The 57,671-nt window shown below is 48.2% G+C and carries 47 protein-coding genes and 1 other annotated feature (2 of these 48 cut by a window edge); of the genes, 13 read left to right on the forward strand and 34 right to left on the reverse strand.

Annotated features, from left to right (window positions below):
- Positions 1-112, forward strand: the 3' end of a protein-coding gene (locus ACYVR3_RS01175; RefSeq protein WP_461242784.1) for a thiamine-binding protein. It extends 212 nt beyond the left edge of the window; the window shows 112 of its 324 coding nt (coding positions 213-324); its start codon lies beyond the left edge, outside the window; it ends in the stop codon at positions 110-112.
- A gap of 72 nt (positions 113-184) precedes the next feature.
- Here the strand turns inward: ACYVR3_RS01175 and ACYVR3_RS01180 are convergent, their stop codons facing one another.
- From ACYVR3_RS01180 to ACYVR3_RS01195, 4 genes are read right to left on the reverse strand one after another with little or no spacing between them, the layout of a single operon-like run.
- Entirely contained in the window at positions 185-844 is a 660-nt protein-coding gene (locus ACYVR3_RS01180) for an ABC transporter permease (protein WP_461242785.1), read from the reverse strand.
- Positions 844-1,776, reverse strand: a complete 933-nt coding sequence (locus ACYVR3_RS01185) for an osmoprotectant ABC transporter substrate-binding protein (RefSeq protein ID WP_057152333.1) — start codon at positions 1,774-1,776, stop codon at positions 844-846. Before ACYVR3_RS01185 ends, ACYVR3_RS01180 begins: the two co-directional genes overlap by 1 nt.
- 12 nt (positions 1,777-1,788) lie before the next feature.
- Positions 1,789-2,418 carry an ABC transporter permease gene (locus tag ACYVR3_RS01190; RefSeq protein WP_054735833.1) on the reverse strand — a complete coding sequence of 210 codons (630 nt, stop codon included), beginning with the start codon at positions 2,416-2,418 and terminating at the stop codon, positions 1,789-1,791.
- Positions 2,415-3,578, reverse strand: a complete 1,164-nt coding sequence (locus ACYVR3_RS01195) for a betaine/proline/choline family ABC transporter ATP-binding protein (protein ID WP_057152337.1) — start codon at positions 3,576-3,578, stop codon at positions 2,415-2,417. The genes ACYVR3_RS01190 and ACYVR3_RS01195 overlap by 4 nt, the downstream gene beginning before the upstream one ends.
- A gap of 386 nt (positions 3,579-3,964) precedes the next feature.
- Between ACYVR3_RS01195 and ACYVR3_RS01200 the strand changes: the two genes are divergently transcribed.
- The 3 genes from ACYVR3_RS01200 to ACYVR3_RS01210 all read left to right on the forward strand — a co-directional run bounded on the left by ACYVR3_RS01200 (position 3,965) and on the right by ACYVR3_RS01210 (position 7,025).
- Positions 3,965-4,372, forward strand: coding sequence for an organic hydroperoxide resistance protein (locus ACYVR3_RS01200; RefSeq protein ID WP_461242786.1), 408 nt, complete (start codon positions 3,965-3,967; stop codon positions 4,370-4,372).
- Between the two features lie 418 nt (positions 4,373-4,790).
- Positions 4,791-5,195, forward strand: a complete 405-nt coding sequence (locus ACYVR3_RS01205) for an aggregation-promoting factor C-terminal-like domain-containing protein (protein WP_054735829.1) — start codon at positions 4,791-4,793, stop codon at positions 5,193-5,195.
- A gap of 459 nt (positions 5,196-5,654) precedes the next feature.
- Entirely contained in the window at positions 5,655-7,025 is a 1,371-nt protein-coding gene (locus ACYVR3_RS01210; protein ID WP_461242787.1) for a sugar porter family MFS transporter, read from the forward strand.
- Positions 7,026-7,865: 840 nt separating this feature from the next.
- On the opposite strand, the gene ACYVR3_RS01215 is transcribed toward ACYVR3_RS01210, so the two are convergent.
- From ACYVR3_RS01215 to ACYVR3_RS01230, 4 genes are all read right to left on the reverse strand, one after another.
- Complete coding sequence (locus tag ACYVR3_RS01215; RefSeq protein ID WP_461242788.1) at positions 7,866-8,594, reverse strand: ion channel; 729 nt, start codon at positions 8,592-8,594, stop codon at positions 7,866-7,868.
- Positions 8,595-8,606: 12 nt separating this feature from the next.
- Positions 8,607-9,296, reverse strand: a complete 690-nt coding sequence (locus tag ACYVR3_RS01220; RefSeq protein ID WP_082624507.1) for a M57 family metalloprotease — start codon at positions 9,294-9,296, stop codon at positions 8,607-8,609.
- 452 nt (positions 9,297-9,748) lie between these two features.
- Positions 9,749-11,053 (reverse strand): sensor histidine kinase, encoded by a 1,305-nt coding sequence (locus ACYVR3_RS01225; RefSeq protein WP_054735821.1) that lies wholly within the window; start codon positions 11,051-11,053, stop codon positions 9,749-9,751.
- Between the two features lies 1 nt (position 11,054).
- Positions 11,055-11,744, reverse strand: a complete 690-nt coding sequence (locus ACYVR3_RS01230) for a response regulator transcription factor (RefSeq protein ID WP_057152335.1) — start codon at positions 11,742-11,744, stop codon at positions 11,055-11,057.
- Positions 11,745-11,945: 201 nt separating this feature from the next.
- On the opposite strand from ACYVR3_RS01230, the gene ACYVR3_RS01235 reads away from it, so the two are divergent.
- The 3 genes from ACYVR3_RS01235 to ACYVR3_RS01245 all read left to right on the forward strand — a co-directional run bounded on the left by ACYVR3_RS01235 (position 11,946) and on the right by ACYVR3_RS01245 (position 15,562).
- The gene (locus ACYVR3_RS01235; protein ID WP_461242789.1) at positions 11,946-13,886 is read left to right on the forward strand and encodes a glycosyltransferase family 39 protein; all 1,941 of its coding nucleotides are present in this window, start codon (positions 11,946-11,948) and stop codon (positions 13,884-13,886) included.
- A gap of 32 nt (positions 13,887-13,918) precedes the next feature.
- The gene (locus tag ACYVR3_RS01240; RefSeq protein WP_461242790.1) at positions 13,919-14,938 is read left to right on the forward strand and encodes a glycosyltransferase family 2 protein; all 1,020 of its coding nucleotides are present in this window, start codon (positions 13,919-13,921) and stop codon (positions 14,936-14,938) included.
- A 459-nt stretch (positions 14,939-15,397) separates the two neighbouring features.
- Positions 15,398-15,562 (forward strand): hypothetical protein, encoded by a 165-nt coding sequence (locus ACYVR3_RS01245; RefSeq protein WP_461242791.1) that lies wholly within the window; start codon positions 15,398-15,400, stop codon positions 15,560-15,562.
- Between the two features lie 33 nt (positions 15,563-15,595).
- Here the strand turns inward: ACYVR3_RS01245 and ACYVR3_RS01250 are convergent, their stop codons facing one another.
- Both ACYVR3_RS01250 and ACYVR3_RS01255 read right to left on the reverse strand, forming a co-directional pair.
- Positions 15,596-16,162, reverse strand: coding sequence for a DNA-3-methyladenine glycosylase I (locus ACYVR3_RS01250; RefSeq protein WP_461242792.1), 567 nt, complete (start codon positions 16,160-16,162; stop codon positions 15,596-15,598).
- 21 nt (positions 16,163-16,183) lie between these two features.
- Positions 16,184-16,999 carry a sugar phosphate isomerase/epimerase family protein gene (locus tag ACYVR3_RS01255; RefSeq protein WP_461242793.1) on the reverse strand — a complete coding sequence of 272 codons (816 nt, stop codon included), beginning with the start codon at positions 16,997-16,999 and terminating at the stop codon, positions 16,184-16,186.
- 146 nt (positions 17,000-17,145) lie between these two features.
- On the opposite strand from ACYVR3_RS01255, the gene ACYVR3_RS01260 reads away from it, so the two are divergent.
- A complete protein-coding gene (locus ACYVR3_RS01260) occupies positions 17,146-17,793 on the forward strand; it encodes a M57 family metalloprotease (protein WP_461242794.1) in 648 nt (215 codons plus the stop codon).
- Positions 17,794-18,619: 826 nt separating this feature from the next.
- Here the strand turns inward: ACYVR3_RS01260 and ACYVR3_RS01265 are convergent.
- The 3 genes from ACYVR3_RS01265 to ACYVR3_RS01275 form a co-directional block, all read right to left on the reverse strand.
- The gene (locus ACYVR3_RS01265) at positions 18,620-19,201 is read right to left on the reverse strand and encodes an isochorismatase family protein (protein WP_461242795.1); all 582 of its coding nucleotides are present in this window, start codon (positions 19,199-19,201) and stop codon (positions 18,620-18,622) included.
- Positions 19,202-19,391: 190 nt separating this feature from the next.
- Positions 19,392-21,512, reverse strand: coding sequence for a mucin-binding protein (locus tag ACYVR3_RS01270; RefSeq protein WP_461242796.1), 2,121 nt, complete (start codon positions 21,510-21,512; stop codon positions 19,392-19,394).
- Positions 21,448-23,715, reverse strand: a complete 2,268-nt coding sequence (locus ACYVR3_RS01275) for a mucin-binding protein (protein WP_461242797.1) — start codon at positions 23,713-23,715, stop codon at positions 21,448-21,450. The genes ACYVR3_RS01270 and ACYVR3_RS01275 overlap by 65 nt, the downstream gene beginning before the upstream one ends.
- Before the next feature lie 393 nt (positions 23,716-24,108).
- Here ACYVR3_RS01275 and ACYVR3_RS01280 point away from each other — a divergent pair, with 393 nt between their 5' ends.
- Positions 24,109-25,125 (forward strand): alpha/beta hydrolase, encoded by a 1,017-nt coding sequence (locus ACYVR3_RS01280; RefSeq protein ID WP_461242798.1) that lies wholly within the window; start codon positions 24,109-24,111, stop codon positions 25,123-25,125.
- A gap of 16 nt (positions 25,126-25,141) precedes the next feature.
- Positions 25,142-26,269, forward strand: coding sequence for a TcaA second domain-containing protein (locus tag ACYVR3_RS01285; RefSeq protein WP_461242799.1), 1,128 nt, complete (start codon positions 25,142-25,144; stop codon positions 26,267-26,269).
- Positions 26,270-26,516: 247 nt separating this feature from the next.
- Here ACYVR3_RS01285 and ACYVR3_RS01290 read toward each other — a convergent pair whose 3' ends face one another.
- The 3 genes from ACYVR3_RS01290 to metE form a co-directional block, all read right to left on the reverse strand.
- Positions 26,517-27,596: a hypothetical protein gene (locus ACYVR3_RS01290; protein ID WP_461242800.1), complete on the reverse strand. Its 1,080-nt coding sequence runs from the start codon at positions 27,594-27,596 to the stop codon at positions 26,517-26,519.
- Between the two features lie 551 nt (positions 27,597-28,147).
- Entirely contained in the window at positions 28,148-29,014 is an 867-nt protein-coding gene (gene metF / locus ACYVR3_RS01295) for a methylenetetrahydrofolate reductase [NAD(P)H] (RefSeq protein WP_461242801.1), read from the reverse strand.
- Entirely contained in the window at positions 29,001-31,271 is a 2,271-nt protein-coding gene (gene metE, locus ACYVR3_RS01300; RefSeq protein WP_461242802.1) for a 5-methyltetrahydropteroyltriglutamate--homocysteine S-methyltransferase, read from the reverse strand. The genes metF and metE overlap by 14 nt, the downstream gene beginning before the upstream one ends.
- 343 nt (positions 31,272-31,614) lie before the next feature.
- Positions 31,615-31,847: a binding site (T-box leader), on the reverse strand.
- A 286-nt stretch (positions 31,848-32,133) separates the two neighbouring features.
- Here metE and ACYVR3_RS01305 point away from each other — a divergent pair.
- Positions 32,134-32,622 (forward strand): pyridoxamine 5'-phosphate oxidase family protein, encoded by a 489-nt coding sequence (locus ACYVR3_RS01305; RefSeq protein ID WP_461242803.1) that lies wholly within the window; start codon positions 32,134-32,136, stop codon positions 32,620-32,622.
- A gap of 482 nt (positions 32,623-33,104) precedes the next feature.
- Here ACYVR3_RS01305 and ACYVR3_RS01310 read toward each other — a convergent pair whose 3' ends face one another.
- The 5 genes from ACYVR3_RS01310 to ACYVR3_RS01330 all read right to left on the reverse strand — a co-directional run bounded on the left by ACYVR3_RS01310 (position 33,105) and on the right by ACYVR3_RS01330 (position 41,806).
- On the reverse strand, positions 33,105-35,948 hold the full coding sequence (locus tag ACYVR3_RS01310; RefSeq protein ID WP_461242804.1) for a KxYKxGKxW signal peptide domain-containing protein: 2,844 nt from the start codon (positions 35,946-35,948) through the stop codon (positions 33,105-33,107).
- Between the two features lie 335 nt (positions 35,949-36,283).
- On the reverse strand, positions 36,284-36,784 hold the full coding sequence (locus ACYVR3_RS01315; protein ID WP_461242805.1) for an NUDIX domain-containing protein: 501 nt from the start codon (positions 36,782-36,784) through the stop codon (positions 36,284-36,286).
- A gap of 381 nt (positions 36,785-37,165) precedes the next feature.
- Positions 37,166-38,152: a ketopantoate reductase family protein gene (locus ACYVR3_RS01320; RefSeq protein ID WP_268873250.1), complete on the reverse strand. Its 987-nt coding sequence runs from the start codon at positions 38,150-38,152 to the stop codon at positions 37,166-37,168.
- A 1,462-nt stretch (positions 38,153-39,614) separates the two neighbouring features.
- On the reverse strand, positions 39,615-40,334 hold the full coding sequence (locus tag ACYVR3_RS01325; protein ID WP_461242806.1) for a DUF4811 domain-containing protein: 720 nt from the start codon (positions 40,332-40,334) through the stop codon (positions 39,615-39,617).
- Complete coding sequence (locus ACYVR3_RS01330; protein WP_461242807.1) at positions 40,331-41,806, reverse strand: MDR family MFS transporter; 1,476 nt, start codon at positions 41,804-41,806, stop codon at positions 40,331-40,333. The genes ACYVR3_RS01325 and ACYVR3_RS01330 overlap by 4 nt, the downstream gene beginning before the upstream one ends.
- Before the next feature lie 258 nt (positions 41,807-42,064).
- Between ACYVR3_RS01330 and ACYVR3_RS01335 the strand changes: the two genes are divergently transcribed.
- On the forward strand, positions 42,065-42,505 hold the full coding sequence (locus tag ACYVR3_RS01335; RefSeq protein WP_461242808.1) for a MerR family transcriptional regulator: 441 nt from the start codon (positions 42,065-42,067) through the stop codon (positions 42,503-42,505).
- 263 nt (positions 42,506-42,768) lie between these two features.
- Here the strand turns inward: ACYVR3_RS01335 and ACYVR3_RS01340 are convergent, their stop codons facing one another.
- The 9 genes from ACYVR3_RS01340 to argC all read right to left on the reverse strand — a co-directional run bounded on the left by ACYVR3_RS01340 (position 42,769) and on the right by argC (position 51,411).
- Positions 42,769-43,710, reverse strand: a complete 942-nt coding sequence (locus tag ACYVR3_RS01340; RefSeq protein WP_461242809.1) for a DUF4097 family beta strand repeat-containing protein — start codon at positions 43,708-43,710, stop codon at positions 42,769-42,771.
- Positions 43,707-44,354, reverse strand: a complete 648-nt coding sequence (locus ACYVR3_RS01345) for a DUF1700 domain-containing protein (RefSeq protein WP_461242810.1) — start codon at positions 44,352-44,354, stop codon at positions 43,707-43,709. Before ACYVR3_RS01345 ends, ACYVR3_RS01340 begins: the two co-directional genes overlap by 4 nt.
- On the reverse strand, positions 44,347-44,667 hold the full coding sequence (locus ACYVR3_RS01350) for a PadR family transcriptional regulator (RefSeq protein ID WP_054737280.1): 321 nt from the start codon (positions 44,665-44,667) through the stop codon (positions 44,347-44,349). Before ACYVR3_RS01350 ends, ACYVR3_RS01345 begins: the two co-directional genes overlap by 8 nt.
- A gap of 722 nt (positions 44,668-45,389) precedes the next feature.
- The gene (locus ACYVR3_RS01355) at positions 45,390-46,733 is read right to left on the reverse strand and encodes a DUF711 family protein (protein WP_461242811.1); all 1,344 of its coding nucleotides are present in this window, start codon (positions 46,731-46,733) and stop codon (positions 45,390-45,392) included.
- Between the two features lie 10 nt (positions 46,734-46,743).
- The gene (locus ACYVR3_RS01360) at positions 46,744-47,013 is read right to left on the reverse strand and encodes an ACT domain-containing protein (RefSeq protein ID WP_461242812.1); all 270 of its coding nucleotides are present in this window, start codon (positions 47,011-47,013) and stop codon (positions 46,744-46,746) included.
- A 237-nt stretch (positions 47,014-47,250) separates the two neighbouring features.
- Positions 47,251-48,399: an acetylornithine transaminase gene (locus tag ACYVR3_RS01365; RefSeq protein ID WP_461242813.1), complete on the reverse strand. Its 1,149-nt coding sequence runs from the start codon at positions 48,397-48,399 to the stop codon at positions 47,251-47,253.
- Positions 48,399-49,142 (reverse strand): acetylglutamate kinase, encoded by a 744-nt coding sequence (argB, locus tag ACYVR3_RS01370; RefSeq protein ID WP_461242814.1) that lies wholly within the window; start codon positions 49,140-49,142, stop codon positions 48,399-48,401. Before argB ends, ACYVR3_RS01365 begins: the two co-directional genes overlap by 1 nt.
- 18 nt (positions 49,143-49,160) lie before the next feature.
- Positions 49,161-50,357, reverse strand: coding sequence for a bifunctional glutamate N-acetyltransferase/amino-acid acetyltransferase ArgJ (argJ, locus tag ACYVR3_RS01375; RefSeq protein WP_461242815.1), 1,197 nt, complete (start codon positions 50,355-50,357; stop codon positions 49,161-49,163).
- Positions 50,358-50,373: 16 nt separating this feature from the next.
- Positions 50,374-51,411 carry an N-acetyl-gamma-glutamyl-phosphate reductase gene (gene argC, locus ACYVR3_RS01380; protein WP_461242816.1) on the reverse strand — a complete coding sequence of 346 codons (1,038 nt, stop codon included), beginning with the start codon at positions 51,409-51,411 and terminating at the stop codon, positions 50,374-50,376.
- A 392-nt stretch (positions 51,412-51,803) separates the two neighbouring features.
- On the opposite strand from argC, the gene ACYVR3_RS01385 reads away from it, so the two are divergent.
- Positions 51,804-52,655: a helix-turn-helix domain-containing protein gene (locus ACYVR3_RS01385; RefSeq protein WP_461242817.1), complete on the forward strand. Its 852-nt coding sequence runs from the start codon at positions 51,804-51,806 to the stop codon at positions 52,653-52,655.
- A 797-nt stretch (positions 52,656-53,452) separates the two neighbouring features.
- Here ACYVR3_RS01385 and ACYVR3_RS01390 read toward each other — a convergent pair.
- The 4 genes from ACYVR3_RS01390 to arcD all read right to left on the reverse strand — a co-directional run.
- Positions 53,453-54,118, reverse strand: a complete 666-nt coding sequence (locus tag ACYVR3_RS01390) for a hypothetical protein (RefSeq protein ID WP_461242818.1) — start codon at positions 54,116-54,118, stop codon at positions 53,453-53,455.
- Between the two features lie 11 nt (positions 54,119-54,129).
- Complete coding sequence (locus ACYVR3_RS01395; RefSeq protein WP_461242819.1) at positions 54,130-55,038, reverse strand: GH25 family lysozyme; 909 nt, start codon at positions 55,036-55,038, stop codon at positions 54,130-54,132.
- Positions 55,039-55,049: 11 nt separating this feature from the next.
- On the reverse strand, positions 55,050-55,784 hold the full coding sequence (locus ACYVR3_RS01400) for a C40 family peptidase (protein WP_461242820.1): 735 nt from the start codon (positions 55,782-55,784) through the stop codon (positions 55,050-55,052).
- 1,162 nt (positions 55,785-56,946) lie between these two features.
- Positions 56,947-57,671: the 3' portion of an arginine-ornithine antiporter gene (gene arcD, locus ACYVR3_RS01405; RefSeq protein ID WP_461242821.1), read on the reverse strand. 694 nt of this gene lie beyond the right edge of the window; 725 of the gene's 1,419 nt are visible here — the last part of the coding sequence; its start codon lies beyond the right edge, outside the window; it ends in the stop codon at positions 56,947-56,949.

Consider the following 57,671-nt stretch of genomic DNA (forward strand, 5'->3'; position numbering starts at 1 on the left):
AAAGATCAGCAGCTACATCAAATTATCATATGCGCCAGAAGAACACATCTTAACGACCGATGAGAAATTAGGTAAATACCGCGCACATAACGAACAACAACAGCAATCATAAACTAACCTACAAACCAAAAAAGTCACCGATGATCTAAAAATCATCGATGACTTTTTTATCGTCTAATTCTAATTAGTTCGCACCCTTAGCTGGATCCACTCGCTTCTCAACCCAAGCCAAGACCACGTCCAAGATAATCGCCATCAACGCCGTTGGCAACGCACCGGCGAGAATGATGGCACTCCCGTTAGTCGCGTTAGTCCCACGGATAATGATATCCCCAAGGCCACCAGCGCCAACGAAGGTCCCGATAGCGGTGATTCCAATCGCCAAGACTAAGGCGTTCCGGAGACCCGCCATGATAACGGACAGCGATAGTGGGATTTCCACTAATCTAAGTAACTGCAGGCGCGTCATCCCCATTCCCTTACCTGAATCAAGGATGCTGGGGTCAACGTTGCGCATGCCTGTGTCGGTATTTTTAATAATCGGCAACAGCGCGTACAGGAACACCGTTACAATCACGGTGTTCACGCCTAAACCTAGGCCAATCATAATGATCGACAACATCGCCAGTGATGGGATAGTTTGAATCACGTTGGCAATTCCGATCACGGTCCCGCTCAGCTTGCTGTGGTGGGCAATGAAGATTCCAATCGGAATCCCCACAATGGCTGCCAACAGCACACCATACACTGAAATCAAGAAGTGCCGGCTAAACTGTGACAGTACGTACAAGCCGTTATGTTGGTAGTAGTACATTAGCTGTTCAAAGAGGTTCATGTGGGCCATTAGTCAGCACTCCCTTCAAAGTAGTTGTGTTGTTCCAAGAACTGTTTGGCCACCACTTCTGGTTCCTCGAGGTTGTTATCCACCTTGTAGTTCAGTTCTTGCATCGTCTTCAAACTGATCTTGCCGTTTAATTTCGAGATAATTGGTTTTAATTGCGGGTGCTTCTTCAAAATCGCATCCGTCGCCACCGCACTCGCATCGTATGGTGGGAAGAAGTGCTTATCATCCTTCAGCAGTTTCAAATCATAGCTGTTGATCCGGCCATCGGTCGAGTACCCGAGAACAGCGTCCATCTTGTTGGCCGCTACCGCATCGTAAACTAACCCAATTTGCATCGGGTGAACTTCGCCAAATTTGTATCCGTAAGCCTTCTGGAAGCCATCGTAGCCATCGCCCTTTCGGTTCAACCAAATCTGGTCGATCCCAACGGACATGTTACCGGCGACCTTCTTCATGTCACTGACGTTATTCAGACCGTATTTCTTAGCAGTCTGCTGCGTCACCATGAACACGTAGGTGTCAGCAAACCCGTATGATGGGAAATACGTCATGTGATAGTCCTTCTTAAAGCCTTCACGCACCGTCTTTTCCGCTCGCTTTTGATTCCGATCGGCTTTTTTACCCATAATGGTCGTCAAATCGGTCCCAACGAAGCGAATTGACGAAATATCAGCTTGGTTGTTCTTCAACGCGTTGAAACTAACCGTCCCGGAACCCAAATTGTTGATAATCGTGGTGTGCAAATTCGAATCATGCTCAATCATATCCTGTAGCATATACGCCATGATTTGTTGTTCCGTCGTGTTTTGCGATGCAATTCGCACCGTATCGCTTGAAGAGCCTGATAGTCCCGGAAAACCGCAACCGGCTAACCCGATAACACTCACCAATGCCAGTGCTGCCGTAACGCACCACCGTTTAAATTTTGTCATGTTCAGCCCCCCTTACGCCTGAGTGGTTTTCGGCGTCAACGCTGTTTCCAGCTTGCCTAATAACCAGTCAACAATCAGCGCCAAAAGGATCACTGGAATTGACCCACCTAAAATTAAGTCCGTCCGGTAGAGGTTTAACCCGTTGAAGATAAAATCCCCTAATCCGCCGGCCCCAATATAGGATGCCAACGCCGCCCACGCAATGACGTAGGTGGCTGATAACCGCACGCCGGACATGATCACGGGTGCGGCCAGTGGTAATTCAACCTTAAAGATCGACTGCCAACTGGTCATCCCCATGCCCTTAGCGGCATCCTTCAAGGTTGGGTCAACGTCGTCCATGCCCAGGTAGGTATTTCGTAAAATGGGCAGTAATGAATAGATAAACAGGGCGACAATGGCTGGTAAGGCCCCGATCCCGAAAATCGGAATCATGAACGCTAACAGCGCCAGCGCAGGAATCGTTTGCAGCATACTGGCAATCGAAACCACCACGTTAGCCACTTTTTTAGTCCGCGTAAGCAAAACGCCCAGCGGCACGGCCACGATGATCCCTAAGCCTAATGCAATGGCTGAAATGTACAGGTGTTGCCAGGTTTTTCCAACTAATTGCCAGCCATAGGTTGCAAAAAAGTGCATCATTTGGCCTCACCACCTTGCGCTTGGGCAACCTCACTCTCATCAGCTTTATCATCCTCACCCCAGAGGGCGTCGTACACGATATCAACCAAGGCCGCCCGGGTCACGATCCCGACCAAGTGCTTATCTCGATCGACCACTGGTACGTTTTTAAAGCCCCGTTTCAAAATCCGTTCAACGGTATCTCGAATCAGCGAGTCAGACGACACGTAGAACACGTCACTATGCATGACGTCACCCACACTAGTCGCCGTTTTGAAGTTGTAGTCAATATCTTCGATGTCGAGGTAGCCCTTGAGACTGCCGCCTTCATCAGTGACCAGCAGTGAATCGACTCGCCGGTCATGCATCATCTTGAGGGCTTCCTTCAATAACTTGTCAGGCGTGATCGACGCCACGTTCTTCAACATGACTTGGCCAACGGTTGTGATACTTGGCCGCGCTTGGATCAAGCGATCTTTCCCAATCAAGTTCTCGACAAATTCATTGGCTGGATGCCGCAAAATTTCATCCGGTGTCGCAATTTGAATGATCTTGCCGGCATCCATAACCACGATACGAGTCGCTAACGTCAACGCTTCGTCCATATCGTGGGTCACGAAGACCACGGTTTTACCAAGCCGCATCTGCAGGTCTTTGATCAAATCCTGTAGTGATTCCCGCGTAATCGGGTCCAAAGCACCGTAGGGTTCGTCCATCAGGATCAAATCTTGATCCGCAGCTAACGCCCGGACTACGCCGATTCGTTGCTGTTGCCCACCAGATAGTTCTGACGGGTACCGGTCTAAAAACTCTTCAGGTAATTCAACGAGCTTGATCATTTCCTTGGCCCGTTCGTCCATCTTTTCTTGTGACCACTTCAATAAGCGTGGCACGATGGTGATGTTTTGGCGAATCGTCATGTGTGGCATCAGCCCGATATTTTGAATCACGTAGCCGATTTTACGCCGCAGTTGGACGGGATCCATTTCACTGATATCCTTACCGTTCAACTTGATCGTCCCAGACGTTTGTTGCAGCATCCGGTTGATCATTCGCATGGTGGTCGTTTTTCCCGACCCAGAAGTTCCGATAAAGCACACGAACTCCCCTTTTTGAATTTCCAAATTAAAATCGTCAACGGCGACCTTGCCACCGCTGTACGTTTTATTGAGGTGTGACATTGTTAAAAACGTCGATTCTTGCATTACTCCCATCCTCTCGTTGTTCACTTTGCTGTACAGACGTCTAAAAAGAACTGTATAATTCAATTGTAACGTACTATTTTCCGTCACGCAAAAATTAAGAATCCTCTAAGTTTTTGCTAATTGCCATTCTGAATTGGTTATCAACAAGCAAATTACCGACTAATGCGGGCATTCCGGGCACGACAACTTACCATTAAAAAAGCGTTGACTAACTGGTCTAGTGACTTGAGCTCAGCCGATTTTCACTTTTTTGTAACCCGGCCGTGCCACACTTATTTTAGCATTTTTCTTTACAATCATATTGTAATCGGTTACAATTCAATTGTACACAACTTAATCTATTGAGAAATGAGGCGACCTTAATGGCAAAAAAACTCTATACAACAACGATGACGAACACTGGTGGTCGAGCCGGTGAAGTTTGGTCCAACGATAAGAAGTGGGACTTTAAAATCGGCACTCCTGGCGTTGATAAGGATACCACTAACCCCGAACAACTCTTTGCGGCCGGTTACGCATCCTGCTTTAACGGTGCACTAGAGATTGCATTGCAACAAGCTGGCGTTACTGCTGAAAGTACGGTTCGCGCCAAGGTCGCCCTCTATCAAGAAGGCGATGGTCCCGACTTCCACATCGGCGTTGACCTCTTTGCGCACGTTGATGGTGTTGCGGAAGCGGATCTATTAACCTACCTTGATCAAGCTAACCAGATCTGTCCTTATTCCAAGGCAACTCGTGGCAATATTGAAGTGACTTTGAACGTTGAATAGTATCGCGTAACACTCGATTATCTTAAATAAACGCATCCCCGAATACCAAGCTGTGATACTCGGGGATGCGTTTTTTATTCAATTGTTTCGGTTGTCTAATCATGACCGACAGTAGATTTGGCGTTTAACTATTTTGAACGATTCTAATTGAAACAATTGAAGTCAGCTAATCAACCCGATTATCTTCTGCCAACTTTTCCAACCACCACTACCGCTGTAATTTTTGTTAAATAGGCCGTTCAGGCGCGGTATAGCCCGCTTTAACGACCGCTAAAAGTTAAAATTTGTTAAAAAATCCCCCAATTTTCTAGACAACTCGTGACAACTATTTAATTGCATAGTAACTCGCTATTAACACAATTGAAACATTCGTCAGGTATCCTAGTAGTCAGTGAACAACAAGGGGATTATAAAAAATATGTCAAAACTACACTTAAAAATTGCAACATTCTTTCTATTAATGATCGGCTTCGGCTTTGGAATGGCATCTAACGCCACTTCCCACGTCGCACCACAATCCGAAACTACTACGGCCCACGCCGCAACTTTGACCGCTAGCCAAAAGAAACAAATCGCTACGATCAACGCCGGTCTTTCCAAGACCCAAAAGGCTGCTAAGAACTGGATTGCCTACCGCGAATCTCGTTACAGCTACACTGCTCGTAACGGTAACTGTTACGGCCGTTACCAATTATTACGTTCATACCTCCATGGCAACTACTCAGCCGTGAACCAGGAAAAGGTCGCTAACGCCTACGTTGCCGGCCGTTATGGCACTTGGACGAACGCTAAGCGTTTCTGGCAAGCACACCACTGGTACTAAACTGAGGGCTGACGCGCTGGCGCACCCTTACTTACATAGGTGGTCTTGTACCACAAGTTCCCCTCGTAACTGATAGTAGCACCGCGATTAATAATATCGCGGTGCTTTTTGTTGCCCCTCTCTAAATTGATTCGAAGACGTCGATTCTCAATCATTTTCAGAATTAATCGAACGATAATTTAAAACTATGGTTGCGTCTGTGCTTACTTTCACAAATTTTTTTAGTGCTGAAAAGTTTTTTCAACTACCTTAAGCGACCCTTTTCACCGTAATGCCGGCTATTTCGGCCACCATCACTTTGTAAGCGGTAACTATTTTCTTTGGAAATCGCTTTCTTTTTTCAAAAATAAGCGTTATACTAACCCACGTTGGTTGTTCCAATGTACCAACTTAGTTACAACTGTTACATGCAGCTTGTTATTAGCACCTTAAAAATACACTACAAAGGGGATTCGTTTTATGCGAAAAGTGTCGACTGGTTTTATTTACTTCTTCGGCGCCCTTGGTGGGTTGCTTTTCGGTTATGATACCGGGGTTATCTCTGGCGCCATCCTGTTTATTCAAAAACAACTTCACTTGGGCTCATGGCAACAAGGTTGGGTCGTTAGTGCCGTCTTGTTGGGGGCCGTTTTAGGGGCTGCCATTATTGGACCATCTTCTGATAAGTATGGTCGTCGAAAACTACTTTTGCTTTCTGCTATTATTTTCTTCGTTGGGGCCATTGGATCGGCGTTCTCACCAGAATTCTGGACCTTGATCGTTTCACGGATCATCTTAGGGATGGCCGTTGGGGCTGCTTCCGCTTTGATTCCAACTTACTTGGCTGAATTAGCACCTGCCGATAAGCGTGGGACCGTTTCAAGTTTGTTCCAGCTGATGGTTATGACCGGGATCTTGGTCGCCTACATCACCAATTACAGCTTCTCTGGTATGTACACTGGCTGGCGTTGGATGTTAGGGTTCGCCGCTATTCCAGCCGCAATCCTCTTCTTCGGTGGCTTGATTCTCCCAGAAAGTCCTCGTTTCTTAGTCAAATCCGGCCGGACTGATGAAGCCAACGCCGTTTTGATGAACATGAACAATGACAATAAAGAAGCCGTTGATGCTGAATTAGCTCAAATCAAGCAACAAGCTAACATTAAGAGTGGTGGCTGGAGCGAACTCTTTAGCAAGTTCGTTCGTCCTTCATTGATCATTGGGATTGGCTTAGCTATTTTCCAACAAGTCATGGGATGCAACACCGTCCTCTACTACGCACCAACCATCTTTACCGACGTTGGTTTCGGGGTTTCCGCAGCCTTACTTGCCCACATTGGGATTGGGATCTTCAACGTGATTGTCACCGCAATTGCCGTTGCCATCATGGATAAGATCGACCGGACCAAGATGTTGATTGGCGGGGCCATCGGGATGGGTATTTCCCTCTTCGTCATGAGTTTTGGGATGAAGTTCTCCGGTGGGTCACACGTTGCCGCTATCATCAGTGTTATCGCCTTGACGATTTACATCGCCTTCTTCTCTGCTACTTGGGGCCCCGTTATGTGGGTCATGATTGGTGAAGTCTTCCCACTTAACATTCGTGGGTTAGGGAACTCATTTGCTTCAGTTATCAACTGGGCAGCTAACATGGTTGTTTCCCTTACTTTCCCATCATTACTTGACTTCTTCGGTACTGGTAGTTTGTTCATCGGGTATGGGGTTTTATGTTTCGTCTCCATCTGGTTCGTTCACAAGTTCGTCTTCGAAACTCGGAACCGGTCATTGGAAGAAATCGAAGCTACCCTTCGTGAAAAAGACAACGAAGCGGAAAACGCCGTTACCTCACATTAATCTAGCGTTCCTGATTCTCTCTTAATATCGCTTTTCTACATTGCCAAAACGCCTCCTCAACGGTTATGTTTAGGAGGCGTTTTTTTTGCTGTCGTTTGTGAAGTGCGGTAATTTGCTTGAACTGTCGATTCCGGTAAGCGGCTAGGTTCCAGCTGTGGGGCCGGTCTGAGCCGAAGGGCGGTCTCAGTCCTCGAATTCAAGCCTCGCCAAAACCCACGCGAGTCTTGAATTCGTCCCCGATGATTGGCGGTTGTCGGAAGAACACCAACAACCACCAATCATCGCGACACAGCATCCACCTAGCCGCTTACCGAAATCTTACATTGGCGCAATTTGGCACTATTGTAGAGCAGCTCAAAATACGTTTAACGGCAACGTAACATACAACTGATACGTTTTCACATCGCACAATCGTTGATTCATTGCGGTTGCTGAACATTAACCACAATTGTTTCCGCAGTTATTGAGGTATCATCTGACGTTGATATTACGCACTTTCGTCGACTTCAGAATGTAACAGTCAGCAGTTCTGGTTACCGACAGCGCACCATGTAGCGGGAGGCGGAGGCGCGCGAGGCTCAGCAGTGTCGGTATGACTTAAGCAGTCGTAGTCCGTGGGGTTCGGGCTGCGAGTGCTTTAGTCATACGCGGGTCCGGAGAGATCCGGCACGGAAGTGGTCTTCTTCCGTTCCTAGCTCGTAGGCCCGCCACTGCGTTCCAGCCTCGCATAGCGCCGGAGCCTCCCGCGGCATCCTTCCACAATGTAACCCATGATTAACGCGCAAACGAAGCCAAATTTCACAAACTCCGTACACTTACGTTGGACACAAGCGTAACCCGCTACTTCTTTAGCTTATCAACCTGCTTCGACAATCGATCAACCTCGCTAGTCAGCTGCGCCAGCTGTTTCATCAACGCATCATGCTGCTGTTGCTGTTCGTCCGCAGCACCGGTTCGATCAGTGAAGAATTCGGTGATCGTACTCGTCAGTAACCCAATAAAGCCAACGCCGCCTAACATCAAGGCAGTCGCAATCATTTTGCCCCAAGCCGTTTTCGGTGAATCGTCACCGTAACCAACCGTGGTGGCCGTTGTGACCGCCCACCACATTGACTGAGATAGCGTTTGGTGTTCGACGATTGAGAACAGCCAGGCACTAATGCAGATAATGCCGACACTGATGGTAAACAGGTAAATAAACCCGGTGTCATAGACGAACCGGTGAAAATTCTTCGTCCACTTTCCCGACAGTCCAAGATGCCAGAACAAGTGATGGGCCCGAATATACTGCACCAGTCGGCCTAACCGAAAGAGCGCAAATGCTGGGTGCATGGGGATAATCCCCAGCAAATCAAACGCATTTTCAATTAAAAACCACTTTCGGTTCTTGGCGATTGCCCATCGAATGAAGTAGTCGGCGACGAAAAACAGCCATAGTCCCGTGTTGATGGCGTGACCAATTGGCCCCACTGGTACGTGGCACAGTAATAGCACCGCTAAAACTGACGACGCTAAGACTAGAATCGTGATCAAAATTTGATAGCCAATCACCCGTTTTGTTTGTATCATTTTACCGCCCCACTAATCATTGTAGATGGCTTTGAGTGCATTTAGATCCGCCGTCGACAGGGTCGTTCTGCTCTGATCGACTGGATACATAACTGATAACTTACTCGTGCTATGGTCCAATCCCAGTGCGTGTCCCAGTTCGTGAGTTGCCACCGACTGCTTGATGGCCTGTTGTGGATAGGCCACGTTCAGCCCCGCTCTGGCATGGTTGACCGTGTAGGCGCCCCAGCCGGTTTGTTGAATGATTTTAGGGCCACCGTGACCAGACTCGATCATCCCCTGCTGGGTGTTAGCGCTACTCATCTGCTTTTCGTAAACAAAGAAGGTAATTGAATTTTGTTTATCCGTAGCGTTCCCCGCCACCAACTTCACAAGTCCAGTAGCGTTATACGTCGCAACTGCGGCTTCAAACGCTACCTGAGCAGACGATGAAACATCGCTAGCAAAGTGGTAGTAGTACGTCTTCTTCAACGTTTTTCCCTGTACAATATTTTCAATTGGCGTTTGATCTGCCGACGACGTTTCTCGCTTCTGCGTGCTGCTCGTCGATTGTTGTGCATCGTAGTTTGGTAAATACCGGTCGGCTAATTTCGTTAATTCAGTTTTAAAGTTAACTGGCGCTGGTTTGCCATCGATTGTTAGTGGCACAAATGCCAGAACCAATAGGGCAACCGCCCAAGTTAACCACGTTCGTTTGCGCATCCGTGCGCCTCCTCTAGCGTGCCATGGTGGTTCGGCGCGTTTTCTTATCGCTACTACACTACTGATTTTTTGGGGTGAGGTCAATTGTTATGATGGGATTTTAGGGAATTTTTTGGTTTTGGGTGAGTCTAGAGTGAGGTTTGGCCGAATGCGATTCTCTAGTGCAGTGTTTAATACGCCAAAAAACGCAGGGCCCGGCCATATAAGTGCAATAAAACAGGAACGCCCAAAAGCCGGGCATGTTTTCTGTTATATCGACAAGAATTGAACTTGGCGCTTAACGTCTTCATTCTAGTTAATTTTCCGACACCTCACATCTGTTATGTAGCCTAAACGCGCCAAAAAACGCAGGACCCGGCCATATAAGCGCAATAAAACAGGAACGCCCAAAGAACGGGCGTTCCTGTTTTATTACGCTTATATTCTGGGTCCTAACCGCGTTTTTTTGCGCTCTACAACGGAATACTAACCACAAACACCGCCCCATGCGGATGATTATCTCTCACATAAAGCTTACCCTTATGCTGACCGACGATCCAGTGGGCAATCGCTAACCCCAGCCCATTGCCACCGGTTTTCGAATTTCTTGATTTATCCGTTCTGTAGAAGCGGTCGAACACTTTAGTCTTATCTTCGTCCGCGATACCTTCACCAGTGTCTGCCACCTCTAATTGGAGGTTGTCGTGCACCTTAGTGGCTTTAATGCTAACGGTGCCGTGCTCCGGCGTGTATTTGATCGCGTTATCCATCAAAATGGTGATCAACTGGCGAATCAAATCGGCGTCCAGCTTGCCCTTGCCTGCCACCTTAATACTGGATTGGAAGGACTTTTGCTGGCTCATCGCAATTTCTTGGTACGGCTTGGTGACCTGCGTCAGCCACTGCTGCAAATCGACCTCAGCCGGATTAATTTGAATGACGTTTGAATCCGACCGTGCCAGTAACAGCAACCGGTTGGTCAACGTCTGCATATGGTTAACTTCATCCAGTGCCGTGGCTACTTCATCAATTTCGTCCATCACCCGAGATTTTGGCTTCGTCAGCAAATACTCCAGTTGGTTTTGAATAACCGTCAACGGCGTCCGCAACTCATGCGCGGCGTTGGCGCTAAAATCTCGCTGCTTTCGCCAAGACGTAATGATTGGCTTCATACTCGACCGCGATAGCAGGTACGCAATCGCAATCGCCAAGATCCAGAAGATGATCAACGTGACCAGCAGCGCATTTCGGAAACTATTCAACGCCAATAAGTCCGCGTCCACGTTCTCCATGATCAGTACATAACGCCCGGCGTACATTGGGTTTAAGTTTGATGCGGGTACCTTGATCAGCAGTGTCCGGAAGTGACTCGTGACATCATCCGACGACAACGTCAGCTCCTGAACTTTGTCCAAATCATTCACATTTAACTTGGTCTTCTTCAGTAAACTATAATCCCGTTCCCCAAGCATCGCCTGGTTCATGATTTTACCCTTACTGTTAAACACCACGATGTCCGCTCGAAACGGCCCATCCTTGGTTGGCATGACGGTGTTCTTAGTTTGAGTGCCCCGTAAGTGATTCCACTTCGGCTGTGGCACGTTTTGCAAGATGCGTTGTTTCTGCCCGGTAAATCCCGAATTAATATCGCGATAAACGGACTGGTAGAAGAAGAAATAAACAACTAGTCCAAGGGCAGCAAACAGCAACGCAAACGTGACTAACTCCTTTAAAAAGAGCTGGAGTTGTTGCTTTTTTTCGGGGTTTTTAACTTTCAACTCAATCCTCCGTTTCTAACATGTAACCGACGTTTCGAAGCGTCCGGATCGGTTGTTCCGCGACGCAGGCCTTGATCTTCTTTCTCAGGTTGCTCATGTACACTTCCACCACGGAAAGCGCAGTATCGGAGTCAAAGCCCCAAAGTCGATCAAAGATCTGATCCTTCGTAATGATGGTATCAGGATTTTGTAAAAAGTAAATCAAAAGGTCATATTCTTTCCCGTTCAGAGCCAGGCTATTGCCATCGACCGTAACGGTTCGGTTGTTCAAATTAGCCGTAAAGCCAGCCACTTTCAGTTGGTTATCAGCACCCAAACTACCCGTCCGGCGTAACAGAGCCTTGACCCGCATCAGTAATTCTTCACGGTGGAAGGGCTTCGTTAAGTAATCATCTGCGCCCAACTGGAAACCGTGAACCTTATCTTCCAGCGTATCCTTGGCCGTTAAAATCAACACCGGCATGTCGACCTTGGCTTCCGTCCGCCAGTATTTTAAAATATCGTACCCACCGATCTGTGGCAACATCAAATCTAAAACGGCGAGGTCATAAATGCCCTCCTGCCCCAGCATCTGACCCTCAAAGCCATCGTTGCTGACCGTGGTTTCCGCAATGTCCGTCAAAAAGCGTTCTAGGCTGGTGGCCAGCGCTTCATCGTCTTCAACGATCAAAATCTTAAGTTCACTACTCATCTCCGTGCACCTCCATCAAACTTGTCTTGATGTATTAAACCTAGCGATTTTTTGAGCGCAGGTCAATGCCTAAATCTTGACTTCGGCCACTTTTTTTAAATTTTAAGGTTCCCTTATGTTCATTTAGGTATCTTTAATAGTGTTGAACGCCAGCTTATTTTAAGGGCGTTACAGCCGAATTTGGACTGAAGGAGGCAGCTCATGCTAGCCACGTCACCGTCGACAACTGACACCAAGCGATTTCACGTGCCCGCGATCGACTTTGTTTTTGCTCTTATTTTAATTCTTGCGCTGTTTCTCTATAGCTGGCAGATTGGTAACGCCAGCACGACCAACGCCTACTACACCCAGCTCATCACGACCATGACCAAAAGTTGGCATGCGTTTTGGGTCGCCGGTTTTGACCCCAACAACGTCAGTACCGGTACCCAACCACCCGTCGCCCTTTGGTTTATGGCCATTAGTGCTAAATGCTTTGGGGTCCACACCTGGAGTCTCGTGCTCCCCTCGATTGGTTTCGGCGTTGGTTCAGTCGCGTTGATCTACCAACTCATTACGCCAACTTTTGGCCGCGCTTCCGGTCGATTAGCTGCACTGGCAATGACGCTAACCCCAGTTGTTGTCACTAACTTACGCGCTAATAATCTCGATACGACCCTGCTCTTCTTCCTACTACTCGCTTGTTTGTTACTTGAAAAAGCCCTCGCACAAGATCAGCTGGGTTGGTTAATTGGTAGTTTTGCGATGATTGGGATTGCCTTCAACATCAAACTGATGCAGGCGTTTTTAATTCTCCCCATCATGGTCATCATTTACTGGTTAGCGACCACCACGTCTTGGCGTCAAAAATTGACCCACCTCTCACTGGCAGCCGTTACCCTGATCGCCTTATCAGTCGTTTGGCCCCTATCAATTGATTTCACAACCACGCAAACCGCAACCCAGACCTCTGCTTTGCAGCTCGCGTTTTCAACCAATACCAACCAATCCTTGTTAGCGCAGTCGAGCTATAACAGCGATAGTAGCGCTACTCAACCAAAACAATTAGCTAACAGCACCACTCACCCCAATCGAACAACGGCTACCAGCATGACCAGTTCAACCGCCAACCGGCCGGCGCCAAATCAAGCCACGACAACAACTGCCACGACTCAGTCGCTCGTTCAAGCAACGGTCGGTTCACAGGGAAGCTGGCTCTTACCATTTGCCATCTTCGGCCTCTTCGGTGGTCTGTCATTCTTCCGGGATGCCAAGCGCAAGTGGTGGCAGCTCACCAACAAGCAACAGCAACTCCTGTTGTGGGCCGGCTGGCTCTTACCCGTTTACGGTTTGCTGATGATCAACGCCTTCCAAGCGGATACGTTGGTCATGTTGGCACCAGCCATTGCGGCACTGTTTGGCATTACCCTGCCCGTCTTGATTCGGTTATATCACCGATCGACGTTAAATAACTGGCAGTACTACTTACTACCGCTGGCCATTGTTACCACGACGAGTCTGCAGGCCTGGTACGTTTATAACTACTACGCCTTACTAGCATGGTTGCTACTCGCAATTGGCGCCATCGTCAGCATGGTGCTGATTTCTGGGCGACAACGACGGGCCATCCGCTGGTTAATTTCAATCGGCCTGCTGACCATCGCCATTGCGCCGGCTTGGTGGTCGCTGACCCCAGCGTTAGCCGCAACAACGAGCACCACGCACACAACCGTTGCCAGTTCGGCGACCCTAGACACCAAGTTACTCAACTATCTCACAACCAACCAAGGATCGGCTAAATACCTCATGGCTACCGACCAAACCGCAACCGCTGCGCCCTACATGATGAAAACCGGGCAACCGGCCATCGCACTGGGTGGCTACAGCGGTACGGCAACTACCCTGACACTGACGCAATTCAAACACCTCGTCGCGAGTGGTCAGGTTCGGTTCTACTACACAACCGGTAACACCAACTCAACCGCCATCACACGTTGGATCAAAGCGAACGCCGAAAAAATCGCGCCAAGTCAATATCAGACCCGACCAACGCTGGCGAAGCCTAATGCGGCCACCGCAACTAACCCAACGTCAACGGTCGCCGGTCCCCATCACCGACCACTCAATAAAACTGCACTTTATGATCTTAGTACCATCTACTAATCACATGATTCACGCCCCAAAGGAGGACTAAAATGACGCAAACTGAACACATTTCCATTGTCATTCCCGTATTTAATGAAGAAGCTGGCATCGATGAAACCATCGACGTCTTAGAAAACTACATTGCCAACCGGCTGGAAAGCTACGACCTGATTTTCGTTGACGATGGCTCCACAGATCGTAGCGTTAAGTTGATTCAACAAGCCGTTCAACGCAACGAAAACATCAAACTGATTCAACTGTCTCGAAACTTCGGCAATCAAATTGCCATTACCGCTGGCTTGCGTTACGCATCGGGGGATGCCGTGGTGGTGATGGCTGCTGACTTGCAAGATCCACCCGCCGTGATTCCAGCCATGATCGATAAGTGGCGCTTAGGCTACCAGGTCGTTTACGGCAAGCGGGTTTCTCGGGCCGGTGACAGTTGGGGCAAGAAGTTGATGGCCGCCAGTTTCTACCGGTTATTTCACGCCATCACCACCATCAACGCTCCGTTGGACGCTGGCGATTTTCGCTTAATGGATCGTCGGGTCGTCACGGAACTTCGTAAAATGGACGAACCCGATCCCTTCTTACGCGGAATGGTCAGCTGGGTCGGTTTCAAGCAAACCAGCGTGACTTATGAACGGCAAGAACGGCAACGTGGCAACACGAAATCAGCTAACCGCGAGATGGTTCGTCTTGCGGTAGATGGCATCACCGGCTTTTCATCACTTCCATTAAAACTACCGGCTTGGTTGGGAAGCTTCTCGATGCTGATTGGTCTGGGCTACCTGTTAAGTACAGCCTTCACCGGACTGACGACCTTGAAATTTCTGGTGTTTGCGCTGTTCTTCTTAGTCGGCATCGTTTTGGTCAGCCTTGGGATTGCTGGCGCGTACCTTTACCGGATCTTTAACGCCGCTAAGAAACGCCCGCTCTACATTGTTGAAAGTGCAACGGGCTTTTCGGCAAAGCAGCAATCGGTATTGACGTTTAAAACGAACGCTAATGATAAGAGTGAAAAAAAGTCTCACACTGACTTTGATGAAAGTGAGCCTAAACTTGGCTAACATGATGATTTGACCTAACAGCCTTTCGATTTCCTAATTTCAGGATTTCTCAAGGCTGTTTATTTTGTCTTCACTTGAATTAGACCAGTTGATGAGCAAGCCTGATTTGACGTTATAACTATAATCAAAACGTCCTATACCACTACATCATTTTTGGTCTGTACCGTCTTTGTGCATTTTAAGTCGCTTCAATTGATATGTCGCACCGATGCCGATAAAATCCAGTTACAGTTATCAGTCAGGCCCGTCTTTTTGACCGTCCCACTTAGTATTAATTTGGATTGCACCGTTATCGGACAAGTTAGGCATCATAAAGGAGAAATGAGTGTTGAAAGAGAAAACCACCTTAGGACTCAAATCGATAACATCATGAATACGACTGCAACAAGCACCAGAGTTGGCAACATCTCAACAACGCCGCTCATCATTTTAATGATAGCGGGAGACTGCCAATCCCGAATGATAGCTATCACAGGCCTGGCAACGCTGGCAACGACCCCAATTCAAGCCGCACAGATGCCAACGACCAGCCAATCAGCGCAAATCATTAACGCACAATACGTCACGTCACTACCGATTCAACACAAGTTTATACAACCCAAAAATCGCACTGAATTAGCATAACCCGCTACTTCAGTGCGATTTTCAACTTAATGCTTATTTAGTTTTAACGTGATTGACCGTGCAACTGGCCAAGTGGTCGTCCAGAATGCCCAGTGCTTCCAGCCAGGATTGAACGATCGTGGGACCCACGAATTTGAACCCTTCCTTTTTCAAGGCTTTGCTAACACGTTGCGATAGTGGTGTTTGTCCCGGTAAATCAGCCATCGTGGCGTACCGGTTCACCTGTGGCTTACCGTCAACAAACGTCCAGAGATAGGCGTTCAACGACCGGCCAGCTTCGTGCCACTTGACCAGCAACTGCGCATTCGCAATCGTCGCGTCAATCTTTCGCCGGTTTCGAATAATGCCAGCATCTGCCATCAATCGTGCGACATCAGCACCATCGAACTGAGCGACCTTCGCTGCGTCAAACTGGGCAAACGCCACTTTAAAGTGGGCCCGCTTATTCAACACCGTTTGCCAGCTTAAACCGGCCTGCATCATCTCCAGCGTCATTAGTTCAAAGGTTTCGGTCTCATCGTAAGTCGCCACACCCCACTCTTCATCGTGGTAGTGCCGCATCAAGTCTTTCTCCGTTTCACCCCAGTCACAACGGGTCATCTAATCAGTCCTTCGTTCAAATTAAGATACTTGTTGGGTCGTGAGCAGTTGGGTCAAATACGCATGGCTATCACGCATCTCTTGGCAATCATTTTGATCCGCCAAATCGATTTCGTAAATGTTACTTGCCGTAGGATTCACAACCCCCATCACCCGATACCAGTCAATTTTACCACGTCCCAGCGGTAAACTGTCGTGCGTTACCCCCATCGAGTCAACGAGGTGGTAGTGCACGGTTTGGGGGGCTAATCGCCGGATGCTCCGAACCAGTTGATCATTGTTGCCGTGGAGCACGATGAACCCGTGACTTGTGTCGTAGCACAACCGGTAGTGGTGCGCCATGACTTCGCGTTCAATTTCAGGATCCCCGAAGTCAAAGACTGGTGAGGTGGAATTTTCAATCATCACGTGATTGCCACCTAAAGCCTGAAAGTAGTCTAAGCGTTTAAATACGCGACGACGAGCCGCCATCAGTTCGCGCTTATTGGGTACCGTTTGACTGTAAGCGCCGTGGATCAATACCTGAACATTGCAGGCCACGGCCAGTTCGATCAACGATTCCGTGCTGGTCATCATGAACTGGTAACTTTCAGGATCCGCTAACGCCGAAACCGAGATTTCGTTGTGGTGATGGTTAAACGCCATTGGGTGGTGGATCACAATCGTCCGTACGCCAGTGGCCTTAACATAAGCGATCATCGCTTTCAAATGCGCCAGACCACTTTGCGTCATGTCTGCAGCAGTTGTATAAAATTCAAAGACGCTTGGCCGATACTGTAGTCGTTCGTTTAATTGTTCGAATGACGTACTTGCTTTTAATCCTAACGTTGGCATCATTTGATCACCTCATTTTTTATTACTTTCAGTTATAGTCGCTTTAACTTAATAAAACCATAAATTCGGCTTGATTATGACAGCTACTAAGACAATGTTAAGGTTCATTACCAAACGTTAAGAACTGACACGCCAAAGGAGGGTTTGCGATGTTACTTTCTCACCGTTTTCGACAACTCATACTGATACTCACCATGGTTGCGAGCACTTGGTTATTCTGTCTCCCGGTACACGCAGCAACCCCCTTTGGCCCTTACCGGTTCGCCACACCCAGAGCGACCGTTAAGCTTCAAGGTAGTGCCTACTACCGCGGTATTTGGCAACAAGCCATCACCGCGTGGAACAAAACCGGCGCCTTCACCTTTAAAATCACCACTACTAATCAGGTTCAGGCCAAAAACTGGTCCAACACCACCACCGACCTCGCCATTTCCGGCCAAACGCAGCTCTTCAGCCGTGGTAGCCAGATTCAATCCGCCATCACCCGCATCAACTCAGGCGTGTTCAAGTTTTACAAATACAGCAGGGCTTCCCGCGTCATCGTCGCCGAACACGAACTCGGCCACGTCATCGGCTTGCAGCATAGCACCGACCCCACCAGCGTGATGTACTATCGCAACCGCTACACTAGTATCTCGGCGGCAGACGTTGCGAGCGTGAAACAGCATTACCAGTTGCCACTGCTACGAATTGCTGCGCCGTTAATGGTGCAATTGGATGATGAACCGGTGACCATCATATGTGACTTGCAAGCGTTTGATACCTTGGCGGATACTTCTGTAATTATCAGCAATTGACGCTTGTGTCCAGCGTAAGCATTCTTCTGTTTAGTTTGTGAGGTGCGATGATTTGCGTAAACTGTCGATTCCGGTAAGCGGCTAGGTTCCTGCTGTGGGGCCGGCCTGAGCCGAAGGGCGGTCTCAGGCCTCGAAGTTAAGCCTCGCCACAACCCACGCGAGTCTTAACTTCGTCCCCGATAATTGGTGGTTGTTGGAAGAACACCAACAACCACCAATTATCGCGACACAGCATCCACCTAGTCGCCTACCTGCATCTCACATTGCGTAATTAGGCGCTATTGCAGATCATCTCAAGTGCTTAATTGTGCGGTTGACCACGGAATTGCAACGACCTCCGTTGACAACCGCCAGATTTTAGTATCACGCAATCGTTGGTCCATTGCTGTTGCTGAGCATTGACCATAATCGTTTATTACGGTTGTCGAGTTACCATTCAACGTCGCTATTACGCAGTTCCGTCAACTTCAGAATGTGACAGCCAGATGTTCTGTTACCGACAACGCACCATGTAGCGGGAGGCGGAGGCGCGCGAGGCTCAGCAGTGTCGGTATGACTTAAGCAGTCGTAGTCCGTGGGGTTCGGGCTGCGAGTGCTTTAGTCATACGCGGGTCCGGAGAGATCCGGCATGGGCGCTTTTTGCCCATTCCTAGCTCGTAGGCCCGCCACTGCGTTCCAGCCTCGCATAGCGCCGGAGTCTCCCGCGGCATCCCCCACTATAGAAGACCAGAATCACCGAGCTTCACAAACTACACATGCTTACGCTGGACACAAGCGACAGTAAAAAGCCTAACGCACAACGCGCTAGGCTTTTTAACGTTCATCATCACAACCGTGGCAACAATTCAGCCAAAGTAGTCACCTCGCCGATTCGAGGCATCAGTCGGTTCAAAATAAACTCATGGTTCTCAACGTTGCGGTCTGAGCAGGCATCCGCGACAACAATCAACCGGTAAGCAGACTGATAAGCATCCAACGCTGTCGCGTAAACGCCATTGGAAGTTGAAACCCCGGTTAGGATAATCGTATCGATACCGTGTCGGCGAAGTTGCAGATCCAGATCAGTTCCAAAGAATGCCCCCGGATTATGCTTCGTCACCTGAATGACATTTTGTGCATCGGTATCATGCGCAACATCGAGGACTTGCGTAATATCTTCTTGAGTCCGATCAATCGTGCGTTCGTCTTGGTGTTCATCAATCGCACTCAACCGATGGACATCGCTGACGTTGACACCCACCAGCGTGATGAGTGCAGCGGTATTTTTCAGATGATTAGCTAATTGATTATTGGTGGCAACGACATCATCCACCGCATACGGGACTAATGGTTGCGGGTGCAAGATATTTTCTTGAAGATCGATAGTGACCAGCGCCGTTTTGGCGAGGTCGAGTTTGGTTTGGGCCATGGTTAGCAGCCTACTTTCGAATGAATTTGGCATTAAATGCGACCTTTATCATACGCCAACCGAGGCCACCACACAAATAAGCAGCGCTACCATATCCAAGATGCGGACACGATCACGCTGCTCAAAACAACCTTGCTGAGGTGATACTTGTTCTTTCTCTACTACTCATACCGCTCTAGATAGTCACGGATCACGCATCACCTCCATCACGCCGACGCCGTTTCGTTAAACCAACTAATCCTAACAAGCTCAGCAGTGCAAGTCCAACCTGACGCCAAATCGAAACCGCATCATCAGTTTGAGGTAGCTGTTGTGCTGCTTGCGCGTCTGTTGCTGCTTGCGCCGTCCCGGCAGTCGGTGCCTGGGGGGTAGCAACTGGGGAGGAAACTGCCGTTGGGGACGCTTGTGGTACTTGCTGGTTGTTAGGTTCCCGGGCCGGTGTCGATCCAGTTCCGATGCCAGTGCCTGCTTGGGGGGCTTCAGGTGCGGTTGGTCCTAGCTGGTTAGGATCATTGCTTGGCGTTTCGGAAACTGGACCCGGGGTTGGTGTTTCAGGACCAGCCGATCCTGGGGTGGTACCGTCAGGGGTTGTGCCAGTGTTACTCCCGTCCGGCGTTGTACCACCATCGCCAGTTCCTGAGCCAATTACAGGATTGGGCACGTAGGTGATCTGGGTATCTTCACCCAAGTCACTTGGAATTGGTGGCAGGTAGCCCTGCGTTGGGTCGTTTGGATCCTTTGGTGTTAATGGCTTACCATCAGGCCCCTGTGGTGTCTTCCCCGGTACGTATGGAATTACTGGGGCTGCTGGGTCGGTAACGTCCAAGATACCATCTGGTTTCGTTGGGTCATTCGGGTACGGAATTGGTTCGCCACCCGGCTCAGTAGATGTCCAGTTCCCCACTTTCTTGTAAGTCACGTCGACCGTCACATCAGGACTATCAGCTGTCAGATTCGTTACGGTTGGCACCTTATCTTTATCCGCAAAGTAACCTGGTACCGTTGGAATCACCACGGTATCAAACGTGGTATCGCCATCAACCGCCGTCCATGGACTGTTTGGTGTCACTTCGCCGGTTACTAGGTCAACGGTGCCATCACGGGTAAAGGTCACCTCATCCGTATAAGTCGGTGCCGTTGGGTTCCCGTCAACATCCGTAAACGTGACGGTTTCAGTCACGACTTTCGTGAGCGATGTGGTATCGTCACTACCCGCTGGCCACTTCGGCCCATCTGGATCCTCTGGATCAACCGGCTCACCCGGTTTCCCAGGAGTTTCGGTCGTCACCGCTGCCGTTCCGTGGATGAACGTGACAACGAATGCCTGATCTTGCTTGAGATCATTGTCAAACTTGACCCCATCTGCTGGATACCCATCGTTTTGCAGGACGTATCCCTGAGCAACCAAGGCCGCAATTCGCTCAGCTGTCCGGTAATCACTGACCGTACCACCTTCACCCGTAAATTCATCCACGTCACCGATTGGCTTTGGGTTCGCTTCATCGTTCACATCCTGATAGGTCACGGTTGCCTTTTGGATGTTGTCCACGTACGTGATTGGCGTTGCTTCACCTGGATCAGCCGGCGTTGGCGGAAGGTACCCCTGACTCGGATCATTCGGATCTTTTGGCGGCAAATTCTCACCATTCGGTCCCTGTGGAATCAAACCTGGTACGTAAGGAATCACTGGCGCATCTGGTCCAGTTGGATCGAGTACTCCGCCCGGATTGTTTGGATCATTTGGATAGGGCACTTCCGGATAACTCGGGTCAGTTGGTACCCACGCCGCCAATTGTTGGTAAACCACTTCAACGACTTTATCTTGACTCTCAGCAGTCAGGTCGGTTACTGCATCCACCACGGGCGTCACTGTGTAATAAGTTGCAATGACCGGACTCGTCACAGCATCAAAAGTCGTGTCGTCGTTAGTTGCCGTCCAAGTTGTTGATGGGGTGATCTCGCCGGTAACAAGGTCCACCGTTGCGGTTCGAGTAAAGCTGACCTGATCCGTATGGGTTGGCGATACGGTGTCACCGTCAGGCCCCACGTAGGTGATGGTTTCGGTTACCGTTTTTGATAGGTTCGTCACATCATCCGAACCAGCTGGCCACTTCACTCCATCCGGGTTATCAGGATCGACTGCCGTTCCTGGAACCCCCGGTTTATCTGGGGTAATAGTTTCAGTACGGTGAATGAAATCCATCGTGAACTCTTGGTCGACGGTATCATCGCTATCGACTTCGACGTCATCGGGAATGTCGCTTGTAACGTAGACATAACCCAACTTCTCTTGAGCAGTACGTGCCCCCATCAGCAAAGTCCGTCCCTACCAACTCACCTGGTGCGCCAGTCATGTAGTGATCCACCAATTTTTTCGGATCACTCGCATTCGTGACATCTCGGAAATGAAGAATCACCAATTGAGGATTGGTCTGATAGTCGATTGGCGTGTCGATATTCAATGTCGTTGGGGTTGGCGGAAGGTACCCCTTAGTCACATCATTAGGATCAACTTGCGTTAACGGCTTACCCGCGCTAGTTGGCGTTTTAGTAGCAACATACGGGATTACTGTGTCTGTTTTAATCGCGCTCGCATCGTTAGGATCATTTTCGTAATCAATGTCGCCAACACTCGGATCATTCGTCGTCCAGGCACCTAATTTTTGATACGCCACGGTGATTGGAATCGGCGTCGTTGGATTGTTCAGATTGATGGCTTCAATCCCAGCAGCATCAACGACTGGTTGCGTGGTAAAATACCCCGTCAATACCGGCGTGACCACTTCATCAAATTGGCCATTCGTCGTTACCGGCGTCCATTCACCATAAGTTGGATCCGGCGTTGTGGCATCCGTCACCGTCACGTCACGGGTAATCGGCAACGTCTGCGCCACAACTTCAGCTACCAGGTCTCCTTGATCATTAACGTAAGTGATGTTCCGTTGAGCGTTGACGACTTGTGGTAACGCTACGATACCAGGTGTGTCGCCGAGGTCGTTTGATTCAACCACGAAAATATCGGTACTTGGATCAAAACCCGTTAGGTCGGCAGTCCAGTTACCATTATCATCGACCGTTGCGGTGACGGTTTTATCGCCGTTCGTGATTGTAATGATGTTTCCCGGCGCAGTGCCGGTACCGGTGACAACAGTCGGATTAGGCTCTACAGCATCAACGGTTGGCGTCAAGTCGATCGTAGTTGCAATAAATTGACCTTGACTACCAGTAACCTGCATTCTGCCATCAGTTCCGGGAACGACCATATAATATCCCCGAACTACCATCCAAAAATTACCATAATCGAAGGTCGCAGTATAATCTTTTTCTGGAATTACAATTGTGTTTGTACTATTAGCTAATGATACTTGCGCAGCTTTAACTTCTTCCGCATCGTTGGTTATGTCTGTTTCAGTAATCAGGTCAATTTTTTGAACTAACCCCCACTCATTAGCGCTACCTTGATCCGCTGACCAAACGAACCATGGACCGCCGATACCCGGTTTCATAAAATAGTCACCGTTAACAGTTATCGTTTGTCCTGGAACGTGCATCGTAACCACTGATTGATCAGTTAACGTAATTTGGCCATCAATTGTTCTAGTATTAGTCGCCGAAAAAGTAACCCCTTGAATGTAGGATTTATTCGTGAACACTTCTGTTATCACATCATTAGGTGCATTGGCCGCAGCGGTATTGGGTGCAATTCGAAATACTTGCTCGCCATCAGAATAGAGGATATTGGTATTCATTGTCGTTACAATTTGATCAACTTGGGTAACGACCGAACCATATTTTGGCGTACCGTAAGCTAATTCAGTGATATCGATACTATTCGGATTAACCGCCGATACTGATGACCCCGTAGCCGCCAACGCCAATGGTGCTACCACATCAGCCGATTGGGTCGTAGCAGCCGCACTCTGTTCACTGCTTCCCGTGGTTGCCGGCGCTTCAGTAGGTGCTACTTCTGGAACTGGTGTCGTTTCAGAGGTACTTTGCGCCGTGGTTGCATTGGATTGCGTATCAGTGGTAGGTGCCGGAACAGCTTCGGCCGGTGTCTGGGTAGCTGGGACTTGAGTTGCCGGAGTTGTCTGTGTATTATCTGCTGGAATTGCCTCAGCAACAGGTGCTGACTGGGTCGTTGACTCAGGTGCAGTTGTTGTCGGTGCCTGAGTCGTTGGCGTAGTTGCTTCAGGTGCACTCACGGCTGGCGTTGTTGAAGCTGGCTCAATCACGTCAGTCGTTGACATTTCGGCAGCGGTTGCTGGCGTTAGTGGATCAGCCACTGAATTAATCGTAGTTGAATCAGCTGTCGTCGAATCGGCCGGTGCGGTCACCGCCGGTTCAGTCGTATCCGCCTTTGCGCTAATCGTTGTTCCAGCCAGCCCTAACGTTGTGGCAGCAACCCCAGCAATTAACCACTTCGTGCCAGATTTGTATAATTTAAACCAAACTTTCGTTTCTGTCGTATCCCTGATAAGTCGTTCGTGTGCCTGGTTAGCTTTTCTTCCCATCGATTGTCACACTCCTTTTCGCTATGCCTCCTAGATTGATTTAGGCCATCAATCTGCCCTAACTATCGTTTCAAACAATCGGTCTAGCCAACTTTTCATCTGAAGTTTACCGGGATTAGGTTTAGGTATCAAGCATTTCTTTCTAAACCGGAGAAAGTCGGTATAATTGGTCTAGAACGTCACAAATATGCGTTCGTTCCAACAACGACAGTAACTGTCGGATTATCACACACCTTATCAAATCTGACGTATCAATTAATCCAAACAGATTACCCAGTAAAAAGGTGCCGTATTAAACCTGATCATACCATCAACTAAACCTTGTTATTCCACTAAGAGTTTTGTAAGATTAAACTAATTTAACCATATTACTATTGATATTCAGGAGGCACTATGAGAAAGAAAATTGGGTTACTTATCGTAGTCAGTTTAGCCTGCCTGATTCTGGTCGTTGGCGGTCTGATTCACGCAATGACGCCTCAAACTGCTACACCAGTTCACCACACAGCGCAATCATCCGCAACCCAAAGCAGCAACAACTCATCCCAATCGACGAGCACAACTTCTCAGCCGAAAAAGCAAGCAACGGTGACGGTAAACAGCCAACCCGCTACGCCTAGCGTTGTAAAGGCACTGAGCTTCTACAGTCCACAACTTCACCGCCAATGGCGATACCGGGTTTACCTGCCAACGAATTACCAACGCTTAAAGGCAAGTGGCACCCGCTTCGCCAGCATTTATATGTTGCATGGGCTTTACGGTGACGAAACGAACCTCACCACCCAAGCGGACTCGAAAGCCTACCTTGACCGGCTGATCAAGCAAACCGGCATCCCAGTTGTCGCAATTTTCCCAGATGGCGGCAATTCGTTTTACCTCGATAACGCCAGTGGCAAAATGGAAAGCGCAATTGTTGATGATTTAGTCCCTAAAACAGTAGCGACCTACCATCTCGCTGGTCAATCTAAACGCGCGATTGGTGGGATTTCCATGGGTGGCTACGGCGCTGCTCGGTTGATTTTCCGACACCCGCACCTCTTTTCAACTGGTGCGCTGATTTCTCCCGCCATCTGGCAGCAGGTACCGGCAACCGTTCAAACGAACACGCAGATTCCAGCGTTTAAGGTTAACGGAGCGTTTAGCCAACGAACGTTTGAACAGGATCAACCAAGCCGGGAATTGCCCAATTATCTGAAACAGATTAAAGCGCCTGCTCACTTTTACATTGAGACAACATCAAAGGACACCACCGTTCCCGTTGCCGATGTTAACCGTTTCGTTCAACAGTTACGCGCTCAGCACCTTCGACCCGTTTATCAAGTGGACCACTTCGGCAACCACAACTGGTCGTACTGGCAACATGCATTACCATTAGCTTACCGTGATATTTTTCAGCAATTTAAATCCTAATTTGAGGTGATCAATCATGCTTTACTGTCCTAAATGTGGCACACCAATCAGTGCTACCGATACCTTTTGTGGTAACTGTGGTCAAAAATTAACGCCACAAGCTACTACTAATCAAGAAACATCAACGTCACAGTCCGAACCGACACCAACGGCACCTACGACAACTAAGCCAGCTCGCCGCACGGGCCACCACACCGGTAACGGTAAGCGCAAGTGGCTGATTGCGGTGCTTGTCGTCATCGTGATTTTAGGTGGACTCTACGCTTGGGGCAACAGCAATTATAGTAAGCAAAAGCAGGTCAACAACATGATCACCACCCTCCAAAAACGGGACCAGACCGGGGCCGTTAAGTTCCTAACGACCACTGATCCAAGCCTGTCGATCAACGCGAAGGGGTTAGCGCCGTTCATGACTTATTTGGATCAAGACAAGCAGTATTTGGCCAACATGAAAAACGACCTGCTGACTACCGACCAAACCAGTGATGGTACCTTTAAACTCGTTAAGGACGGGCACGAAGCGTTGATTTTCCCTAAATACAAACTGGAAACCATCGCCATGTATCCAACGGTGACCACCAACATCGACCAAGCTACTATTAGCCTCAACGGGTTGAACGTGGCAACGGCCAACAACACCAACTATTCCTACAAAGCAGGCCCCCTGTTCCCCGGTCGCTACACCTTCAAGCTTGGTGGCAGTGCCGATAATTCAAAATCGGTTACGAAGAATCTTGTTTCAGCACAGGCCAAGAGTATCAAGATCGACCTCTCCACACCAAACGATGATTCTGACAGTGATACCCCAGTGACTGCGACCCAAGCTACCAACAGTTCAAGTGCTTCGGCTTCGTCATCATCCGAAAGCAGTGACGTCGATAACTCAGACAGTGGCGACAACAACCACGGCCTGTTTGAAGAAGAGTACAGCGGCGATGAACAGTACGGCATCGACGAAATTGCCGATGACTACGGCTTCGACTATGACGACTACACCTACATCGTCAGCTGGCCGCATCAAGATGTCCTTCAAGTAAAGGCGTACGACAAGGATACGCACCAGTACGACGAAACTTACCGGTATGACCAGATCCATGATATTTCGAGTTCATTGGATGAGTCGACGGGAAAGTTTGAAGAGTAGCGTGTGAAACAAAGCGTTTAGAATCTTGGCGCATAAGTGGCGTCCCAAAACGTGATTAAGTCCTAGAATAAGACAATAGCGGCGTGGACTCCGATTCTTGGAGTCTACGCCGCTATTGTCTTATATGAACGGAACTTGCGTTTTATCACGCGTTTAGGCTAGTTAACCGTCTTGAATCTCAATAATATCCTTAACCAACTATGAGTTAAGACGCCAGTTCGATACTTGTCAATCTAACTCCTAAAATCTAATAAGCACTAGTCGACCGCAAAACCTCCGGATTTCGGTTCGACAACAGTAAACCGTGACCGGCATTATCAAAAGCCAGCGCTTCAAATTCGCGGTGAGAATTGAACTTACTGTATTTAAAATCACTCGACTTCAACGAGCCGTTGCCGTTTAACTTTTTAGCTGGGAAACTCGTAATCGAATCGTCCGCCACGAGGTATAGCCGACCATTATGCGCGTTGTAACCGATGGCCTGTTCATGCGTGCCTGGACGCCGGGTGAACAATTGTTTCGTCAGGCGGAAGTGCACCGTCTTTGTCCCAATCGTTCCCTTATAAACCTTCACCTTCGACCCAGAAACGGTCCAGTAGTAGGCGTTACCACTATGATCAAAGGTTAATTCATGGCCACCCGGGACGTTAACGCCGTGGTTGGTCATGTGGAAGGTGATTGCTTTATTGGGCGTCAATGATGAGGTACTGATGCGCTGCAGCGTTGACGTTCTAGTCGCCTTCATGGTTAAATCGCGCCACATGTACAGCGACTTATGCTTCTTATCGTAAGCCAGCGACTGACCGTGGCCGGTGGTAAAAATGCCGCCAATTTTAACTGCCGAATTGCCGGATTTGCTATCCATGGCAGCTTGAGTTTTAGCGTATGACATTTTGTTGAGCTTGTTCATATCAAACCGCGCAACGAAACCCTTGTTCGTCATGCCCGGCGTGTAGTGTGGCTGGTACAGCACGTACAGGTAGTGACCGCCGTCGTAGGCAAATGACTGCGGATTGGTCATATCGTATTTGGTATTCCCCTTCGCCGCATGGGTCGTTGGTAACTGATACTTCGTTTTCAACGTCCACTTTTGGTTACCACCAACACTACTGATGGTGTTGGTGCCACTCGGATCCTTCGCAAACTGGTAGGCGCCAGCTTTGACGAAACCCGTGGCGGTGTTATTCACCGTTCGCAGGCTATTGCCCGTGTACTGGGTGATGGCATTGCTAGACTGCTTGTAACTAGCGGCCTGTGCCGTGGTTATAGTTGCTGCTAGCACCCCTAGGCTAGCGGCGATGGTGAGGATGATTGATCTACTTTTCATGATGATACCCCCTATTGTTGATGGGTTAAGGATACCACAGTTTTTGGGGCGGGGTTAGGGGGTGCGTAGTGAGAAATGCAAATAAACGACCTGCGCCGAAATGAGTTTCAAAAGACAGGAGTTGCATGTAAGGCCCTCCCAGCACCCCCCCAAAAACCGGGGAGTACATTGCTATTTCCGAGTGCTACTGGCGATGTTCATTGCTACTACTTATTTTCGGTGCCACTTGGGCTTTGGTTGGCAATAATTGACATCATTTTGAAGTTTGTTGACGTTACTACTTTGATTAGCCTGCGCCGAAATGAGTTCCAAAAGACAGGGAGTTGCATGTAAGGTAACTACGATAAAACCGCCAGGCCCGGGCACTTTCATCGTAGTTACCTTACACACCACTCCCTAATCGTCTTTTTCCACTCTCTGATACTGCGCCGAAACGAGCTCCGCAAAACTGAGAGTTGCATATAAGGGCACCTAAGTCATACTGGCCAAAAACCAGCCAGTATGACTTAGGTGCCCTTATACTCCACTCTCAAACCGTTTTGCTCCGCTCTCTAAATCAGCGTCGCAATTGCCTCACAAATCCGCTTCGTCACAACCGGGTTATCCATCGTATACAGATGCACCCCATCGACGCCCTCTGACAAAAGGTCGACGATTTGGTCCACCGCATAGGCGATACCGGCGTCTCTCATGGCGATTTTGTTGTCTTGGTAGTGGGCCATCATCTTCAGGAACTTTGGTGGTAGCGCCACGCCATTCATCGTCGCCATTTTTCGGATCTGGCGTTCGTTGACCACTGGCATGATGCCGGCTTGAACCGGGACATCGATGCTGGCTAGTTCGCAACGTTCCAAAAACTGGTAGTAATGCTCATTTTCAAAGAAGAGTTGCGTAATTAACTGAGAAACCCCTGCGTCAACTTTGCATTTGAGTCCTTTAATATCACTTACGCTATCTTTTGCTTCCGGGTGAACGTCCGGGTAACACGCACCCAGCACGTTAAAGTCCCCATCCTGCTTGATTTCCGTCACCAAATCACTAGCGTATTGGAAATCACCGGGAATGTGGCCGTCCTCGGGTAAGTCCCCTCTTAACGCCAGGACGTTGTCCAACCCATCGGCTTCAAGTTCTTTCAAATACTGTTGAACGCCAGCTTTCGTGAAGTTGATCCCCGGAATGTGGGGCACCGCTTCAATGCCGTACTGCTCTTTGATGTAGCGACACAAATCTAACGTACCAGACTTGTTGTCCCCACCACCAGCACCGTACGTCACACTGATGTAGGCCGGTTTCAAACTCGCTAACGTTTCTAACGATGTGTAAAATCTGTCCAAAGCCTTCTCAGAAGCATTTGGCCGTGGTGGAAAAATTTCAAACGAAATCACGGGGCGTTCGTTGAAACAATTAACGACCTTCATGAGCGAGTTCCTGACGTACTTGGTGCGTTGCCGCTACAACGTTTTCCAGACTAGCAGTGGTTTCAGTCGTGCCCCGTGTCTTCAAACCACAGTCCGGGTTGATCCAAACGTTGTCCAGTGGCACCTTCTTCAAAATCTTGTGAATCGTGCCCGCAACTTCAGCTTCGGATGGGATCCGTGGTGAGTGAATGTCGTAAACACCAGGGCCCACGTGGGTCTTAAAGTGGTCTTCTTGTAGCGTATCCAACAGTGTCAAGTCAGCCCGTGAGGCTTCAAATGAAATCACGTCAGCATCCATATCATCGATGGCATCAATGATGTCGCCGAACTCACTGTAGCACATGTGGGTGTGAATCTGAGTCGTTGCTTGAACCTTGCTACCAACTAACCGGAACGCTGGAATGGCCCAATCAAGGTAACGGCTGTACCAGTCTGACTTCCGCAGTGGTAACTTTTCGCGCAAGGCAGCTTCATCAATTTGGATGATCTTAATGCCGTTCTTTTCAAGATCCAACACTTCTTCTTGGATGGCCAACGCGATTTGGAGCGTGGTTTCCTTCTTCGAAATGTCTTCACGAGGGAATGACCAGTTCAGGATCGTAACGGGACCGGTCAGCATCCCCTTCATTGGCTTGTCAGTCAAACTTTGAGCGTAAACGGATTCGGCAACCGTGATTGGCGCGTTCCGTGAAACGTCACCCCAGATGATTGGTGGCTTAACACAACGCGTCCCATATGATTGAACCCAAGCGTTTTGGGTAAACAGGAAACCGTCGAGTTTTTCACCGAAGTATTCAACCATGTCATTGCGTTCGTATTCCCCGTGCACTAACACGTCGATACCGATTTTTTCTTGGAATTCAACGCAGGCCTTGATTTGGTCGCGGTTGAATTGATCGTACTGCTCCTTAGTGATCTCGCCGCGCTTGTATTTGGCCCGGTTACGACGCACTTCGCGGGTTTGTGGGAATGAGCCGATCGTGGTTGTTGGCAGTTCTGGTAAGTTGAACTCCTTCTTTTGGATGGCAGCCCGTTCTTCAAAGGATGGTTCGCGGTGGAAATCACTTTCCTTCAAAGCAGCGACTTGGTCAATGATGGCTTGGTTTTCTTCGTAACGTGGTTTAGCGAAAAGGGCTTGGTTGGCAGCCAACGCATCCGCGCCGTTGCCGGCCAAAATGTTGTCCAAATCCTTTAATTCAGTCAACTTTTCCTTAGCGAAGGCTAGATACTTGATGTACTTATCCGCCAACTTATCTTCGTTCTCCACCGTGTATGGCACATGGAGTAATGAACAAGAGGTCGTCAACACAACGTTGTCGGTTGGCAATTGCTTGATCAACGCGAGTTTTTCGTCGTAGTTGGCCTTCCAGATGTTCTTGCCGTTGATCACACCGGCAAACAACGTCTTATCAGCTGGAAAACCCTTGCTGGTAACGAGGTCGAGAGTTTCAGCGCCTTCCAAGAAGTCGAGGCCTAAGCCGTCAAAATCCAAGGAGGTCAACAGGTCGTAACTATCACGAACATCGCCGAAGTAAGTTTGAGCTAAGACCTTCAAGCCATGCTTGCCGCTCAAAAGTGGCTTGTAGATGTCGGTAAAGAGTTCCAAATCAGCTTCCGTTTGGTCTTTCACCAAAGCAGGTTCGTCTAATTGGATCCATTCCGCACCCAAGTCAGCCAGTTGACTCAAAACGGCATCGTAGGCCTTGATCAAGTCAGCGGCGTAATCACGGGCTTGCTTACTGCCGTTGTATTGGCCTAATTGTAGCAAGGTGTAAGGGCCAACCAAGGCTGGACGAGTTGCGTAACCTTGAGCCTTAGCTTCTTTGTATTCGTCAAAAATCTTCGTTCCGACTAGTTTCACATCGGTATCGTCATCGAATTCTGGTACCAAATAGTGGTAGTTGGTGTTAAACCATTTCTTCATACTCAAAGCGGTCACATCACCGTTATCACCTTGGTAGCCCCGCGCTTGGGCGAAGTATTCGTCAAGCGTTGAGAGGTTCAGATCCTTATAACGCTTTGGCACGATGTTGAACAACGTTGCCGTATCCAACGTGATGTCGTAGTACGAAAAGTCGTTAGACGTTAATTGGTCAATGCCAGCATCACTGATCGTTTGCCAGTTTTGTTGGCGCAGTTCAGCGGCGGTTTGGGCCAATTCGTCAGCGGTGATCTCGTGCTTGAAGTATTTTTGAACGGCGAACTTTAATTCACGGTGACTGCCAATACGTGGGTATCCAATAATTGTGGTTGTCATAAACGGTTATCTCCTTTGCGCGTTTGTGCGCGTGTCCGTTCAGGTACCGTCGCTGCTCCAGAGCATCAGTGAGCCATCGATCTTCCTTTCGGATTGATGAGTTGCTGATACGGCCGAACAATTTACGGTGACACCTGAACCTGTCAGTGGGTCACTTCAATTTAAATCGAATCAACTGAAGCGCTGCATGACCTGACCATCAATGCCGTCACCAAGTAGAAAACTAGCAGTTGCGATTTTATTACAATGTAAGTAGCAGATCTTGGCCACTATATTTTCCTCCCTTCGTCATTGATGAGATTACCTAAACAAAAAAATCGCCCTTACTCCCGCATAGTGCGAGAATAAGGACGATTGCTCGTGTTACCACCTTAGTTCGAAGCGGACTTCCATCCACTTCCTCATTGGGTACCTGTTGATACCTCAGCGCTGTAATGGGCACACCCATGATGAACTTACTTGCGCTCGTCCATCCGTTTAGTTGAAGACCATCTTCACGTTCGCCCCGTACCGCTTCACACCAACCGCGGTTCTCTTAGACAGTTAAGAACGTTACTCATCTTCTCATCTCTTTTTCATATCGTGGGAACATGATAACCCGGTTAAAATTAAATGTCAAGTCCCAGTCCTGATTGTTTTTTTCGATTATCAAATATCTGTTACTATCAGCGGTATCTTAACCATTAAACCGCTATCACAAGTCGATTAACTAGTTTTTAATTTAATCACTTACACGTTATAATAAATGGGGAGTCTGACCAGCTGAAGAAAGTACCCAATTGGTCTACCTCGCTTTATCATCCAAATACTTGGCTCAGCATGACCATTCGCTAGCCCTGACACAGTCAAAGGAGTTTTTACCATGAGAAGAACTGAACGCGAAGTAACTGAATCCGTAACGCTACAACAAATCGTCCAAGATGGCCGCACTTTAAACCTAGCCATCAATGATACCCCAGCCCCTTACGTCGTCCCAGTTAACTACGGTTACGAATACGATGCGGACTACAAACTCCACCTGTACATCCACGGTGCCCCAGCGGGTAAGAAGCGCGACTTGATTGCCGCCAACCCAAACGTTTCGTTTAGCATCGTGGCCAACGCAAAGTTGTTCGTGCCGGAAGACCCACAACAACTCAGCCATTTCAGCACCCTTTACCAAAGTGTCCTAGGAACTGGTACAGCAACGCTGATTGATGATTTAACTGAAAAGGAGCACGCCCTGCGCTTACTGTTAAAGCACGAAACCGGCGAAGATCTCCCGGGTGAAATTAAACAACATGATTTGGAATATGTTGGTGTGATCCGGGTTGATGTTGAGCAATTGACGGGGAAGCAGCATAGAGAATAGAGAGCTAGAGAGCGGAGCAAAACGCTTTGAGAGTGGAGTAAAACGCTTTGAGAGTGGAGTAAAACGCTTTGAGAGTGGAGTAAAACGCTTTGAGAGTGGAGTATAAGGGCACCTAAGTAATACTGGCTGGGCCTTGGTCAGTATTACTTAGGTGCCCTTATATGCAACTCTCAGTTTTGTGGAGCTCATTTCGGCGCAGGCTAATAAGTGCAATAACGTCAACAAGCTTCAAAATAATGCCGATTATTGCCAACTAAAAGCCCAAGTGGCGCCGAAAATAAGTAGTAGCAATGAGCATCGCCAGTAGCACCTTGATCCAGAAAGATGCCCGTTTTTCGAGTGCCACGACAAGCTTTTTCTCACAAAAATCACCCCAAAACAACCAACCCTACAAACAAAAAAAGACAAGTGGTCTACCTCCCACTCGTCTTTTTATTTACCGTATTTTCCTAACTCAATCCAGAAAAATCAACCAAATTCAATTAATCTTCCCGGCGCTTCTTAACACCCAAACCCAACAAACTCATCAATCCCAGCAAAGCCACACCCATCACAGTCGTAGGTGTTTCTGACTCGTTTGTTTGTGGTAACCGTTCAGCCGCAGTTGCCGATTCAGCATTAGCGGTCACAGTTTCACTTGGGGTCCCTGTAACCGTCTGACCGGTCACACCGACTCGAGCTGACGTCCCAGTCTTAACCGCAGTCGCCGCTTGTTTCGTCACCTTAGTCGTTGGTTCTGGGGTAACTTCAGGTTTAGCCGTTGGTTTTTGCCCTGGCTTCTCCGTTGGGATCACAACCGTTGGCTCTGGTTCTGCCGGCGTAGTTGGATCGGTCGTTGGGGTGGTTTCAGGCGTGGTTGGAGTCGTCTCCGGTGTTGTCGGATCAATTGGATTTGTCGGATTCGTTGGATCAGTTGTTGGTCCAGTCGTACCGCCGTCCCCGGTATTTGAAATCGGCCGGATCTTTACCGTAAGCTTAGTACCATTATCTGGCGCTAACGTGTAGTCAATGTTGGTATCTTGACCTGGCACTAATTCATAGCCTTCAGGAACAACGACCGTGTAAGTGCCGTTATCATCAACTTTGCCGTTCAATTGATCTTCCTTCACCACTTGGTTATTGTCTTGGTTGACGTACTCAACCGTCCCACTCGTCGCTTGTGCTTTGACGTTGTAGGTAATGGTCGACTTATCAGCCAATTGATGAATGTTACCTTCTAGCAAATTATCCGGACTATTAAGACTCGCAAATGACGTTGTGTAGGTGTTGTCCTTACCCGTGATAATGGCGTCATACAGCGCTTTTGCCATTTCTGAAGCGGCCGCACTACCTTGTTCTGCGGCGTAATCCGTGGTAACCGTCTCACCCGTGTCAGGGTCAGTCGTCACTAGCACATAGTTACCCACACCAGTCGTTGGATCGTAGGTAATCGTCGTCACGGTGTGGTTAACACTAGTCGTATCGTCCACGATCGTCACACCGGTTAAATCGTATCCCGCTGGAATCTGATTCGTAACGTCGCCATAGGTCGTCTTGTCCTTATCAACTGACACAATGTTGCCATCAGCATCAACTTGAACGGCGTAACTATTGTTCCCCGTTTGTGTTGGTCCCACGACCTTGCCAGTATCCGTTTTAACTTCAGTGGTGTAAGACGTGTTAATCGTCGCATCAGCCGTCACGGTATAAGTGATTGTTGTGCCCGTCGAAATTTGGTTAACGTTCCCGTCGGCCAACAAGGTGTCCTTATTGGCAACCTTGCTAAACGAAGTTGTGTACTGGTTGCCTGAGTTGCTAATGATGCCATCCACGATTGCTTTAGCATTTGCCGAAGCCGCAACACTACCTTGTTCCTGTGCCATGTTCCAAGTACTGTCATTGTCAACCGTTACCACGTTGCCCATCCCGGTTCTTGGGTCGTAGGTCACCATGGTGACAAGACCATTCACGTTCGTCGTATCAACGATCGTGATGCCAGTCAAAGTTTGACCATCTGGAATGGTGTCGGTGATGCTTGGTGTTGCAATATCATCGTCAACCGAAATGATGTTGCCATCCGCATCCGTTTGAACGTGGTAGGTGTTCGTAGCTGATTGTGGTCCTGAAATCGTCTTGCCGTTGGCGTCCTTCACTTCAGTGGTGTATGGCGTTTCGACTGTAACGTTTGGATCGAATAAGACGTAGTTGGTAACCCAATCTGAAACTTGACCACCGACTTTAAGGGTTTCTGGCTGTTGCAAATAACTCGCACGAGCCAAGAAGTCATACCGATCGGCTAAACTATTCGTTGTAATTGCCTTATCGTACGCATTTTGGACAGCTGTACCGGCAACAATAAATTTTGTCCCCCAAAGTGACTTGATGACTGTATTCGGTTCATTAAGCAATGTATCTTGCGCCGCTTGATTGACCGTTGCTAATTGGTCATTCGTTGCGTTGAGACCAACACCCAGTACCTTATTCAAATACTCATCAACTGTATAGGCTGTTTTAACACCATCCACCGTCACATTAACCGTACTGTTAGCATAGTCTACTGACCATCCAGCTTGATCTGGTGTTTTTTCACTAATCGTGCTATTCGTCACTAAAATCTCAGCTATTGGATTCAATTCGTTTTGGGCGTATGAACTTCCAGTACTCCCGCCAAAACCAATTTTATTCCCATCACGGTCAAAATATTGAACTGCATTATTTTGGGTGGCACTATAATTCAACTCATCCGCCGTAGTCGCAGCCACCGCTGTAACCTTCTGCGGCGTCCCAGTAGTCTCATAAGCTACCTTACCAGCCGCTTTAGCTGCATCAACATCCGTAGCCGTTACGTCACCTAAATTAGTGACCATCGTTGATTGGGCAGTCGTTGTGTCTGACTGTTTTGGTGTCGTTGTCGTATCTGATTGATTAGGTGTCGTTGAATCAGCCACCGGCGCAGTTTGTTGGTCGTTTGTTGCCGCTGATCCCTGTTCGTCAGCTTGTGGCGTTGTTGCAGTTTCAGCAACATCGCTACTGTTAGTCGTCGTTGGTGTTTCAACGGTGGTCGTTGATGACGCACTCGTTGCAGTATTGTCTGTCGTTGCCGTGTCGCTCGTCGTCCCTGCCGTCAACGTTGCCTGCTTATCGGTCTTAACCGCATTAACGTTAGCCGATTCAGTCGTTGCCGCATCCGTATCGGTCACATCCGCTGACGCTGACGTGGTTGTCACACCCAGCGTTCCTAGCCCGATACCGACAACGGTAACGCCGGCAACTAACCATTTACGACCCTTCTTATACATCTTAAAATGCGTTTTGGGTTCTCCAAAACTACTCCTATGTTGATTCATAAGCAATCCCCTCCAAGGTATAAAGTTGCTAATTACGGTCTAAAGCACTAGTTCCCCATAGTGGTTTAGAGCATTCCATTACAGCCTTATCATATCATAATCACTCATTATTTAGAATCATGCTACTTTACTTACTAATTACTAGTTTCTTCCTATTAATGGAACGTTATAACATCGGTAATAGATGCCATTATATCAACATTTATTCAAGGTCAAAAAAAAAAATCGGTTATGATTTAAACACAATCACAACCGATTTGGCGACTCTATCTAGGGTGTCTGTTGGACAATCTTCAACCCAAATTTTTAAAACTCGCGGCAGTATTTCAAAACTGTCACAATAATTTCAAATACCGTCGGAACACCTTGTACGCCGCGTTATCCGGCGTTTCAGGGAACATGACGTCCGGTACCTTAGCGGCTGGTACCCAGTGGGCAACACTGAGTTCGGCCGATTTGGTCAGCGGCGTCTTATCGATCACCGCAATAAACCCATGCATCAGCTCACTGTTTGGACCGAACCAGTGGGTGCCAGCATACTGTAAGTGGTCAATATGGACACCAAGTTCTTCTTGAACTTCTCGAACAGCCGCAATTTCGGCCGTTTCACCGGGTTTGATGTACCCGGAGATCAATGACTCGTACTGCTTTGATAGATATGGCATCTTCACCAACGCAACGTCGTGGTACTGATCTGCAACCAGGACCATTACACAACTTGCGAAAATCGGAAACCAGTAACGTTCACAATGGGGACAAAACGGTGTTTCACCATCGTCACCGGCCACCTTGGCAATCAGTTTCGTGCCACAGGTCGGGCAAAATTGATAGGTCATAAACTCACTTCGATTCTGACTAGCGACTTAGTGCCAGCCGTTTCTTTATTCCATTAAAGTATAGGCGATTTGGCCACCAAGTTGTAGCCATAATTTTATCTCGTTCGCTTTGATAAGCAGCAACCGTGATTCTGATGCCAACAATTCCGATTCGGCGATTTAAGCGGACCACTGAGATAATACGCACAAAAAAATCCCGGACCAGTGTGAGGTTCTGGTCCGGGCATCTTAACTTGATGAGAAACTATGTGTTTGTCTATAAGGAGTGTTAACTTAAAGCTATGTGTTAGTAGTGCTGATTATGTGTGGTAACGCTATGTGTGAGTGTGCTATGTGGGGCGCCAATTTAGTTGCCCGATTATGGTTAAAGTACTTATGTGTTTATTTAGCTGCAACTGTTGCTGCTGCAGGTTGTTGCTTGTATTTGCGCATCATTTCGGCCATGTGGACTTCGTGAGTAATGAACTCGTGCGTCCGGCAAACGTAATCGTGTTCGCGACCGATCTTGGCGATGTACCCGTTGATGTAATCGACTTCCGTTGGACGGCCCTTCGAGAAGTCTTGGTACATGGATGGGTAGTGGTATGGGTTAGCAACTCGGCTAACGTAATCAACCGATTCAACTTCGGCCTGACGGGTTTCAACTAAGTGAATACCGGCCCGTTCGCAGGCGTCAAATGATTCGTTCATCAACTGAGTCGCCATGTCTTTAACCCCTGGATACTCAATAAATTGACCCATTTGAATTTCAAACATCGTGCATAATGTATTGACCACGGCGTTGAAGACCACCTTGGACATCAACGTGCCCATGAAGTTGTCAGTCATGATTGGGCCTAAGCCAGCATCCTTGAAGTCATCGAAGATTTGGTGCGTCATCGCATCGTTGGTCTCCGTCTTGTTGCACATGTGCATTTCCCCGATTCGAGGTGCGCCCATGAAATCAACATCGGCTGGTCCGTTAAGTACGGTGGCGATCATCGCCGTCCCGCCAACAATGTGGTTATCTGGGAAGTACTGACTGATTTTATCAATGTGGCCCATGCCGTTCATTGCTGAAAATACATATTGGTGTTCCTTGAATAGCGGTGCGCACCGCTTCAACATGTCAGCTAATTGCATTTGCTTAACGAAGATAATCCAAACGTCCGGATCGCCGGTATAATCTTCAGGATAACTGACATTGATCGGTACCATGTGGCGGTCCTTATGATCACGGGACACGTAAACGCCGCCCTGTTCCTTGATTTTTTCAACGTTGGGTTCCCAAGTATCAACAAAGTCCACTTGATTGCCAGTCCGTTCTTGAACCAATACCCCGTAACGAAGTCCCATTGCACCTGCACCAATTACTGTATATTTTGTCATATGTGTCATCCTTTCGATGTTTGTTACATCAGTTGTTCTATGTGGTGTTACGATATGTTGTTGCTATATGTTGGTACTCATATGTTGACGCTATGTGTGTTCGTGATGCTATCTGTGAAACTATGTGTTGATGCGATATGTGTTAGTAATGCTATAGATGAACCTATGTGTTGAAACGATATGTGTTGGTAATTCTATATGAAACTATGTGTTTACGAAAACGATAAGAAAAAGCGCCCCTAAGCATCTCTGCTTAAGGGCGCTTTCGCACGGTACCACCTTAGTTTCCGACTGCATCACACAATCGGCTCAGTCCGGACGTATTCATCCGGTGGTAAGGTAGTGGTTACCGGCCACGATTCCTATTAATCAAGAATCGGTTGCTCCGCCTTAACTTTAAGCTGAAGGATCGTACGTGTTCTCACCAGCCACGCTCTCTTAACCGATCGCTTCCACCTAATCCTCAAGGTTTCATCGCATCTCATCGTTTTCTAACTATGCTCACATAATACTGGGGATTTTGATTTCTGTCAATGGTTTTGGCAAAATAATTTCAATCTCCGTTTTAGATTATTGCTCACATAGTTGCCACATCAACGTTTATGCGTTCGAAACTTTTTTGCTGTTGCTTGTGTCCAGCGTAAGCATTTTTCTGTTTAGTTTGTGAAGTGAGATTTGCGTAAACGGTCGATTCCGGTAAGCGGCTAGGTTCCTGCTGGTGGGGCCGGTCTGAGCCAAAGAACGGTCTCAGCCCTCGAATCTAAGCCTCGCCAAAACCCGCGCGAGTCTTAGATTCGTCCCCGATAATTGGCGGTTGTCGGAAAGAACGCCAACAACCACCAATTATCGCGACACAGCATCCACCTAGCCGCTTACCTCCATCTCACATTGCGCAGTTCGGCACTATCGCAGAACATCTCAAAACACGTTGAACGGTAATATTGTCTCGTCGAATCAGCATAAACGTGACGTTCAACCGATGAAGTTCAGCATCACTCAATCGGTGATTCATTGTGATTACTGAGCATTGAGCACAATCGTTTTTTGCGGTTGTTTAGTTACCGTTCAACGTTGCCATCACGCAGTTTCGCTAACTTCAGAATGTGACAGTCAGCGGTTCTGGTTACCGACAGCGCACCATGTAGCGGGAGGCGGAGGCACGCGGGGCTCAGCAGTGTCGGTATGACTTAAGCAGTCGTAGTCCGTGGGGTTCGGGCTGCGAGTGCTTTAGTCATACGCGGGTCCGGAGAGATCCCGGCATGGGCGCTTTTTGCCCATTCCTAGCTCGTAGGCCCGCCACTGCGTTCCAGCCTCGCATAGCGCCGGAGCCTCCCGCGGCATCCTCCCACTACAAAAAAACCAGAATTACCGAATTTCACAAACTATACATGCTTACGCTGGACACAAACGACAGCAAAAAAGATCCGATATTCAACAAAGAACACCGAATCTTTCAAAATTACTATTTAAGCGAAGCAATCAGCTTCTGCACAGCCTGTGCTTGGAATTGCGCAGTGGCTTGCTTAGTGACTTTAGCTTGTTCGGCCGATGACATGGTTGGGTTCTTCGTCATGGCAGCAGTAACCTGCTTGGTGACAAAGGCCTTGGCTTCCGCCTTCAGCTTAGCTTGGTAAGTCTTGCTCTTCATTTGCTTGGAGAGCGCTTTTGATTGGGCAACGGTTAACGTGACCCAGTTTTTGTTAACGTAGATGTAGTTCGTCCGCTTCACAAACTTGTGGTTTTCACCAGTCAAGCCGAACCAGAACTTAGCGGCACCACTCTTGTAACGCCAGCGAACCGTCTTAGTGACGATGCGGGTGTTACCAGTCGTGGACTTCAACTTGTTCGTGGTCGTGCTCGTTGCTTGCGTGGTGCTGGTCTTCTTAGCATTTGCGCTAGCTTTATAGATGTAAACCTGTTTGTTGTTCTTCGTCCCAATTGGTTGGTAAAGAATCATTTGAAGTTGCTTGGATGGACTTACGGAATAGACCTGTTTGCTGGTGGTTTCCGTGTATTTTTCCAACCCGTAGTGGTTCTTCCAGTTGTTAACAGCGAAATAACTGGAAACAATCAGACCTAATACGGCGATCAGGGTCAAAATCAAATTAGTGGCTTTGTTATCAATGTAGATGAAGAAAACAAAGGACAGAATGGTAAAGACTGCAATTGCGACTAAGATCATTTGCTTTCACCTCCATCAACTGGATAATCGCTTACTTCCCCACGGTTCTTCATGAAGAAGGCGGTCACGAGTGCCAGTAAACAGAAGAGGGCCGCAACAATAAAGGCTGCGTGGTAGCCAGACAACGTTGCGTTGATTGCAGCGTCCTTGTAAGCCAACGGATCCGTCTTCAACAAGTGCTTAGCTGGCAGATTGTTATTCGTAATGTTTGTCAAAATACTGATTAAAATGGCTGTCCCAACGGAACTAGCAACTTGCCGCTGGGTGTTGTTAACGGCCGTCCCATGCCCAATCAATCGAACAGGTAAAGCGTTCATCCCAACCGTAGTTGTAGGCATCATAGCCATTGAGATCCCTAACATCCGAACAGCATACAAGACAACGATATATGCAGTTGGGGTATCTTTAGTAATGAAGATAAATGGAATCGAGCCAATGGTCAGCAATAACATCCCCATGATCGATAGGCGCTTGGCACCGTAACGGTCAACGGCCCGACCAGTAATTGGGCTCATGATCCCCATCATCAGGGCACCGGCTAACAACGTTAAACCAGAGTGGAAAGCTGACATGCCTTTAACAACTTGTAAGTACAATGGAATAACCATTTCAACCCCAACCATGGCCATGTTAGCAATCGAACTTAAAATTGCTGAGACCATAAATGGCTTTGAGCGGTAAACCTTGAGTTCCAAGAATGGATCGTCCATTTTAAGTTGACGCCAAACGAAGAGCCCCACGACAACGACCCCGACAATTAAGAAACTAATGACCTTGGCACTGCCCCAGCCGTCATCCCCAACAGTCGAGAAGCCGTACAACAGACTCCCGAACCCAATTGTTGATAAGACAACTGATAAGACGTCAATGCCTTCCTTCTTAGTTGGTAAGACGGGTTTCATAAACCAGAAACTAGCAAGAATGACAACTGCGACGATTGGAATGATCATCCCGAATAAGTCACGCCAACTAAAGTTATCAATGACCCACCCTGACAAAGTTGGGCCAATGGCTGGTGCTAACCCGATAACGATCCCGGCAAGCCCCATGGCAGATCCACGCCGTTCTGGCGGGAAAATTGATAACATGATCGTTTGTAGCAATGGCATGGTTACCCCAACGCCAACTGCTTGGATCAAACGACCCGTTAATAAGATACCGAAGTTTGGTGCGATATATGCGACTACTGTTCCGGCAAAGAAAATAACCATTGCAATAATGTATAACCACTTTGTATTAAACCGCGTGCTTAACCAAGCACTAATTGGGATCATAATCCCATTAACTAACATAAACCCAGTAGTCAACCATTGAACGGTCGCTGTTGATACATTGAACGCGTCCATGATGGTTGGAAATGCTGTGGCCAAGATCGTTTGATTTAAAACCGTACAAAAAGTTCCGACTAACAGAATGACGATCATCATCATTCGGCTGTACGGTTTCCCATTCATATCAACCGCTTTGTTCACTTAAGTCAACCTTCTTTTATTTAAATTTCGTTTTTCGTTCCTTTTAAACGACTGTTGACTATAATAATAACTTTTAAGGAATTTGTCAACAATCTTGACAATATTATTTAATAATATATACTAGTTGTTGTTAAATCTGCCATTGTTATGAACAATCCTAACAATCAAGAACCCGTTAACGCCGGGAATGAAAGCTATTACAAAATTTTCAAAATTTGAACGAACTTTTAGAAAACTTTTCAGAAAAGAGGATTTAAGTTGAGTAGTGAATTTCACGATGAATTAGCGTTTATGAGTCGTAACGTTGAATGGCACTTAGGTATCGGTGATGTCGCCACGGCAACCGGAGTTTCACAGAGTCAACTACGATACTGGGAGCAAAAAGGTTACATCACAAGCGCTAAGGAAAACGGCCAAAATCGAAAATATACGTACGCCACTCTAATCAAAGTCTTTGTCATCAAGCGCCATATGGAACAAGGATTCACCCTCGCAGCGGCGGCTAAGAAAGCCGATCAGCGCAAAGAAGCCATTGACGTCATCAAGCACGCCATTGTTGACCGATTCCAAGGGATTGATCAAATTGATGGTTATCCCGCCGTTAATCTGGGTTACCTTAACGAAAATCAAAATGAAGTTTTATATGCTGTAGTTAAGGAAGATCATACGGATTTAAAGTTGATTCCGAGAGATAAATAAATTTAGTGATATTAAAAACGCACCCGCCGTAATTTGGTGGGTGCGTTTTTTGTTGTGTCTGTGTCGTTGGGCTTGTTTTGTGTTGGCTGTTTGTCGTCGCTTCGCTTGTCAAAGCCGTATGCCGTGCTTTCTGGCTACTGTGCCGAATGGTGCTACGCAAGACTGAGAGCTATGCGTAAGTCAACTCCGGTAAAACCGCCAGACCCAGGCGCTTTCACCGGAGTCGACTTACACTACGCTCTCAACCCGTCTTGCTCCGCACACTATCTTGAAATCACAATATTCCCATCATCAGCACTCAATTGGTAAGTCTTCTCTGCGTTCATACTACCGTAGTTACCAGTATCCTTACCATACAAGGTTACATGACCATCCGAAGCATTGGCCGTAATACCCACGTGCTTACTTGGTTCGATCTGACCGTTGATGTGACCATCTTCCGCCCGAACCTGCATGGTCTTCAAAATGTTTTGTTGATCGAAGTCCACGTTCGCATCGCTAGATTGGATAGTTAAGTTCCGCCAAGTATTTTGACGTAAGGTCAGATCACCGTCTCTGGTAGTCAATTGACTGTTTTGGGCATCGAAGCGGCTGTTTTCAATCAAAATATTGTTATCGCCAGAATCGATATCTAGACTCTTAGCGCCAACGTCATTGAGGTTGATTGAGCCATACACGCCGTCTTTAACGTAAATCGTGCCACTAACACCAACGTGTGATAGTGTCAGGTCCTCACTCGTGTTCACGTTCAGTTCCTTAGTTGATACGTTTTGAACCGTTGTGTTTGAATCGCTTCCCAGCGTAATGCTCTTCAACTTAGTTTTTGCCGGAACCGTCACTTCGACGATTGGCTGTTGATTGGAATCAAAATCTTGAGAACCGAAGATGAAGCCTGAGCTACCGTTACCGGTTATCGTCAACTTACCTTGGTGGTTCGTCATGCTAACGTGACTACTCTTACTAGCGTGAAGGCGAACCTTGGTTTCAGTCGTATCGCCCTGTTGAATCACAACGGGCCCCATGCCACTACCGTTAACATCAATTTCCGACACATCTTGATAGTTCACACTTTTCGATACCCGAGCATCGACTTTAAAGCCGTCATCCCAGTAAACTGACTTCAAGCCGCCATTACCGAGTCCGATTGAAAACAGTACCCCACCGATGACCAGCAGGATCACCCCAAAAATAAACGTCTTTTTCATTGATTGTCCCGCCTCTCTTCTGCTTGTTCCGCCCGGTTTTTCCGGCTTAGTTTACTGTATAACCAACGACTGAACATTAAGGTGACACGAATCATCCACCGAATCAGCCAGTTAATAATGGGTAAACCAATCAAAAAGGCCCCAATAACGGCAATCCCGCCACCGATGTAGAGTAATCCGGTGTTAAATGCCGTGCCTAAGATGCCAATGCCGACAGCTAAGGCCGCCCCGCCACCAAGTAAAATGCCGACTAAGGCCGCAATGATCGCAAAAATCACCGCACCACCGGCAACAACCCCCGCAAACAGGACCGCTAATACTGCGATGGCAATCGGAATCGTCAATGGAGTTGAGAGGATGGCCAACACAATCAACCAAATCGTCCGAACTTGAGACTGGGATTCTCGAACTCGACTCCGAATCGATTTCTTACCGCTTCCCGGTGCATTGAGTAACCGAATTGAATAGTCGGCTAACACCTTACGCGCCAACTGCCTCGGCGTTCCTAATTCCTTGACTGCTTCCTCATAGGTAATAAAGTCGCCGTCTTGTAGGTACTCCGAGTAAAAATCAACAACTTCTGCGAGTTCCGTCTCATTCAGCTGATTCAGATAACTCTTAAACTCCGCAATATACTTATCCATGATTGTTTTCATCCCCCAACATTGAATCGATTCCAGTTTTAAACTCGGTCCAGTCGCCCCGAATTGTTGCCAAATGCAATTTACCATCCGCCGTTATCTGGTAATAACGCCGGTTACGTCCCTGATACGGCTCGTCATACGTCGTGAGCCACCCATTCTTCTTCAACCGTCGCAGTACCGGATACATTGTTGACTCCGACACTTTAATTGCCTGCTGAACCCGCTGCGTCAACGCGTAGCCGTAGTAATCTTGATTCGACAAGATCGCTAACACGCAACCGTCCAGTAATTCTGAACTCACTTGAATTGCCACGTTATCACCCCTTACAATATTATACGTCGTATAATATGATTTCAAATACATCTTACTTGATTGGGTGGTGGGCGTCAAGCTTTTTGGAGAGGATTTTTTTAGTGTGGATTAAAAATCACTCTAAACCGTTACTAGATGTGCAATAGGCGCCACTACCTAACTTAGTTGTTGGGTGGTGGCGCCTGTTTTTTGATGAATAATTATGGTGTTAGGTCACTAAGTTGCGCATAAGGGCCGCCCACCACAAACCCCAAAAACCAGGGGTTACGCTATTCCATGGACTTACTGGCGACGCTCATTGCTATTACGTTTGTTTCGGTGCTTTGGGGAACTGTGCTTTACAGATAATCGATTCTATTGTGAAGTTTGACTGCGTGTGTTCTTTTAGGCCACCATGCCGAAATGCACTCCGAAAAGCAGAGAGTTGCACGTAAGGCCCGCCCACCACAAACCCCAAAAACCGGGGTTTACTCTATTTCACAGACTTTCTGGCGACGCTCATTGCTATTACGTTTGTTTCGGCGTTTTGGGGAACTGTGCTTTCCGGATAATCGGTTCTACTGTGAAGTTTGGCTGCGGTTATTTTTTAGGCTACCACGCCGAAACGCGCAAAGAAAAACAGGGAGTTGCACGTAAGGGCGTCCCAAGGATACTGGCCAAAAACCGGCCAGTATCCTTGGGACGCCCTTACGCGCCACTCCCTAAACGTTTTTCTTTGCGCTCTAATTCTTAAACGAATGAATCGGTGCCGGAATCCTGCCACCGCGATCAATAAACTGCTTTGGCGAGTTCGCATTCACCGGCATGATTGGGGCGGTCCCAAACAGACCGCCGAAATCGACTTGTTCACCGACGCCCTTGCCCGTTGCTGGAATTACCCGAACCGCCGTGGTCTTGTTGTTGATCACGCCGATTGCGGCTTCATCCGCGATCATACCGCTAATGGTTTCCGCGGTCGTATCACCTGGAATGGCGATCATATCAAGTCCCACGGAACAAACCGCCGTCATGGCTTCCAACTTTTCGATGTTCAAGCGTCCCGCTGTCACTGCGCGAATCATTTCAGCGTCTTCCGAAACCGGAATGAAGGCCCCCGATAAACCACCAACGTGTTCGCAGGCCATGACGCCGCCCTTTTTCACGGCATCATTCAACAACGCCAATGCTGCCGTAGTTCCTGGGGCACCGACACTTTCGAGGCCGATTTCTTCTAGAATTTCAGCAACTGAATCACCTTCATTTGGCGTTGGTGCTAACGAGAGATCCACAATGCCAAACGGCACGTTTAAGCGCTCTGCCGCCACGTTACCGACTAACTGGCCCATTCGAGTAACCTTGAAGGCCGTCTTCTTGATGGTTTCTGACACCACGTCGATCGACTGGCCTTTAACTTGTTCCAACGCGCGCTTCACAACACCGGGACCACTGATTCCTACGTTGATGACCCGATCCGCTTCACCAACGCCGTGGAAGGCGCCGGCCATGAACGGGTTATCCTCAACTGCATTTGCGAAAATGACTAGGCTCATGCAGTTGACTGGGTCGATTGCCGCGATGTCTTTGACGACCCGCCCCATCTGGGCCACGGCGTCCATGTTGATACCGGACCGGGTTGACCCAACGTTAACTGAACTGCAGACCCGCTGCGTCGCGTTCAACGCTTCGGGAATCGATTCGATCAACTTACGGTCGCCGGATTGGTAACCTTTTTGAACCAAAGCGGTAAATCCACCAATTAAATCAACGCCCAAGGTTTCTGCGGCCCGTTCCATCGTTTCTGCATACGCCACATAGTTATCATCATGACTAGCCGCCGCAATCAAGGCGATTGGCGTTACCGAAATCCGTTTGTTGACGATTGGAATACCGTATTCGGACTGAATTTCATTGGCAACTTTGACCAAGTCCTTGGCGCTCGTCGTAATCTTATCGTAGATTTTTTGACGCGCCTTTTCGCCATCACTATCGATACAGTCAAACAGGGAGATCCCCATCGTGATCGTCCGGATGTCGAGGCGTTCTTCCGAAATCATCTGAATTGTTTCAAGAATTTGTCTGGTTTCCATCAGTGACCTCCTACAACTTCTGAATGGCGTCAAATAACTCTTGGCGCTGGATGCGAATATCAAGACCCAGCGTTTCGCCCTGTTCAGTCAGTGCCTGCTTCACCGTTTCAAAGTTCGTTGACTGTTCGTCCCATTCACCCATCAAAATCATCGTAAAACTGCCGTGCATCAAAGTCTGTGAGATATCGATAATGTTGACACTGAGCTTTGCGAGTTGGTTAGAAACTGCCGCAACGATACCAACTTTGTCCTGTCCAATAACGGTAATGATTGCTTTCATGGTATTATTCCCATCCTTCCAAATGTCTGGTGCCGAGGTGCTTATCTATTATCATATGGGAAAGTAGCGCTTTCGGCAATGGCATTTTAATTATTTTCTAATTTAAAAGGCATTCGTCATCATACTGATAAAAGCCACCACAGTTCGGCCATCAACTCGATAATTAATAAAAAAAGCCACGATAAATCCCCGTTAACGAGCACTCATCGTGGTATTTTTCATTTCTAAATTTAATTCTTAGTTCGTGTGTGCCACCAATTCATCGTAAATTGTTGTCAGCCCGCTCTCTAAGTCTTCAACTGACATGACCAACGGTGGTAATAACCGTAACGTGTTACCAACGGCGGATAGGGTCAAGATGCCCTTTGCCTGTAACGCCGTGATGATGTCATTAACCTGTAAGTCATCCGTCAGATGAATCCCAATCATCAACCCGCGACCACTCACGCTAGTCACAACCGGCAACGCTTCAAACTTCGCTAACGTTTGACCGATCTTAAAGGCCTTCGTGCGAACCTGTTCCAAGAATTCTGGCGTTAGCTGTTTCAACACGGCCTGAGCCGAAGCCATCGTTAACGGGTTCCCCGCAAAGGTCGAGCCGTGAGTGCCGGGACCAAATGCCTTGCCAAGTTTCGACTTGCCAATCATTGCACCAACGGGCAGACCATTGGCTAAGCCCTTAGCGGAAGTGACGATGTCAGGATCTAGGCCGACGCCTTCATAAGCAAATTTAAACCCAGTTCGACCAATTCCAGTTTGCACTTCATCAATAATGAATAGCGTATCAGTGGCCTGACACTTCGCCTGGACGTCGCGTAACCAGTCTGGGTCACCAACAATGACGCCACCTTCACCCTGAATGACTTCCAGAATAACGGCTGCTAAATCAGGGGTAATCGCGTCTAATGAGGCCGGGTCATTGTAATCTGCGAAGCTAATATCGGGAACCAGTGGCGCAAACCCCTCTTGGATGTGGGCGTTACCGGTCATCGACATCGACCCGTAAGTCCGTCCGTGGAAGGAGTGGTTAAATGATAGCACCTTGGTCTTACCGGTAGCTTTCCGCGCTAATTTCAACGCAGCTTCGTTGGCTTCAGTCCCGGAATTGGCAAAGAACACCAGCTTATCTTCCTTCCCAACTAGTAACTCAGCCACAGCTTCTTGGAGGTGGTTTTCGTACAGGTTAGAGATGTGCCAGATTTTGCCTAGTTGGTCAGTGACTGCCGCTTGAATCTCAGCATTTTGATACCCTAAATTACAAACACCGATGCCTGACGTAAAGTCAAGGTAGTTCTTCCCTTGATCATCGGTAATGGTGACACCAGTTGCGGTTACCGGTTCAAACGGGAACCGGGCGTAGGTTGGAAATACATGGTCCATTGTCATTAATCGATTGCCTCCTGTAAAAGTGTGGTGCCTGGGTGGGTCAACTGGTCGGTAATGCGCACCGCTTGAACCCCCGCGTGAACGGCCTTAACCGCTGCTGAGAGTTTCGGTTGCATGCCCGCCGTAATCACGTTTTCTTCAATTAACTGGGTCACATCTTGTGGCACCAATTGACTGATCACGTGACCGTTCTTCAACACGCCAGGAACATCCGTTAATAGGTAAAGTTGGTTGGCTTTTAATAACCGGGCAACGTCGGCTGCCGCTGTGTCAGCGTTGACGTTGAGCCAGTCACCACTGGCTGTCAGTGCTAGGGGTGCTAGAACCCCAATTTGATCAGCTAACAGTCTCGACAGCGCTAATTCATTAACGCTTGAAATGCTACCAACGAAGCCGTACTGTTGTTGATCGACAAACTTGCCGACCAATAGTTTCTGATCCGCCGCATTTAACCCCACCGCTGCTAACCCAGCCTGCGATAAGCGAGTCAGCAGTTCTGGTTGAGAATCGCCCAGCAACACCATTTTGGATAGCGCTAACGTTGCGTCGTCAGTCACTCGAATTCCGTTTTGCTTCTTCGTTGGAATGTCGAGTTGATCGGCTAGCTTGGAAATCTGAGGCCCGCCACCGTGGATCAGGAGGACCTTCTTGCCCGCTTGGCGCCAGTCGCGTAACTGTTCAAAAAATTCCGCAGTTAATTGATGAATGGCGTTGCCGCCGATTTTGACGATGATCAGATTCATAGGTCGTGCTTCCCTTCTTTAAGTGTGATAGCTCGCGTTAATTTTCACGTAGTTATAAGTTAAATCGCAACCCCAAGCTTGGCCGGTCGCATTCCCACTGTTGAGGGCAACGTCGATGGTCACTTGGTTTTCTTTCATGGCATCAACTGCCGTATCAAGATCAAACGGCACTGCCAAACTGTCCCGTACCATCAAGATGCCGTTCAGGGTAATTGACACGTGGTCGATGTCCACGTGGGCATCCGTTGCACCAATCGTGGAGATGATTCGACCCCAGTTAGGGTCTTGACCGAAGATGGCGGCCTTAACTAAGTTGGAGCCAACGATTGCTTTAGCCACTTGTTGGCCTTCTTGGTCGTTGAAGGCGCCCGAAACGTTACATTCAACAAGCTTAGTTGCGCCTTCGCCATCGGCAGCGATTTGCTTGGCCAGTTCACCTAAAACCACGTGTAAGGCTTCGGCAAATGCCGCGTAATCGGCATCCGTTGTTGACGTTAATTCGGCATTTTTCGCTAACCCGTTGGCCATCACGACGACCATGTCGTTCGTCGATGTATCACCATCAACTGTAATTTGATTGAAGGTGGTATCAACGCCGGTGCTTAACGTGTGTTGTAGTAACTCACCATCAATCGCCGCGTCCGTGGTTACAAAGCCCAGCATCGTGGCCATCTTGGGGTGAATCATACCGGAACCCTTACAGAATCCCGCAATCGTCACCGTCTGACCACCAAGTTCCACCTGAACGCAGGCTTTCTTGGCATGGGTGTCAGTCGTCAAAACCGCTTGGGTTACGCCATCATCGGTTGCGGGCTGTAATTGGGCGATGCCCGCTTTGATTTTGTCCATTGGTAGCGGTGCGCCAATCAAACCGGTTGAAGCGACCCCTACTAAGTCTGGTGAGATGCCTAACTTTTCGCCTAATAGTTGTTGTTCGGTTTGGGCATCCTGTTCCCCCTGCACCCCGGTACAAGAATTCGCAATCGCACTGTTCATAACCACCGCTTGGAGGTGATGGTTTTGGTTAATGGTATCTTTAGTTAACTTCGTTGGGGCTGCTTGAAACTGGTTGGTGGTATAAGTCCCGGCAGCCGTTGCGGGGACTTCTGAGAAGAGGTAACCGAAGTCCTTCTTATCAACGGTTCCTAGGCCAATCTCGATGCCGTCGTTATAAAAGCCGGCTGGCCATTGAAAGTCAATTGTTGTCACTGTCATAAACAACGCTCCTTTTCTAAGCAAAGACTGGCAACGTTGGTAGGCCAGTGGTTTCGTTAAAGTTAAATAGGTGGTTAAAGTTTTGAACTGCTTGTCCAGCAGCCCCTTTGATCAGGTTATCGATCACGCTGATCACCATTACCGTGTGGGTCACGGGGTTGTAAACTATGCCCAGATCACAGTTATTGGTGCCAACGACTTGCTTCAGGCTTGGCGTTTCGCCATCCATCACGTGAACGAATGGGTGATCCGCATAAACGGTATTGAACGCCGCCATCAAGGATTCCTGAGTCACACCCGGCTTAACCTTGGCGTAGATGCTAGCCATCAGCCCGGTCGTGAGCGGGAGTAGCGTGGTGCTAAACTGAATGGCATTCACTTGATCGTTCCACTGATGCAGTTGTTGAACAACTTCTGGAATGTGCTTGTGCTTATTAAGTTGGTATAACTGCAAGTTGTCGTTTTCTTCGGTGAAATGTGTCAGTTGACTGAGGGATTTACCAGCTCCTGACGTCCCAGACTTGGCATCCACAATAATGCTATCTGGATCGATCAAATCCTGTTGCACCATTGGCGCTAATCCGAGCAGCGTTGCCGTTGCGTAACACCCCGGGTTCGCAATGTAGTTCGTTTTCTCAGCGTAAAAGTCGGCAAGGCTATAAGTGGCCTGCGCTAAATCAGCCGCATCCGCAGCTGGCTTGTGATACCACTTCTCGTAGGTGGCTGGATCTGGTAACCGGTAGTCGCCAGATAAATCGATCACTGGGAACTTCGCCTTGATAAATGGCCCGGCTAACTGACTGCTGACGCCGGACGATGTCGCAAAGAACACCACATCGTTATCCGCCATGATTTTTTCCGGATCAAACGCTTGAAGTGGCACGTGTTGGCCGTGGTAACCGGCAATGAGCTCGTCGAGATAGCGGACATCCCCGTTTTCTCCTTCATTTGTATGTCCGTATAAGTTAATCTGAGTAACTTGTGGGTGGTTAACCAGCAAACTGTATAACACCGTGCCGCTGTAACCCGTAACCCCAACTATCGCAACGTTCATTGACTCACCTCATTTTATATTAATTCGCTTATTTGTATGTTCCTTACTATATTCTCATAAAGATTAAAACGCAATCATTATTTCTAAAAACAGCAATTTTCTTTAATTTTATGTATAAACTACACTAAAATACAGTGAATATACATAATAAAGCGAATAATTACACGAAAATGGTTAACGAATTCAACAAACTTCCATACATAATATGATGAATATATGTATAAGAAACCATTTTTCCTTAATAGATGAATATTGCGCACTTCCAGCGCTAGCCTCCGCCATCATCAGCAAAATATTCCATTCTAGTTTAATTTTGAATCGTTCAGTGATTAACGAAGAATAATCTGCTATAATTGCCGTAAATATAAAATAATAATTGGACTGATAAAATTATGAATATAGAACGATTTATTAAAGCGCGTAAAGCCCTTGGTTTGTCACAGGCCGAACTTTGCGATGGCATTTGTACCCAAGCGACCCTCAGTAAATTTGAAAACTCTGGTAAGGCGCCCGCAATCCGAATTCTGACTCAACTTTGCGCGCGTCTTAGCCTAACCCTGGACGATGTCTTTCCGGTCAACCCACCTGCTCAATCAGAAGCAAGTGAGTTGCTCGACCAGGCCGAATTTAAGTTGATCACTAGTGAATACGATAGCGCCAGCGCCGACCTTGAGAAAGTTAACTTCACCGACCTCACCGCTAACGGCCAGATGCAGTACTACTTTGTCAAAGGCTACCTCACAGCGCTACGTGAGGAACCGATTGCGGATGCGCTCTACTACTTCAACTTAATTTTGAACGACTTAGACGACAACCACAGCACCATTTTCACCAACCTCGCTTATACCGGGAGCGGCATCGCCTACAGTCACAACCACGAAAACCAAAAGAGCGAGTTCTTCTTCCAAAAGGTTTTCGATGACCTGCACAACCTACCACTTAATAGTAATAAATCCATCTGGCGGGCCCTCAACATGGTCTTCTACACGGCCGAATACTTCGCCCACGTCAACGACTTCAAGACCAGCGACCCACTTCTGGCCTACGGTTACGACATCTGTGCCAACAACCACGTCACCTACTACGCCGCTCGGATTCGTTTCCGTCAGGCGCAAAATGCGATTGCGCTCAATAAGCCAACCACTGACGTTATTGAATTACTGAATGATGCCAAGACCTTTGCGAAGCTTAACGATAACCAGTTATTGCTGGAACGGATAAAGGAAACGCAAGCTACCATTTAACGCAAAAGACATGCCGTGTTTGGCATGTCTTTTTTTGTTGTCGTTTGTGTCCAGCGATAGTGTGCGAAGTTTGTGAAATTCGGCTTCGTTGGCGCGTTAATCATGGGTGATATTGTGGGCACAACCGGTCGGTCAGAAAATTTGGGCTGGAACGCCGTGGGCACGATTCTGAGCCGGAAAAACACGTCTCAGAATTCGGCCTTTCACTAAGCTGGAAGTTCACCAGCTAAGTGAAATTTCACGGCTGAGCCCAATTTTCTGACCGACCTCTTGTTTGCGGGTTTTCGGCATCGATTACCGCACTCTCGAAAATTTATCATGAAGGGCCAAACTGTCGCACGCTGACAATTGCAAGCATCTCAGCAAGTGTTGAATGACAACGTAACGACATCGAGTCAGCAGTACGCTCAAGCGAGTTGAGTCAATGTTCAGGATAGACTTGTTCATCACGGAAATGACGACTACTGAACGACTGTGCTGTTTACCGAGTTAACATCAATCGCTGTCATACTGTAGCATGACGTTCAGTTAAGCACTTGAGATGGTCTACAATAGCACCGAATTGCGCCAATGTATGATGGAGGTCAGCGGCTAGGTGGATGCTGTGTCGCGATGATTGGCGAGGCTTGAATTCGAGGCCTGAGACCGCTCTTAGGCTCAGGCCGGCCCCACAGCAGGAACCTAGCCGCTGACCGGAATCGACATTCCAAGCAAATCACTGCACTTCACAAACCAAACACAAGCGTAAGCAAAAAGGAACTCACCGCAAACGATGAGTTCCTTTTGGTTAATAATCACTAATCCGCAACAGCCGATTTAGCAATCTGATACACCGTTCCGGCCTGCTGACCAGTCACGGTTGCAACTTGTTTCTTATTCTGTTGATTCTGCCAACTAATTTGATTAGCTGGGGTAGCTTGCGTTGTCGAATACACGGTAACGGCACCCTTTGCCACTGATTGGGTCGTGATGTCATTTTGTTTCAATTGTTTATTCACCTGTGACGCCAGTGTGGTAGGTTCGGTATGTAACAATTGGGTCGTATCCGTCACCGCTGTCACGGACCAGTTACCTTTTTGCCAAGTGACATAGACGTGCCCCATGACCCCTTGTTCTTTGGCAGTCGTGCCGTCGGTCAACTTAACTGTTTCACCACTGTGATCTTGGGTGGCAACCTGCTTCGCCGCTTTCGACTGAGTGGCAGTTGTTTTTTGTTGATAAGTTGCCGTGGTGGCTGATTGCCCAGCCGTTTGATAGGTAACTTTTGCATTGCTTGCAGTCCCAGAAACTTGATCAACTGCCGCAGTTTGGGTGCTTGTCTTCACTTGATTGGGCACCGACAATTGAGCGGTCGTTGGCGTTGCATCACCATGGATTTTCGTAAGTGGACTATTCACTAACACTGTCGCAACTAATCCGGTTGCCAATAGCCCACCAAGTAACCATAATCGTTTCTTATTCATTTTCTTCACCTCTACTCAACCGTCATTGCGTTCTTATTGACGTAACCGACCCACTTGCCGTTTTGATACAACGAATAGTACGTTGATCCATTGAAGTGGTTATAGTAGTATTTCGCCGTATACGTTGTTCCGGTCTTCGTGGTACCGTTGGTCTTGGTCCAAGCTAGGCTACGCCAAATGGTGTAACCCGCCTTCTTGACCGTTACCGTTTTGTTGAAACTGATGGCTCGCGATGACAGGAACCAGCTCTTGTTTTTGCCGTGTTTCTTGCTGGCATCCACGTTCTGGTTCAGTGCTGAGGCGTAATAACTATCGGTGTACTGCCATAACACGTGCGCCACCGTTGGTTCGGCAGATTGATAGGCCGCCAACCAGTAGCCATCGTACTTGGTCATTGCGGTTGCGGCGTACTCGTTGGCGAAGCTTTGATAGGAATAAAACAGAATGCGTTTATGCGGTGCTTTGGAGCGTAATTCGCTGTACCACGCTGCCGTTGCGCTATTCGTCGTCCCGCTTGAAACAGTTTGGTCCTCGTAATCGTTGACGTAAAAGTCAGCGTTAGGGGCCCGCGTATACAAATCCTTAGCTTCGGTTTTGGCATCGGACGTACTTGAATACTGGCTGAAAGAGTACACGCCGTATTCCAGTCCATATTTTTCACACAAAGCCACATTGGCGGCGAAGTCCTTGTCCTTGTAGTCGCTGCCGTACTGCACTCGCAGAATCACGAACGGCACGGTCTTTTTCAAATTTTGAACTTCAGTGGCCGTTAACGCGCCCTGCCATTCTGATAGGTCTGGAATCGACGTGCCCATCGTTGCTGCGTGGGCCGTTTGATTCAACGCGCCAACACCAGCCATTAGCGTCACCGCTGCCAAGAGACAACGGACACCAAATTTTACAACTTGTTGTTTAAACATCGCTGCACCTCCTAAGATAACGACATTGGTCGTGCATAACCCACTAAGTGCCACCACGGTGCCGAAATTGCTTCCGTGATCACGCCATAGTTTTGCGCATCGATCATCTTGCCGTCACCCACGTAGATGCCCACGTGAGAAATGCTTGAGGTACTGCCACCGAAGAAGGCTAAATCCCCTTGTTTGAGGTTACTGCTGCTAACGTGCGCGTAAGTATTGTATTGCGCTTGCGCGGTTCGTGGCAGGGTCTTGTCGGCGGCATTTTTATACACGTACGTCGTTAGGCCAGAACAATCAAACGCACTGGGACCGTTCCCGCCATAGCTGTATGGCTTGCCCAGTTCCTTCTTGGCCATTCCCACAACGGTTGCGGTTGTCGCACCCGCCTTGAGGTACCCGTGCCAGATCCAGCCGTGAACTGTGTTGCCCACGTTGGAAATGTAGTAGTACAGGTAATTTGTCCCGTTTTTCTTCAGGGTCATCTTCTTGGTTGCTTCCCAAGTAGTACTAGGATAATTAGCTAAATAGTGACTTTTCGCGCCAAATGTGACGGTACTGCCACTCGTGTCCAAATTATAGGTCCAGCCAGTAGCCGCCTTCCGAACATAAGTCGTTGGCGTCATACTACTTTGACTCACAATCGTGGCCGTTGTCGCCGCATGCGCGGAAACCCCGAACCCAACGACAAATAACCCTAAACTAAGGACCATTAACAAACCCGTTTTCAGTTGTTGCCAGTGATGCACATCAAACACTCCCTTGTGCTTTTCACCCCACTTATCAGTAAGTTCTTACTGAAGGCAATTTAACTTCCCCTACTTAACAGTTTCCACATTACGCCCAAAATATAACGACAACGTTACGCCGGACTTGCATCCTGATTAACATTCAGTTGCGCGACATCTTTTTGCAATGTGGTTGTAATTTACAGTTCGTTAAAACGTTGTTGTAGCGGTGTTTTAGGTGGAATTAACTTAACAATTAATTTCTTATTCAGCGGATACGTTTGTGTCCAGCGTAAGCATGTTCAGTTTGTGAAGTACGGTGATTCTGGTTTTCTGATTGTGGGAAGATGCCGCGGGAGGCTCCGGCGCTATGCGAGGCTGGAACGCAGTGGCGGGCCTACGAGCTAGGAACGGAAGAAGACCACTTCCGTGCCGGATCTCTCCGGACCCGCGTATGACTAAAGCACTCGCAGTCCGAACCCCACGAACTACGACTGCTTAAGTCATACCGACACTGCTGAGCCTCGCGCGCCTCCGCCTCCCGCTACATGGTGCGCTGTCGTGGCCAGAATTGTGAACTGTTACATGCTGAAGTTGACGAAACTGCGTAGTGGCAACATTGGACAGTAACTCAATAGCTGCAGAAACAATTATGGTCGATGCTCAGTTGTCGGAATGAATAGACGATTGCGCTGTAGAAGATTCGCCAAGCGTGCGTCACATTTATGTAGATTTAACGTAGTTACGTTAACACTCAGACTGCACCAGCTGAGGCGTTCGTCGAATCAACGTTGACCATTGCAATCCTGTAGCCAACCGTACAGTCAGGCACTTGAGATGTTCTACGATAGTACCGAACTGCGCAATGTGAGATGGAGGTAGCCGGTCAGGTGTATGCTGTGTCGCGATAATTGGTGGTTGTTGGCGACTTTCCAACAACCGCCAATTATCGGGGACGAATTTCAGACTCGCATGGGTTTTGGCGAGGCTGAAATTCGAGGACTGAGACCGTCCTTTGGCTCAGGCCGGCCCCACAGCAGGAACCTGACCGGATACCGGAATCGACAGTTTACACAAATCACCGAACTTCACAAACTAAACAGAAGAATGCTTACGCTAGACACAAACGACAATAAAAAATGCGTTCACCGAATTACAGTGAGCGCGTTCGATAAAGCATTATTTAGATTGAAAGTCGTCCCATCAACAGCAACGTTACCGTCAAAACGGCACCGCTACAAATCAGAATCGTAGCCGACCACTCCAACTTAGTGAGAAAACGGCCAACATCACGTTTCCGGGTCATCATGTAAAGAATAATGCCCGGTACGTAAACGATGAGGCAGATGAACAGGTACTGCAATCCGGCTAAGCTGATGCCAACGAGTTGGAAGATCAGTGCTGCCAACCCAATCAATAGTTGTAGCCGATTACCGCGTTCGTGACGATGCTGCCACGAGTATTTGATCTGGTACGCGGCAACGATGATGTAACACACCACGATGGAGGCGGTGCACAGACTATAGGCAAATTCGTAAGCCCGTTCCGCGAAGATCAACATGATCATGAACCCTTGAACCATGCAGGCGGTCGTCATCAATGCTAACGTTGGCGCCCCGTGACGGTTGGTTTTCGCAAATCGTTTCGGTAACAGACCCTGTTTCGCCATCAGACTCATCGTTTCCGCCGGTAGCATCGTCCAAGAAAGCCAGGCGCCAACAACCGAAATGAACAAGCCGATACTAATGAAGGCACCACCCCACGGGCCAACCATTTGTTCAAAAATGTAGACCATCGCGGGTTGCTTTAGCCCAGCTAACTGCGTCCGGGTCATGTAACCATAGGGTAAAATCGAAGCTAAAATGTAAATGACCAACAGACAACTCACACCAACGATTGTTGCCGTTC

It is taken from the genome of Secundilactobacillus muriivasis (assembly GCF_054785195.1).

Bases quoted from the DNA above. Each gene is read 5' to 3' on its own strand.
- ACYVR3_RS01280 (WP_461242798.1), top strand. From the start codon at position 24,109: ATGAGAAAGAAAATTGGGTTACTTATCGTAGTCAGTTTAGCCTGCCTG.
- argC (WP_461242816.1), bottom strand. From the start codon at position 51,411: ATGAACGTTGCGATAGTTGGGGTTACGGGTTACAGCGGCACGGTGTTA.
- ACYVR3_RS01195 (WP_057152337.1), bottom strand. From the start codon at position 3,578: ATGTCACACCTCAATAAAACGTACAGCGGTGGCAAGGTCGCCGTTGAC.
- ACYVR3_RS01355 (WP_461242811.1), bottom strand. From the start codon at position 46,733: ATGGAAACCAGACAAATTCTTGAAACAATTCAGATGATTTCGGAAGAA.
- ACYVR3_RS01345 (WP_461242810.1), bottom strand. From the start codon at position 44,354: ATGGATAAGTATATTGCGGAGTTTAAGAGTTATCTGAATCAGCTGAAT.
- ACYVR3_RS01255 (WP_461242793.1), bottom strand. From the start codon at position 16,999: ATGATGCCAACGTTAGGATTAAAAGCAAGTACGTCATTCGAACAATTA.
- ACYVR3_RS01245 (WP_461242791.1), top strand. From the start codon at position 15,398: ATGATAGCTATCACAGGCCTGGCAACGCTGGCAACGACCCCAATTCAA.
- ACYVR3_RS01270 (WP_461242796.1), bottom strand. From the start codon at position 21,512: ATGGGGGCACGTACTGCTCAAGAGAAGTTGGGTTATGTCTACGTTACA.
- ACYVR3_RS01185 (WP_057152333.1), bottom strand. From the start codon at position 1,776: ATGACAAAATTTAAACGGTGGTGCGTTACGGCAGCACTGGCATTGGTG.
- ACYVR3_RS01260 (WP_461242794.1), top strand. From the start codon at position 17,146: ATGTTACTTTCTCACCGTTTTCGACAACTCATACTGATACTCACCATG.
- ACYVR3_RS01250 (WP_461242792.1), bottom strand. From the start codon at position 16,162: ATGACCCGTTGTGACTGGGGTGAAACGGAGAAAGACTTGATGCGGCAC.
- metE (WP_461242802.1), bottom strand. From the start codon at position 31,271: ATGACAACCACAATTATTGGATACCCACGTATTGGCAGTCACCGTGAA.
- ACYVR3_RS01230 (WP_057152335.1), bottom strand. From the start codon at position 11,744: ATGAGTAGTGAACTTAAGATTTTGATCGTTGAAGACGATGAAGCGCTG.
- ACYVR3_RS01210 (WP_461242787.1), top strand. From the start codon at position 5,655: ATGCGAAAAGTGTCGACTGGTTTTATTTACTTCTTCGGCGCCCTTGGT.
- metF (WP_461242801.1), bottom strand. From the start codon at position 29,014: ATGAAGGTCGTTAATTGTTTCAACGAACGCCCCGTGATTTCGTTTGAA.
- ACYVR3_RS01340 (WP_461242809.1), bottom strand. From the start codon at position 43,710: ATGAAAAAGACGTTTATTTTTGGGGTGATCCTGCTGGTCATCGGTGGG.
- ACYVR3_RS01315 (WP_461242805.1), bottom strand. From the start codon at position 36,784: ATGACCTATCAATTTTGCCCGACCTGTGGCACGAAACTGATTGCCAAG.
- ACYVR3_RS01390 (WP_461242818.1), bottom strand. From the start codon at position 54,118: ATGAATAAGAAACGATTATGGTTACTTGGTGGGCTATTGGCAACCGGA.
- ACYVR3_RS01385 (WP_461242817.1), top strand. From the start codon at position 51,804: ATGAATATAGAACGATTTATTAAAGCGCGTAAAGCCCTTGGTTTGTCA.
- ACYVR3_RS01320 (WP_268873250.1), bottom strand. From the start codon at position 38,152: ATGACAAAATATACAGTAATTGGTGCAGGTGCAATGGGACTTCGTTAC.
- ACYVR3_RS01285 (WP_461242799.1), top strand. From the start codon at position 25,142: ATGCTTTACTGTCCTAAATGTGGCACACCAATCAGTGCTACCGATACC.
- ACYVR3_RS01310 (WP_461242804.1), bottom strand. From the start codon at position 35,948: ATGAATCAACATAGGAGTAGTTTTGGAGAACCCAAAACGCATTTTAAG.
- ACYVR3_RS01275 (WP_461242797.1), bottom strand. From the start codon at position 23,715: ATGGGAAGAAAAGCTAACCAGGCACACGAACGACTTATCAGGGATACG.
- ACYVR3_RS01395 (WP_461242819.1), bottom strand. From the start codon at position 55,038: ATGTTTAAACAACAAGTTGTAAAATTTGGTGTCCGTTGTCTCTTGGCA.
- ACYVR3_RS01265 (WP_461242795.1), bottom strand. From the start codon at position 19,201: ATGGCCCAAACCAAACTCGACCTCGCCAAAACGGCGCTGGTCACTATC.
- ACYVR3_RS01235 (WP_461242789.1), top strand. From the start codon at position 11,946: ATGCTAGCCACGTCACCGTCGACAACTGACACCAAGCGATTTCACGTG.
- argB (WP_461242814.1), bottom strand. From the start codon at position 49,142: ATGAATCTGATCATCGTCAAAATCGGCGGCAACGCCATTCATCAATTA.
- ACYVR3_RS01190 (WP_054735833.1), bottom strand. From the start codon at position 2,418: ATGATGCACTTTTTTGCAACCTATGGCTGGCAATTAGTTGGAAAAACC.
- argJ (WP_461242815.1), bottom strand. From the start codon at position 50,357: ATGACAGTGACAACAATTGACTTTCAATGGCCAGCCGGCTTTTATAAC.
- ACYVR3_RS01215 (WP_461242788.1), bottom strand. From the start codon at position 8,594: ATGATACAAACAAAACGGGTGATTGGCTATCAAATTTTGATCACGATT.
- ACYVR3_RS01200 (WP_461242786.1), top strand. From the start codon at position 3,965: ATGGCAAAAAAACTCTATACAACAACGATGACGAACACTGGTGGTCGA.
- ACYVR3_RS01240 (WP_461242790.1), top strand. From the start codon at position 13,919: ATGACGCAAACTGAACACATTTCCATTGTCATTCCCGTATTTAATGAA.
- ACYVR3_RS01290 (WP_461242800.1), bottom strand. From the start codon at position 27,596: ATGAAAAGTAGATCAATCATCCTCACCATCGCCGCTAGCCTAGGGGTG.
- ACYVR3_RS01325 (WP_461242806.1), bottom strand. From the start codon at position 40,334: ATGATCTTAGTCGCAATTGCAGTCTTTACCATTCTGTCCTTTGTTTTC.
- ACYVR3_RS01180 (WP_461242785.1), bottom strand. From the start codon at position 844: ATGGCCCACATGAACCTCTTTGAACAGCTAATGTACTACTACCAACAT.
- ACYVR3_RS01220 (WP_082624507.1), bottom strand. From the start codon at position 9,296: ATGCGCAAACGAACGTGGTTAACTTGGGCGGTTGCCCTATTGGTTCTG.
- ACYVR3_RS01205 (WP_054735829.1), top strand. From the start codon at position 4,791: ATGTCAAAACTACACTTAAAAATTGCAACATTCTTTCTATTAATGATC.
- ACYVR3_RS01360 (WP_461242812.1), bottom strand. From the start codon at position 47,013: ATGAAAGCAATCATTACCGTTATTGGACAGGACAAAGTTGGTATCGTT.
- ACYVR3_RS01305 (WP_461242803.1), top strand. From the start codon at position 32,134: ATGAGAAGAACTGAACGCGAAGTAACTGAATCCGTAACGCTACAACAA.
- ACYVR3_RS01365 (WP_461242813.1), bottom strand. From the start codon at position 48,399: ATGACAATGGACCATGTATTTCCAACCTACGCCCGGTTCCCGTTTGAA.